Source organism: Aeromicrobium sp., from assembly GCF_047606445.1.
GTDB lineage: Bacteria > Actinomycetota > Actinomycetes > Propionibacteriales > Nocardioidaceae > Aeromicrobium.
Window position 1 is genome coordinate 1 of record NZ_JASGEK010000030.1, and the last position, 55,837, is coordinate 55,837.

A 55,837-nucleotide genomic window follows, 5' to 3' on the forward strand; every position below is an offset into this window, starting at 1 on the left:
ACCAGACCCAGCTCATGGGACTCCGGCAACGCCTCCACCAACGACGTCACCGCCGCCCGAGCCGCCTCGAAACGCACACCCGGCGCGTCGTCGGCCAACATCGACGCCGACGCGTCCAACACGACCACCGTCGGCACCGACGGAACCTCCGACACCGGCTCCCCACCCGACGCCCGCTCCTCCGTCCCACCACCGCACGCCGACAACGCCAAGACCACGACGACCAGAACAACGACTCTCCGCACCATCCACCACGACATACGAAGACGCTAGAGGGACGCTCCCCCCCCCGTCAATGGGGAGAACTCCCCCACTGACGCCCCCACTGACGCGCCGAGACGCCCGGACTCCTCACGGGTCCGGGCGCCTCGAGGTGCTGCGGTCAGGTCGTGCGGCGCTGGCGGGCGTGGCGGAACACCACGGCGCCGACGCTGGCGGCGAGCACCGCGACCATCAGGAGCGCCAGGGCCGCTCGCAGACCGGTGGTCGGCAGCCAGCCGTCGTCGTCAGGGTCGCTCGTCGCGGGCGCCGGCGTGCCCGGCACGTGCGACTCCCCGTCGCCGGTGATCGCCGTCTCCCCGTCACGGCTCGAGGTGCCGGTCGCGGTGGCGACGTTGTCCACCGATCCGTCCTCCAAGTCATCGGCCGTCACGGCATAGGGGTCCGCGCTGAACTCGACGCTGCTGCCCGGACGCAACCGGTCGACCGACTCCGGGGTCAGACCGGTCAGCTTCGGGTCGCTCACCGTGACATCGGTCAGCGTGATGTTGCCGGTGTTCGTGGCGACGAAGCCGTAGGTCACCGACTCCCCGACGTCGGCCAGACCGTTGTCGTTCGCGTCGTCCAGCACCGCAGTCTTCACCAGTTCCAACGCCGGATCGGCCTCCGGCAGCTCGGTGAACTCGTGCTCGTCCGGGTCGGAGACGAACTCCTGGCCGCCGGGCACCGTGCCGCGAGCCAGTGCGGTGTTGAGGATCTCCCCGGCGTCCACATCGTCTTGGGTGACGACGTACGGCGCGCTGATCGTCCCGGTCTCCCCGGGGGCCAGGTCGACCGAGGCCGGGGCGAAGTCCGACACCATCTCGTCGGTCACGGCGACCCCCGCGAGCGTGACGTTGCCGGTGTTCTCCAGCGCGAAGGAGTAAGTGATCGTCTCGCCGACGCCGGCCACCCCGTCGCCGTCGGCGTCGTCCAGCGAGGCGCTCTTGTCGATGGTCAGACCCGGATCGGCCTCGGCCATCGGCACCGTGACGATCTCGCTGGGCGACGACTCGCGCTCGGTGCCGCCCGCGCTGAACGCGGCGGTCGCCTGGTTGGTCACATAGCCGCGGTCCACGTCGTCCTGAGTCACCGTGTAGGTGGCGGTGAAGACCTGGGATTCGTCGGGTCCGAGGTCGACTGGATCGGGGCTGATCGCCGACAGGCCCGACAACGGATCGGCGACCGTGACGTTCTCCGCCGTGGCCGCTCCGTGGTTGGTGACCTCGAAGGAGTAGGTGATGACGTCGCCCGCGTCGCCGCGGTCGGCCGCGCCGTCGTCGGTGGTGATGTCGGCGGACTTCTCGATGGTCACGAGCGGGTCGGGGTCCTCGCCGTCGACGAGATCGTCGTCAGGCTCCGAGGTGACCGGTCCGCCGGGCGTGCCCGACGGCGGGGTGCCCGTCGCCGTGGCGGTGTTGGCGACGCCGCCGGCGTCGACATCGGCCTGCGTCACCGTGTAACTGGCGGTGAACTCCTGCGAGGCGCCGGGGGCCAGCGTGGCCGTGGCGGGATCGAGGCCGGAGACCTTCGCGTCGTCGACGGTCACGTCGGTCAGCGTGACGTTGCCGGTGTTGGTCACCACGAAGGTGTACTCCAGCACGTCGCCGAGGTTCGCGACGCCGTCGCCGTTCTGGTCGTTCGTGAACTCCGACGACTTCTCGATGGTCAGCGACGGGTCGCGCGGCGGGCCGGGGACGATCACGACGTCGGGGTCGGAGACGACCTCGCCCGCGTCCGGGTCGGTGCCGCGGACGGTGGCGGAGTTGTCCACCTGACCGGCGTCGACGTCGGCCTGCGTCACCGTGTAGGGGTCGGAGGTGAAGGTGTGGACCTCGCCGATGCCCAGGGTGGCGAGCGGATCGGGGGTGATCCCGGTGACCCGCGGGTCGGTGACCGTGACGTCGCTCAGCGCGGCGTTGCCGGCGTTCTCGACCTCGAAGGAGTAGGAGATGGTCTCGCCGACGTCGGCGTAGCCGTTGCCGTTCACATCGTCGAGCTCGGCTTCCTTGTCGATCAGCAGCTCGGTCGAGACGGCGTTGGCGAGGGTCACCGCATGGTCCTCGGCCTCGCCGCTGGTGCTCATGCCGGTCGGGCTCTCCACGGCGGCGGCGTCCGCGCCGATGCGCAGGCGCATGTAGGAGGGCGCCGACCGCAGGTTCGTGGCGGTGCTGGGGATCGTCCACGACAGGTCCGCCGTGCTGTCGGTCCCGGTGCAGGGAACGACGCCGGACGCCTCGCCCGCGTCGAAGGCACCGTCGACGTTCCAGTCGATCCACCCCTGCACCTGACCGTTGGAACAGGCCACGGTCTGCGTGTGGGTCGAGCCGACGGTGATCGGGATGTCGGCCAGCGTGCCGACCGCGTCCTCGTCGGAGCCGTCGGCGGCCTGGGTGGCCGACTCGGCGTCGATGGTCGCGCCCAGGCGGGTGGTGACGACGGGGGTGGCCAGCGGATAGGAGCGCCCGACGACGTTCGTGCCCTCGGCCAGCGGTTGCGTGCTGGCATAACTCGGGGCGTACAGGTGCCCGGCCTCGCCATAACTCGACGGGGCGTCGCCGAAGTCCGAGGACAGCACGACGCCGATCGCCATCGCCGAGGCGCCTGCGGGCGAACTGACGGTGATGTCGCCCGAGGTGGCCCCTTCCATGAACATCACCGAGGTGGGACCGCCTGCGCTGCCACAATGGTTGCCGACGGCCCCCATGTCTCCGTACAGCCTCAACTGGTTGTCCGCGTCGATGATCGCCGTGGTGTCGTACGCGCAGGTGCCGCCCGCGAAGAAGTCGATGGCGTGCCAGGTGGCGGGGGTGCTCGGACGCATCGCGATGTGCTCCAGCGGACCCGAACTCTGCTCGGCCTCGGCGATCACGAGGCCGGCCGGCTCGACCGGGACGCCGCCGAGCGTCACCGAGCAGCTCACCGTGCTGGTGACCGTGTGCTGGAGGACCCGCAGACCCGTGATGAGGGAGTTGGAGGTGCCGGTTCCGCCGATGTTGTAGAGGTTGTCGAGTCCCGAGCCGGTGTAATTGCCCGGGTTGAAGGCCGTCATCGTCGGGTCGCCGCCACCCTCGCGGGTGAGCGACCCGAGGGTGCAGGTGGTCACCAGCGCCTGGTCGGCGACGGTGCGGGTGTTCGTCTTGGTCACACCGTCGTCGGAGATCGTCGACCCGTTCGTCCCCCACTCGAACCAGTCGATCGAGTCCCGGTAGAGGCCGGAGCCGCCGGTGGCGTAGCGCGCCTCAGCGGTGAGGGGTGAGATCAGCGTCAGCGCGGCGCCGAGCACCGCCGCCAGAACGGCCGAAAGGAACAGGGGGGGGGGTCTTCATCAGATCATCCTTGAGCTCTCACAGGAACACGCCTTTCGGACCGACATGCTGAGAGAACTATAACAGACGAGACGCCCGCGTGTCTCTCACCCGTCCCTTCACCCGCCGGGCGGGTCAGAGCAGATCCTTGAGCTCCTTCGGCAGCTCGAAGTCGGCCGCCCCGCCGGGACCGCCGAAACCGAAGGCGTCGGCTCCCCCGGCCGCGGGCTTCTTGCCCTCGCGGGCCGCCTTGGCCTCGGCAGCGCGCTTGGCCGGGTTGCCCGAGCCGCGCTTGTTCCTCTTCTTCTGCGGCTTCTGGCGGGCGGCGGCGCGCTTGCCCGGCATGCCGGGCATCCCAGGAGCGCCCGGCAGACCTGGCATGCCTCCGTGCCTGGCCATCTGCTGCATCATCTTGGAGGCCTCGAAGAACCGGCTGACCAGCTGGTTGACGTCGCTGACCTGGGTGCCCGAGCCCTTGGCGATGCGGGCGCGGCGCGAGCCGTCGATGATCTTGGGGTTCTCGCGCTCCTTCGGGGTCATCGAGCGGATGATCGCCTTGACCTTGTCGAGCTCGCGGTCGTCGAGGCTGTTGAGCTGCTCCTTGAACTGGCCCATGCCCGGCAGCATGCCGAGCATCTTGGACATCGAGCCCATCTTCTGCAGGGCCTCGAGCTGGCCGAGGAAGTCGTTGAGGGTGAAGGAGCCGCCCGCGAGCTTCTCGGCGGCCTTCGCGGCCTCCTCGGCGTCGAAGGCCTTCTCGGCCTGCTCGATCAGGGTGAGGACGTCGCCCATGTCGAGGATGCGCGAGGCCATCCGGTCGGGGTGGAAGACGTCGAAGTCGGTGAGCTTCTCGCCGGTGGAGGCGAACATGATCGGCCGGCCGGTGACCTGGCGGACCGAGAGGGCCGCGCCGCCGCGGGCGTCGCCGTCGAGCTTAGTCAGCACGACGCCGGTGAAGTCGACGCCCTCGGCGAAGGCGTTGGCGGTCTGCACCGCGTCCTGGCCGGTCATCGCGTCGATGACGAACAGGACCTCGTCGGGGTCGACGGCCGCGCGGATGTCGGCGGCCTGTCTCATCAGCTCGGCGTCGATGCCGAGGCGTCCGGCGGTGTCGACGACGACCACGTCGTGCAGGGTGCGGGCGGCCTCGGCCACGCCGGCCTTGGCGACCGCGACCGGGTCGCCGACGCCGTTGCCCGGCTCGGGGGCGAAGACGGTGGCTCCGGCCTGCTCGCCGACGACCTGCAACTGGGTGACGGCGTTGGGGCGCTGGAGGTCGGCGGCCACCAGCATCGGGGAGTTGCCCTGCTCTTTGAGCCAGCGCGCCAGCTTGCCCGCGAGCGTCGTCTTGCCGGCGCCTTGCAGACCGGCGAGCATGATGACCGTCGGCGGGTTCTTGGCGAACCGGATGCGCCGGGTCTCGCCGCCGAGGATGCCGACGAGTTCCTCGTTGACGATCTTGACGACCTGCTGGGCCGGGTTCAGCGCTTTGCTGACCTCCTCGCCCTGGGCCCGCTCGGTGACGGCGGCGGTGAACTCGCGCACGACGGGCACAGCCACGTCGGCTTCGAGCAGCGCGAGGCGGATCTCGCGGACGCTCGCGTCGATGTCGGCGGGGCTGAGCTTGCCTTTGCCGCGCAGCGAGGAGAAAGCGGACTGCAGGCGGTCTTGGAGAGAGTCGAACATGATGCGGTCACCCTACTACCGAGGGCTCGGGCCACCCTCCCCCGCAACGTCGCCGTCAGGCCACATCCGACGTGTCAGCCAGAATCCGGCGCCCGCGCCGACGGCGTTCAACAGGACGTCGTCGATGTCGAAGGAGCCGCGCATGGTCAGCAGCTGGGCCAGTTCCAGACAGAAGAGGGCCGCCACGACGGTTCCGACGAACACCGTGAACTGCCGCTGCCGTACGAACAGCGCGGGCAGGAAGTACCCCAGCGGCGCGAAGCCGACGAGGTTGCCCACGAGGTAGGCGCCGTCGCGGGCCGCCCCGTCGCCGGCGAGGATCGCCCCGATCTGGTCGGCGATGCTCCACAACGGCACGAGGTTCCAGCCGTTGGCGACATAGGCGGTCCAGCGATCCCACGTCAGCCCGCCGACCATGACGTTCTGGCCGCGGTCGGCGTTCGGGAGGATCAGCAGGAACAGCAGCGCCAGGAGGTAGCAGGCGAACAGGACCAGCAGGACCGTTCGCTGGCGGGTCGGCATCGGGTCAGTCGAGCAGGGCGTCGACGAAGCCCTCGGCCTCGAAGGGCGCGAGGTCGTCGGGGCCCTCGCCGAGGCCGACGAACTTGACCGGGACGCCGAGCTCGCGCTGGACGGCGATGACGATGCCGCCCTTCGCGGTGCCGTCGAGCTTGGTCAGGACGATGCCGGTGACGTCGGTGACCTCGCCGAACACGCGCGCCTGGGTGAGGCCGTTCTGGCCGGTGGTGGCGTCGATGACGAGCAGCACCTCGGTGACCGGGGCCTGCTTCTCGACGACCCGCTTGACCTTGCCCAGCTCGTCCATGAGCCCGGCCTTGGTGTGCAGGCGGCCGGCGGTGTCGACCAAGACGACGTCGGCGCCGGAGTCGATGCCGGTCTTGACCGCGTCGAAGCCGACGCTGGCCGGGTCGCCGCCCTCGGGGCCGCGCACGACCTGGGCGCCGACGCGCTCGCCCCAGGTCTGGAGTTGGTCGGCGGCGGCGGCGCGGAAGGTGTCGGCCGCGCCGAGCACGACGGTCTTGTCCTCGGCGACGAGCACCCGGCCGAGACGGCCGACGGTGGTGGTCTTGCCGGTGCCGTTGACGCCGACGACGAGCGCGACCCCGGGCTTGCCGTCGGCGCCCTGGACTTTCAGCTCGCGGTCGAGGTCGGGATTGACGAGGGCGATCAGCTCGGCGCGCAGGATCTCGCGGGCGCGGGCCGGATCGGAGGAGCCCTCGACTTGCAGGCGGGTGCGGAGCTTCTCGACCAGTTCGGTGGTCGGGCCGATGCCGACGTCAGCGGCCAGCAGCGTCTCCTCCAGCTCGTCCCAGGCGGCCTGGTCGAGGTCGGCGCGGCCGATGATGGCCAGCAGGCCCTTGCCGAAGGTCGAGTTGGACCGGGCCAGGCGGGCGCGCAGCCGGACGAGGCGCCCGGCCGGGAGGTCGACCTCCGGCTCGGGCTCGGGCTGCGGTTCCGGCGAAGGCTCCTCGCCCTCTTCCTCGCCTGCGGGCTGGGGCGGCGTGGGCGGCAGCGCCTTCTTCTCCGCTGACGGCAGCTCGGCCCGACGCCGGACCACCACCACCGCGACCCCCACCGCCCCCAACAGGACAGCCGAGACACCCAGAATCACCAGCAACGTCGTCATGAGTCCACCCTAGAGGTAGCGCTCCCCGCGCCCGTCAGCCCAGCGCGCTCACAGCGCGTCGATGAGATCCCGGACCAGCTGCGACGACGTGATGTGCCGCTCCTGAGCGACTTGCTTGAGCTTCTCGCGGCGCTCTGCGTCAAGCCGCAAGGTGAACGGCCTCGCCTCGGCGCCGACGCTGATGGGGCGTCCCGGCACAGACTTCCCGAATTTCCAGCCAGGAAATCCCGCCTCCGCCTCCGTACCCCAACGTTCGATGTCCTCATCGGTGAACGCGGTACCGTCCGCGGCAGTGTGCTCAGCCATGATCTCTACCTCCTCAATCCGACTTCACGGAGAACTTTCGTGGTGGCCTTCATCGCATGGAAGATGAGCCAACAGTCAGGCCCATCATTGACGGCGACGTACTGGAGCAGACGACCTCGACCGTCAGTGCCCACACCCACCCATTGAGGCGGGAAGCCTGTGCCTTCTCGAGGCATCGAACGCAACGTGTTCTCAAACGCGGCGATCACATCGTCATCTTCGACGTCTGGGTGGTTCACCCTCACCCGAGGATGGACTCGGATCTCCACACCAGCCTCCCGACACTGAATGTACTCAAACACCGTAGTACATAAGTCAGGAATGCGGTAGACCTCGCTCAGCCCAGCGTGAGAACTCGCTCGCAGCGGGCGAGGACGCGGGGGTCGTGGGAGATGAGGATCAGGGTGTGGGTGGGGGCGAGGGTCATCACGTCGTCCATCAACGCCTCGGCGAGCGGGGCGTCGAGGTGCTCGGTGGGCTCGTCGAGGATCAGCACGCGGTGACGGCCGAGCAGCAGCCGCGCCAGGGCGAGGCGCTGCCGTTCGCCGCCGGAGAGCCAGTCGCCCTGCTCGCCGACCATGCGGTCGAGGTCGAGCGACAGGCCGACGCGGGCCATCACGGCGTCCAACTCCTCGTCGGTCGCGTCGGGACGGGCGATCCGCAGGTTCTCCCGGACGGTCGTGTCGAAGACGGCGTCGTCCTGCGTGAGCAAGCCGACCACACGGCGCGCCTCGGCGGGGTCGAGTGTGGTCAGGTCGACCCCGCCGAGGCGGATCTGTCCGTCGCGCGGGGCGACGAAAGCGGTGAGGGTCAGGCCGAGAGTGCTCTTGCCGCCGCCGCTCGGACCGCTGACGCCGACCACCTCACCGGGCGCGATCTGAGCGGTCAGGCCGACCACGAGGTCGTGGTCCCAGCCGACCACCGCGACCTCGGTCAGCGAGAGGGTCGGATCGACGTCGTCAGGCAGCGTGCCCGCGCCCGGGGCGACGGCCGGAGGCGAGGCCAAAAGCGCGGCGAGCCGGGCCTCGGCGGCCTCCACCGCCGGGCGACGGCGCTCGGCGTCGGCCACCGGGTCGAGGGCGTCGGCCACGGCGAGCGGGGCCAGCAGCACGACGGCGGCGAAGGGACCGGTCAGCAGACCGTCGCCCAGCGAAGGCCCGATCGCCAGACCGACGCCGACGGTCGCGAGCGCGACGAGGGCCAGCACCACCGCTCCCCCGAGTCCGCCCGCCTGGGCGCGACGCCGGTCCGCACGGGCGTTCTCGGCGATGGCGGCTCACGCGGCGAACTCCTGCGCCGACCGCACCGCCTCGGTCACCTCGGCCGACAACTCCGGCATGACCGCCCGGCCGTCGGACCACCGCGGACCCTGCCAGCGCAGCACGCCGAGGGTCAGCGCGGCCTGCGCGGCGACCACCAGACCAGCGAGCGGGTCGAGCCACAGCGCCACGACCGTCACCACCACAGCCACGGTCAGCGCCGACCACCAGGGCAGACGAATCCGCAGCAGGCGGTCCTGCGCGGTCTCGACGGCCTCGACCGCCTGGCGCACGACGTCGCCGTGACGCCGTCCATCGAGCCCGTGCGGCACGCGCCGCGCGACCGCCCGGTACACCTCGATCCGGGTGGCGAGGGCGTCGCCTAGATGAGTGATTCCAAGGGGTGTCAGTGGTCGTAGGCGGTCAGGGATCGTAGGACGGGCGCGTCGATGCGGTCGTTGTGCCAGATCGCGGTGGTGAGGGCGAGGACTCGGGCAGCCACGCGGGCGCAGACGCCGGCGATGGTGCGTCCGCCGTGGCGTTCGAGGCTGAGTTGGCCTTTGAAGGTGTCGTTGACTGACTCGATGACCTGGCGTAGCGGTTTGAAGAACTCCTGGCCGGGACGTGGTTCCTCTCCTCGGCGTGCGGGGCGGAGCAGGTCGATGCCGGCCTCGGCCACGCTGGCCTCGAACTCGCGGCCGTTGTAGCCCTTGTCGGCCAGGGTGACCTGTCGTCTGATCTGCTCGGCGATGTCGTGGCGGTGCGCGAGCGCGGGGTTGTTCGTGATGAGGGTCTCGAAGACCTCACGTTCGTTGGCTTTCGCTCCGGTCAGCGCCCACGCGACAGGCAGACCGTGCAGGGTGGTGACCAGGTGCAGACGCAGGCCCCAGAAGAAGCGTGAGTGCGAGGCGCAGTAGCCGTACTCGGCCCACCCGGCCAGCTCGGAGCGCTTCACGGTCTCCCGAGAGCGGCCGCACTCGACAGGGGTCGAGTCCGCGACCCGCACGTCATCGGTGTGGACGCTGGTCTGGGCTGCGAGCTCGCTGACCAGCCACGCCATCGTCGTCGCGAGCGCGCGTAGCCGTTTGTTGAACCCTGACTGGCCGGTCAGATCGGGGAACATCCCGATCAGGTGCGTATGCGCGTAACGCAGGAAGTGGCGCTCGCTGTCGTAGCCCAGCAGAGCGCTGATCACGGCGAGGGTGACGATCTCGGCGTCGTTCAGCGCGGGCTGGATCCCCACCTTCGGACGTGCAGGCACGCGTTCGGGATGAGCGCGGAACAGGTCGTCTGCGGTGACGTAGAGCGCGGTGTCCAGGTCGGCGTCCATCGTGGGGTCCTTCGGGCTCGGCGTCAGGAACAAGCAACGCTGAGTCTGGACACCCTGGACCGTCTCACCACCAAGGCACGCCGAGCACACACCCCTTGGAATCAATCATCTAGGCCGCACCCAGTGAGGCTCCCCTTCCCTCCACGGAGGGAAGAACACTGACCAAAGTGCTACAGATTGGCTACACTCAACCCATGAGCACGATCAGCCAGCGCGAGATGCGCAACGAAAGCGGACGCGTACTGCGCGACGTGGAGCATGGTGCGTCTTTCACGATCACCCGTCACGGAACACCAGTCGCACGCATCGTCCCGTACGAGCCGGAGAGCCTCCCGGCCCTACGACCAGCGCGCCAGCCAGCGGTCTTCTCCGTTGACGATCTAGTCGCCTCCGACATCTCCTCGGAGGAGATCCTCGCGGACCTCCGTGACGAACGATGACCACCTGGTACCTCGACACATCCGCCGCGCTCAAACTCGTGCTCACCGAGGCGGAGTCGCCCGCGCTCATCGGTGCCATCACCGCCGAAAAACCCCGACTCGTCGCCTGCCAGCTCCTGGAGACCGAGGTGCGCCGCGCGGCACATCGCGCCTCACCCCTCGATCAACAACTGGCGACCTCGCTCCTCGACCGGATCGACCTCTACCAGGTCACGCCCGCCGTCCTCAGCCACGCGGGACTGCTCCCCGGTGAACACCTTCGGTCCCTCGACGCCATCCATGTGGCCGCCGCCGTCGCCATCGGCGTCGATCATCTCGTGACCTACGACCACCGGATGGCCGACGCGGCCCGCTCGGCGGGCATCAGCGTTCTCCAGCCATCATGACCCCTCTCACGACACCGCTCTCCTACCCCGCGTAGTAGATTGGCGGCATGGCACGCCCGACCTCGACCCGTCCCGGGGAGCTGGAACGCTCTGTGATGAACGTCCTGTGGGACGCCGACGGACCCTTGCTCGTGCGGGAGGTGCAGGAGGCCCTGAACGAGCGCGACCTCGCCTACACGACCGTCATGACTGTGCTCGACCGGCTCGGCGCGAAGGGCATGGTCGAGCGCGAGCGTGACGGCCGCGCCTACCGCTACACCCCGGCCCAGTCGCGCGAGTCGGCCACCGCCGAGCTGATCGACGCCGCCCTCGACGCCTCCGGCGACCGCACCTCGGCGCTGGTCCACTTCGCCCGCACCGTCGACCCGGAGGAGGCGGCCGCCCTGCGCCGGGCGCTCGACCAGCTGTGATCCCGCTGCTGCTGGCCCTCATCGGACTGGCCCTGGCGCTGCCGGTCCCGGCGCTGCTGGCCCGCATGTCGTGGCCGTACCGCTCCCCCGCCGCCGGATCGTCATGTGGCAGTCGCTCGCCCTCGCGGCGATCCTCGCGACCTCCGGCGCCGGCCTGTCGACGGCGCTCTGGCTCGTCTCCCACGACGATCCGCCGCTGTGGCGGGTCGTCGCGCATGTCGCGGTGCTGGCGATCGGCGTGCTCGTGTGGGCACGCTTCTGGTGGGCGGTCTGGACGGTCTGGCGACGCACCGAGGAGCGCCGTCGCCGTCAGCGCGAGCTGGCCGACCTGCTCGGCGAGTCCGACGGCACGATCCCGGCCCTGCGGGTGCTGCGCCACGACGCGCCGGTCGCCTACTGCATCCCCGACCGCACCCAGACGCGCGTGGTGCTGTCCAGCGCGACCATCGAGAAGCTCGACGCCGACGAGCTGCGCGCCGTCTTGGAGCACGAACGCTCGCACCTGTCGGCCCGACACGACCTCATCCTGGAGGGCTTCGAGTTCCTGCGCGCGGCCTACCCGAAACTGCTGCGCACCGACGCGCCGCTGGAGCAGAGCCGGGTCATGGTCGAGCTGCTGGCCGACGACGCGGCCCGCAAGGCCGCCGGCGACCGTCCGCTCGCCCGGGCCATCGTCGCGATGGCCGGCAGCGCGGCGCCCGCCGGAACCCTCGGCGCGGGCGGCGTCGCGACCATCCGCATGCGCCGCCTCACCGATCCCCCGACCCGCTGGTGGGCGACGGCGCTCGCGCTGACCATCTCGGCGGTCGTCCTCGTCGTCCCCACCGTCTTCCTCGCGATCCCCTGGATGGCCCACGCCGCCCGCGTGCTGATCGGCTGAGCGTCCGGTAGGTTCTCAGAGCGTGGACCAGCAGCCGACCGACCTCCGTCCTCTCCCGCTGTGGCTCGACCTGTTGCTGGCGGTGTTCTGCGCGCTCGTGCTGAGCGCCGTCACGCTGGTGGCGGTTCCCTTCTGGGTGTGGGCGGTCCTCGGCTTCGTCGACGGTCCGGAGATCCGGCTCTTCTACGTGGCCGAGGCGCTGCTGGCCGTCGTCGCGGCGGCCGCCTGGTTCCTCATGGTCCGCGGCGTGATGCGCGCCTTCGGCGACCCGGGCCGCCACCTCTTCGCCACCGGCCCGTTCGTCGGCGCGCTGACCTTCGTCGCCGCCTTCGTCCTGGTGTACCTGGTCGCCGTCGACCCGAAACTCGGGCTCAGCCGACGAGCGGTTCCAGGACCTCGCGGATCAGCTCGGGGACCGGGGTGACCGCACGCTCGGCTCCGGTGACGTACACGTGCACGAAGCGGCCGACGGCGGCGGGCTCGGCGTGGTCGCCCTGGAACAGCGCGATCTCGTAGACGACGCTCGACCGGCCCAGCTTGGTGACCTTCAACCCCGCCTCGACGTCGAGCGGGAAGCGCAGCTCGCGGCGGAACTGGCAGCCCGTCTCGGCGACCACCCCGTAGGCGTCGAGACGACGGATGTCCGTGCCGGTCGCCTCGATCAGATAGCCGTTGACCGCCGTGTCGAAGTAGGAGTAGTAGACGACGTTGTTGACGTGCCCGTAGACGTCCTCGTCCTCCCACCGCGTCGAGATGGTCCGGACCACCGGATAGCCGTGACGCGTTCTGGTCTGCTCGCCCATGCCGGGACCGTACCGCAGGCCCTACCGCACGAGCTCGCTTCCGTCAGCGGCGACCATCCGTCCCGTAGCGACCAAGATGACGTCGACCAGCGACCAAATACCGCAGCCCCCAGCAGTCAACAACTTGGCGACGCCCAACCCGGTGTAACCCAAATAGAAGCGATCGAGACCCAGCCCACCACCAAAGATCGACAGCAACAACGCCACGATGAACTGCTTGTCACCACCAGGCCGGAACAACCCCGGCACCTCGACCGCCGAGAACCACTGCCCACCGTTACGCGACACCTGCGTGTGTCGATACACACGGCCCGCGACCGCCTGCGCCTTCAAACCCTCGGCGTCGTACGGGCCGACGGCCTCCCCCATCACGACGATGTGGTACTGACCCTCCGGAACCTCTGACGCTTCACCGCTGGAAAGCGCGGCGCGCAGAGGGCGTACGGCTGTCCACTTCGAGGCCCACATCATCCAGACGATGGTTCCCACCAACGTCAGCAGCGCCATCCCGGTCGATATCGGCGCTGGAATGCCACCGAAAGGCCCGCCACGACCGAACAGATACTGTGCGAGGTAGCCGAGGTCGAAGAAACCCAACGGGCCGAAATCACCGAAGTAATAGTCGCTCGTTCCGAGCAGGTAGTTCGCCTTGTCAAACCTCGTCAAGATCGGCAATACCAACAGCGGGGCGACCAACAGGTGATAGACCACGACACCGACCAGAATCGTCGGCACCGTGTGAGCCCGCCACGTCCAGGACCCCAGCGCTGCCGCGACCAACAGACCGACCATCACGACTGAGATCGCGCACTGCACCGCGTACGCGGTGTCATCATCCTCAAGCCGCCAGTCGATCAAGCTGCCGTAAAGAGAGGCGAGATACACGACCATGACGGGGACGCATAGCGCCGTCAACACCCAGCGAGCGCCTGCGGGCATGGTCTCCTCGGGATTCTCGTCCAGCCCAGTGGAGTCGTCCCATCCGGATTCATCGTCGGCCGCCTGCGTCATGCGCCGAATTCAATACCCCCCCGGCATGTCAAATCTTCAAAGGCACAAACGGCCGAGCGCTGTCCGACGCTCGACAGCGGATCACTTCGAGGTTCGCAGAACCGCCCCTCGACGACAGGCCTACGCCGACTCCGCCTCGCGGAGGCGCTGGCTGATGACGGCCGAGACGCCGTCGCCGCGCATCGAGACGCCGTAGAGGGCGTCGGCGACCTCCATGGTGCGCTTCTGGTGGGTGATGACGATCAGCTGGGAGTTGGCGCGCAACTCCTCGTAGATCTCCAACAGGCGGCCCAGGTTGGTGTCGTCGAGCGCCGCCTCGACCTCGTCGAGGATGTAGAACGGGCTCGGCCGCGCCTTGAACAGCGCCACGAGGAACGCCACCGCGACCAGGGAGCGCTCGCCGCCGGACAGCAGCGACAGCCGCTTGACCTTCTTGCCGGGCGGACGCGCCTCGACCTCGATGCCCGTGGTGAGCATGTTCTGCGGGTCGGTGAGCACCAGCTTGCCCTCGCCGCCGGGGAACAGGCGGCTGAAGACGCCCTCGAACTCAGCGGAGACGTCGTACCAGGCCTCGGTGAAGACCCGCTCGACCGTCGCGTCGACGTCCTCGACGATGGCGAGCAGGTCGGAGGTGGTCTTCTTCAAGTCGGCCATCTGGTCCGACAGGTACTGGTGGCGCTCCTCCAAAGCGCTGAACTCCTCCAGCGCCAACGGGTTGACCTTGCCGAGCATCGCCAGGCCGCGCTCGGCGGCGCGCAGCCGCTTGCGCTGCTCCTCGCGGACATAGGGCTTGGGCTCCAGCTCCTCGCCGCCTGCGTCGAAGACGGGCACCGGAACCTCGGGTCCGTACTCGGCGACCAGCGCGTCGACCTCCAGGCCCAGCTCCTCCAGCGACCGCTCGGCCAGCGCGTCGAGCTTCAGCTTGAGCTCGGCGCGGGCCATCTCGTCGCGGTGCACCGAGTCGGTCAGCGCCTCCAACTCCTTGCCGAGCTCGCGCAGCCGTCCGCGCACCTCGCGCAGCTCGGCCTCGCCGGCGGCCTTCGACCGCTCGATCTCGGCGCGCTCGGTCGCGGCCCGCTCGATGGAGACCTCCAGATGCTCCAGCAGGCGCTCGGTCGCGGCGAGCACCACCCGTGCGACCTCGGCCTCGCGCCGACGGCGCTCCCGACGCATCGCCGCCCGACGGCGCGCCTCGCGCTCGGCCTCGGCCGCCTTCGTCAGATCGCGGACCTGCGCCTCCAACGCGCGCGCCCGCTCCTCCAGGGTGCGCAGCGAGAGCCGGGCGTCGGTCTCGGCCTTGCGCAGGTCGGAGGCGGCCTCGGCGAGGCCTTCGAGCTCGCCGGTGTCGGGCTCCTCGTCGGGAGCCGACTCCGCCTGACGCAGCCGCTCCTCCAACTCGACCAGGCCTTCGAGATCCTTCTCGCGCGCCTCTCGGGCCTTCACGATGGCGGCCTCATGGCGTTCGGCCTCGGCCGCGGCAGCCCGGGACGCCGCGCCCAGCTGGCCCAGCGACTCGGTGACCGCCGCCATCTCGGCGTCGGAGGCGTGCAGCCGGTCAAGCGCCGCCTGGACCCGCGCCTGCGCGACGTCGCGCTGCTCGACCAGACCCGTCCGCCGCTCGCGCGCCTGCTCCAGGTCGCGGTGGGTGCGCTCCAGGTCGCCGATCGCCTCGTCGACGGCCGCCTGGACCTCCAGCAAGCTCTGCTGCGAACTCGAGCCGCCGGCGGCGAAGTGCGCGCCGAGCACGTCGCCCTCACGGGTGACGGCGACGACGTCGGGAGCCTGACGCACGAGGTCGCGCGCCTGGTCGAGGTCGTCGACGACGGCGGTTTTCGCCAGCACGCGTCGCACCGCCGGACGCAGCGTCGTCGGGGCCTCGACCACGTCGAAGGCGTAGACGGCCGAGCCGGGCAGGGAGGGCCAGTCGGCGTCGTCGGCCGCTCCCCCGCCGACCAGCAGGCCCGCCTGGCCGAGGTCGTCGGACTTCAACCGCGCAATGCCGTCGACCGCCGCGTCGATCCCGTCGACCGCGACCGCGTCGGCGGCCGAGCCGAGGGCGGCGGCGACCGCGGCCTCATAGCCCGAACGCACCGTCAGCAGCGCGGCGACCGAGCCGAGCAGGCCGCTGACCTCGTCGGAGGCGGCGAGCAGCGCGCCCGCGCCGTCCTTGCGCGCCAAACCGAGTTCCAGGGCATCCTTGCGGGCGGTCAGCGCCGCCTCGTCGCGCTCCAACGTCTGAACCCGCTCGGCCAATTCCACGACCTGCGTGTCGAGTCCGAGCAGCGCGGCCTCGGCGGCCTCCAACTCCTCGTCGAGCCCCGACTCCCCCTCGGACAGCCCGTCGATGGTCGACTCCAAGGCGGTGAACTCGGCCTGGGCCTTCTCAGCGCGGGCCTTCGCCTCGTCGCGGGCGGTGGCCAGACGTCCGAGCTCGGCGTCGGCGGCCTCGGCGCGGGTGCGGATCGTGTTGACCTGGCCGGTCAGCCGGGCCAGGCCCTCCCGGCGGTCGGCGGCGGCGCGCAGCAGCTCCGCGATCCGCTTCTCCTCGGCGGCGTAGGCCCGCTCGGCCTCGCCGCGCCGGGCGACGGCCTGCTCCAGGCCCTGCTGCGCCCGCGCGACCTCGTCGGCCAGCTCCTGGTGGCGCTCACGGGCGCGGCGGGCGTCGGCGTCCAACTCGTCGGGGTCGCGGCCGTGATGAGGCTCGGCCTCGTCGGCGGCGGCCACCCGCATGCGCTCGGTCGCCAGATTGGCGGTGCCGCGCACCCGCTCGCGCGCGGCCGACAACCCGTACCAGGCCTCCTGCGCGGCGGCCAGACGCGGCGCGTCGTCGCGCAGCCGGTCCTCCAACTCGGCCTCGGCCTTGCGGGCGAAGCCCACCGCCTCCTCGGCGGCGGAGCGACGCTCCTTGAGCGCGGCCTCGTCGGCCAGCTCCGTGGCGATGACCTCGCGCGCCTCGACGATCTCGTCGGCGAGCAGCCGGGCGCGGGCGTCACGGACGTCGGCCTGGATGACGGCGGCCTTCCGGGCGACCTCGGCCTGCTTGCCCAGCGGCTTGAGCTGGCGGCGCAACTCATTGAGCACGTCGGCGAGCCGGGTCAGATTTCCCTGGGTCGCCTCCAGCTTGCGCAGCGCCTTCTCTTTGCGCTTGCGGTGTTTGAGGACGCCCGCGGCCTCCTCGATGAAGCCGCGCCGGTCCTCGGCGGTGGCGCGCAGCACCGAGTCGAGCTGGCCCTGGCCGACGATGACGTGCATCTCGCGGCCGATGCCGGAGTCGCTCAGCAGCTCCTGCACGTCGAGCAGGCGCACCGTGTCGCCGTTGATCGCGTACTCAGAGCCGCCGTTGCGGAACATCGTGCGCGAGATGGTGACCTCGCTGTACTCGATGGGCAGCGCGCCGTCGCTGTTGTCGATCGTCAGCACGACCTCGGCGCGGCCCAGCGGGGCGCGGCCGGAGGTGCCGGCGAAGATGACGTCCTCCATCTTGCCGCCGCGCAGCGACTTCGCGCCCTGCTCGCCCATGACCCAGGCGAGGGCGTCGACGACATTGGACTTGCCCGAGCCGTTCGGCCCGACGACGCAGGTGATGCCGGGCTCGAGCTCGAGGGTCGTCGAGGACGCGAACGACTTGAAGCCGCGCAGCGTCAGGCTTTTGAGGTACAAGGGCGCGTCGGGTCGGGGCGGCGGCTCAGCGGCCGACCGGCTCCAGCAGGTCGGCGGGGGTGACGGTCTCGACCCGCTCGTGAAGGGCCGCCAGGAGGCCGTCGTTCTCGGTCTTGAGCCGGGCGACCTCGGCCTCGAGGTCGGCGACGCGACGCTTCAGCAGCACCGTCTGGTGGAGCTGGGCGGTCGAGGGACCGCCGAGATGACCGACGAGGGCCTTGGCCATGATTTCTCCGGATGGGTCTCAACCTGGGCGCGTCCGGCCAACGCAGGCGGACGGGTCGGGATTTTCCCGCGTCGTCCAGTCTCGCACCTGCCCCTGGCACGGTCAAACAGGCGTCGCCTGCGACCCGCCTCAGTCCAACGGCTCGGTCCGGCCGACCCGGAGCACCCGGACCTCCAGCTCGTCGATGACGAGTCGGTCGATCCGCGCGTCGCCCACCCGCAGACGGCCGATCGCCATCGCTCCGACCGCGAGCGCGCCCACCGACAGAGCTCCCAGTGCGGCCGCGCCGACAGCCGTCGCGCCATAGGCGCCCGCCACCGTCGCGATCACGCTCTTGAGGTCGGGCTGCTGGTCGAGGCGCGGCGTCATGCGGCCATCGTGGCACGGATCACCTCCGCCGTACAGCGAGCGCCGTGAGCGGATCGTCGGTCGTCGTGGCCCTCGCCGAGCGACGACCGGCTCACGCGGGCGGGGTGAGCAGCTGCGGGGCGGCCTGGCGGAGCATGTCCTCCAGCTCCGGGCCGAGGGTGCGGGCGTAGGTGGCGGTGAGGTGGTGGCTGTCGCGGTACATCAGCACCCGGCCGGTCACCACCGGGCACACCTCGGGACCGCAGAACAGGTCGGCGGTGTCGAGGTGGACCACGCCGGGCGGCGCGGCGAGCCCCGGCGACACCGGCGCGTAGACCTCCGAGCGGAGCCGGACGCACTCGGGCGCGTCGACCGTCCGGGTCGCCGCGAGGCAGTCGGCCGGAGCGGTCTCGAAGCGCGGGTTGTCGCGCAGCGTGACGACCGTGGCGCCGAGCGAGACGATGTGCTCCAGCGCGGCGTACGTCCCCTCGTTGAGCACGTCGACGCCGCTCTTCCTCGTGAACGTGCCGAGCGTGAACACGACGTCGGGCCGCATCGCCGCCAGGGTCGTCGGCAGGCGGGCGTTCCACGCCACGCAGTCGGCGTCGCGCTGGCGGCTGTCGCCGAGCCGGCAGCTGGGCTTGGCGATGGTCACCAGGCGCCAGTTGTGCCGCTCGGCGAGGTAGAGCAGCGTCGGGTCGAACTGGTAGTCGTGCGACGCGCCCACCAGCGCCACGGTCAGCGACGGCGTCTCCGGCGCGTTCAGCTCGCAGAAGTCGACCTCCGGGTCGCCGACCTCGGAGTAGCAGCCCCGCGTGCTCGTCTCCGGCAGATCGCTCGTGACGATGTCGAGGCTCGGCGCGAGGTCGTCCAGTCCGATGCCCGGCGTCGGCGTCCGATCGCGCGGATAGGAGATGTGCAGCGACTCGACCGGGGTCTTCAACGCGACGAACTGGTCGTCGATGCGGTGCAGCACCTCGTCGCGCGCGACGGCGCTGGAGGTGACGAGGACGACGACGGCCGCCGCGACCAAGGCCACCTGGCGCGGCGCGGCGGTGACCGAGGAGACGAGCCTGCGGGTGAGCCAGGCCAGCGCCAACGACCCCGCGAGGACCAGCGCCGCGTCGGCGGCGCCGAGCGAGGACCGCCCGGTGGCGGCGAGGTAGTAGACCATGAACGGCCAGTGCCACAGGTACAGCTCGTAGGAGAGGTCGGCGACCCGCTTGAGCGGCGCCCACTCCAACAGCGCGCGCGGCGACCGACGCGCCGTCGACCCGGCTCCGACGAGCACGAGCAGCGCCCCGGCCACCGGCCAGAGCGCCGCGACTCCGGGGAACAGGCTCGCGCCGTCGAGCATGAGCCCGCAGCTGACGATGAGGCCGAGGCCGGCCCAGCCGAGCACTGCCTTGGCCCGGTCGGCGATCACCGGCGCGGTCAGCGCGAGCAGCGCCCCGGCGAGGATCTCCCACAGCCGCGCGGCGGTGTGGAAGTAGGCGACCGGCTGGTCGGCGCGGACCATCGCCACCGCGGCCGCCGCGCTCGCGACCAGCAGCGACGCCGTCACGACCGTCGCCGCCCGGCGTCCGTCCCGTCCGGCGCGCCGGGCGCACGCCCAGATCAGCACGACCGCCGCCGGCCAGGCGAAGATGAACTGCCCCTGGGCCGAGAGGGACCAGAAGTGCTGGAAGGGGCTCGTGTCGGCGCCGGCCGCCTCGTAGTCGAGCTGGCTCGTGATGAGCGCGAAGTTCTCCACGTAGAGCACCGACGCGATGGCCTCGTTCAGGGCCTGCGCGAAGGCGGTGCGGGTCAGCAGCGCCTGCCCGACGACGACCGTCGCGAGCGCGACGACCACCGCCGACGGCGCCAGGCGGCTGAACGAGCGCCGGTACTGCGCGGGCAGGTCGATCCCGTCGCCCTCGGCCCGGCGCACGAGCCCCGCGGTCAGGACGAAGCCGGAGATGACGAGGAAGACGTCGACGCCGCCGGACACCCGGCCGTTCGCGAACAGGTGGAAGGTCACGACCAGCAGCAGCGCGACGCCCCGCAGCCCGTGGACCTCCTCGATCCGCCTCATGCCTGTTCCTCCCCTCCCGGCGCCGATGGACTCAGGCGTCGATGCGGTCGCGGTCGAGCTCGTAGGCGCCCTGGACGATGAACTCCTTGCGCGGGGCGACCTCCGAGCCCATCAACAGCTCGAAGACCTCGCTGGCCTCCTCGGCGTCGTCGACGGTGAGCCGTCGCAGCGTGCGGTGGCGCGGGTCCATCGTGGTCTCGGCCAGCTGGTCGGCGTCCATCTCGCCGAGGCCCTTGTACCGCTGCACCGGGTCCTTCCACGAGACGTTCTTCTTGCGCAGCTCGGCCAGCGCGCGCTGCAGCTCGCCGTCGGTGTAGGTGTAGCGGTACTTGTCCTGGCCCTTCTTCGGATTGGACAGCTCGATGCGGTGCAGCGGCGGCACCGCCGAGTAGACCCGCCCCGCCTCGACGAGCGGACGCATGTACCGGAAGAACAGCGTGGCGAGCAGACAGCGGATGTGCGCGCCGTCGGAGTCGGCGTCGGCCATGAAGATGACCCGGCCGTAGCGGGCGGCGTCGAGGTCGAAGGTGCGCCCCGAGCCCGCGCCGACCACCTGGATGATCGACGAGCACTCGGCGTTCTTGAGCATGTCGCCGACGGACGCCTTCTGGACGTTGAGGATCTTGCCGCGGATCGGCAGCAGCGCCTGGAAGGCCGAGTCGCGGGCGCTCTTGGCGGTGCCGAGCGCGGAGTCGCCCTCGACGATGAACAGTTCGGAGCGCTCGACGTCGTTGCTGCGGCAGTCGGCGAGTTTGGCCGGCAGCGCCGAGGACTCCAACGCGTTCTTGCGACGCTGGGTGTCGCGCTGCTGGCGGGCGAGCAGGCGCGTCTTGGCCGCGCCGACGACCTTCTCCATGACCATGCGGGCCGCCGTGCGCTCGGCGGTGCGGGTGGAGGTGAGGAAGGCGGCGAGCTCGGCGGCCACGACCTTCTGCACGAGCCGGGCGACCGGCGGCGTGCCCAGCACCTCTTTGGTCTGCCCCTCGAACTGAGGCTCGGCCAGCCGCACCGTGACGACGGCGGTCATGCCCTCCATCACGTCGTCCTTGACGACGTCGGGGTCGCCGGACTTGAGCAGCCGGGTGGTGCGCAGGACCTCGTTGAAGGTCTTGGTCATGCCGCGTTCGAAGCCCTGCACGTGGGTGCCGCCCTTGGGCGTGGCGATGATGTTGACGAAGGAGCGCACGTCGCTCTCGTAGCCGGTGCCCCAGCGCAGCGCGACGTCGACGCCGAGGGTGCGCTCGACGTCTTGCGGGGTCATGTGCCCGGCGTCGTCGAGCATCGGCACGGTCTCGGTGAACGTGCCCTCGCCCTGGAGCCGCAACACCGTGGTGACGGCCTCGTCGGGCGCGAGGAAGTCGACGAACTCGGCGATGCCGCCGTCGTGCTTGAAGGACTCCTCGACGACCTCCTCGCCGCGCTCGTCGCGGATGACGATCTCCAGGCCGGGGACCAGGAAGGAGGTCTGGCGTGCCCGGCGCACGAGGTCGTCACGGGAGAACTCGGCGCCCTTGATGAAGATCTGCGGGTCGGCCCAGTAGCGCACGCGGGTGCCGGTGCGCGCTTTGGCGACCTTGCCCTTCTCGGCCAGCGGGCCGGTGGGCGCGCCGCGCTCGAAGGACATCGCCCAGGTGGCGCCGCCCTTGTCGACCTCGACCTCGAGCCGCTCCGACAGCGCGTTGACGACCGACGCGCCGACGCCGTGCAGGCCGCCGGAGGCGTCGTAGGCTCCGCCGCCGAACTTGCCGCCGGCGTGCAGCTTCGTGAAGACGACCTCGACGCCCGTCAGCCCGGTCTTCGGCTCGACGTCGACCGGGATGCCGCGCGCGTTGTCGCGCACCTCGACCGAGCCGTCGGCGTGCAGGACGATCTCGATACGGTCGCCGAACCCTGCCAGCGCCTCGTCGACGGAGTTGTCGATGATCTCCCACAGGCAGTGCATGAGACCGCGCGTGTCGGTGGACCCGATGTACATGCCGGGTCGCTTGCGCACCGCCTCGAGGCCTTCGAGGACGAGCAGATTGCGGGCGTCGTAGTCGCTGATGTCGGGTCTCCTCCGGTGTCCCACGGACTGAACACGTGTCGTGCGTCAGGGTAACGACGCGAGACGATAGCGGCCGCCGCTGACAGCGTGAACTATGTCACCACCGCCTGCGCGGAATGGGCGGGCGTGGTTGGATGTTGGTCGGCATGGACGCCCCTCTAGGAAAGCAGGTCATCGTGACGGCACTCGCTGAACGCCCCACACTGAACGCCACCGACCGCTGTGACCGGTGCGGCGCCCAGGCCTACGTCCGAGTCGAGCTGCCCGGCGGCCTGGAGCTGCTGTTCTGCGCCCACCACGCACGCGCCCACGAGGACAAGCTGCGCGACGTCGCCACGAGCATCACCGACGAGTCGAGCAAGCTCGCCGCCACCCCGGCCACCGCCGCCGACGGCGAGATCTGACGCACCCCTGACAGAGCGCCGCTGCCCGCGACCTCGGTTGTGGTCGTGGGCAGCGGCGTTCTCGGTCCCTGAGGCGCGCCCAAGCCCCGAAGGGAAAGAACCCGAGTTCACGTCCTGCCCCTTCGGAATGCACCGCTCTGGTGTGCGACCCAGAAGCTAATTGCCTACCACCGTGGCGACCCGGCTGTCATGGTAGAGCGATCCGCACCGGCTCGCTACGCCTTTTCTCGGTGCCATCACCCAACTGACCATCGGAGTTCTCTCCCCAGGCGTACACCTCACCCGAAGACGTCACCGCCAACGAATGAAGAGAAGCGGCGGAAACGGCGACCGCGTCAGAGACTCCCGACACCAGCACGGGCTCAGAATGCTGTCCTGTCCCCCTATCCGATCCCCAGGTGTACACCTCGCCGGAGGCGGTCACCGCCAACGAATGTGTCCCCGGCAGAAACCGCCACTACACCGGACCCACGACCCCGACGACGACAGCGATCTTCCCAGGAGTCCACACCCACGACGACATGCCGCGAGGCTAGAGAAAAGTTCCCCCCCCCGTCAATGGGGAGAACTCCCCCGACCGTGCGGGCAGGGAGCGAGGATCAGTCCTCCGGCAGCGCGGCGAAGGCCTTCTTCATGTCGAAGTACCAGCCGAGCGACTTCTTGGGCCGACGCCAGCGGCCCTTCATCGCGTCGCGCGCCTCCTGATGGGTGGCGTCGCCGGCCTTCTCGGCGTCCTTGAGGTGCCGGTCCTGCGCGACGATCACCTCGTCGGCGGTCTCGCCGCGGTGCGCCAGGTCGCAGGGGCCGCCGAGCTGACGGCAGGTCATGGTCTTCATGTCTCCTCCTCGGATGAGTGTCTCTGCTCTTCTGACGAGCCGGAGCCGCCGAGTGTGACCGCCCGCCGTCGGACGACCTCGGCGAGCAGGTCGGGGGCCGCTCGGAAGGTGATCGCCCGGACGACGCCGCCGGCCACCGCGACGTCGAACACGACCATCGGACGGCCCCGGTCGTACCAGGCGGCGACGGGCCGGTCGCCGATCGCGGCGGCCAGCGCGGCATGGGCCGATCCGTTGAAGAACTCGGCGACGGCGCGGCTCCCGTCGATCCGCTCCGGGGTGCCCATCGCGAGGGCGTCGGCGTCGGCGCGCACGCGGACGTCGGGGGCGAGCAGGCTGAGGAGCCGGTCGAACTCGCCGCCGCGCGCGGCCTCCATGAAGGCGTCGACCACCTCCGCGCCGACGAGTGCGGGGACGGGCTCTGCGCCGCGCACCTTCGCCCGCGCCCGGGAGGCGAGTTTGCGGGCGGCGGCCGGGCTGAGGTCGAGCGCCTCGGCGATGGTCGCGAACTCGAAGCCGAAGGAGTCGTGCATCACGAAGGCGACCCGCTCGGTCGGGGCGAGCCGGTCGAGCACGACGCCGAGCGCCTCCCCCACCGCGTCGCCGAGCAGCGCCTCGTCGGCGGGGCCCGGGGCGTCGCTGGCCCCGTCGCGCGGCTCGCCCGGCTCCGGCACCCGGGCTTTGAGCCGGTCGAGGCACAGCCGCGTGGTGACGGTGGTGAGCCAGGCGGGCAGGTTCTCGATCCGTCGGTCGGTCCCGTGCAGCCGCAGCCACGCCTGTTGCACGACGTCCTCGGCCTCGACCGGGTCGCCCAGCACCCGCGCCGCGAGCCGGGTCAACCGGGCCCGCTCCGCCTCGAACCGATCAGCCAGCTCCGTCATCGCTCGCTCCGACACAGCACGCCGATGGCGGCTCTCAGTCCCAGGAGCGCCAGGAGCGCCGCGACGAACGGCCATAGGGAGGCTTCGGTGTCCTGCCCGCTGGCGACCACCACCGGCAGCCACAGCAGGCAGCTCGCGAGATAGGTGAGCGGCCACCAGCGACCACGCGGACCGGAGCGCGCGGGCGCTCCGAGGAACACCCAGAAGAATCCGCAGACCAGCGTGCCGAGCCCGGTGAGGAGGAGCCCGCCCGGACTCCCGCCGTTCACCAGGATCACCCCTGCGAACACTCCGAACACCGCTGTGAACATCCCCCAGAACCATCGCCACCCGGTCGCGGAGGCGCCACGGAAGGCCGCCGACGGCGGAAGGAACACCATGCGCGGATCGTAGCCGTCACCGTCGTCGACCGTTTCTGTCCGACCCCACCCCTAGGGTCGTACATATGTTCGATCACCTGCTTCCCGAAGAAATACTCGACGCCATCGTGGCGCTCAAACGGGTGGCGCAGACTCGCCGCCCCCTTGACCCGCCGCTCGATCAAAAGTTAACTTGCTAACATGTGGGACGAGCCGCTCATTCTCGAATCAGCCCACCGCCACGACGTCGACGAAGCCGACATGCTCCACGCCCTCCGCTTCGCCGTCCGTACGATGGAGCAAGACGACGACATGACCATGATCATCGGACCCGCCCGAGACGCCACCCTCATCGAAGTGGGTGTCATCGAGTGGCACGACGGCATCGTGATCGCCCACGCGATGAGACCCGCCCGACCCAAGTACCTCTGAGGTGATCGACCATGCCCAAATCCCTTGACGAGATCATCGCCAACGCCGACCGCTACGCCGACGCCTTCGAGGCGTACGAGCCCACGGGGAACGAACGTGAGACTCCCTCGCCGGTCCTGGCTCTCCAACTGGCCGTGTTCCGTCGCGCCCAGGCCGAGAAGGAGATCGCCGAGGCCGTCGCAGCCGCGCGTGAGGCGGGCCTGCCGTGGTCGAAGATCGGCGGCGCCGTCGGCACCACAGGTGAGGCCGCCCGACAGCGATACGCGCATCCTGCCTGAACCTACAGAAACCGCCCGTCTTCTCATCGAACGCGCAGGCGGCCACCATGCCGAGAAGCATGATGGCCGCCGCGTGTCGCATGAAATCAGTCCAGGTAGTCGCGCAGCACCTGCGAGCGGGACGGGTGGCGCAGCTTGCTCATCGTCTTGGACTCGATCTGACGGATGCGCTCGCGGGTGACGCCGTAGACCTTCCCGATCTCGTCAAGCGTCTTCGGCTGGCCGTCGGTCAGGCCGAAACGCATCGACACGACGCCGGACTCGCGCTCGCTGAGCGTGTCGAGCACCGCGTGCAACTGCTCCTGCAGCAGCGTGAAGGAGACCGCGTCGGCCGGGACGATGGCCTCGGAGTCCTCGATCAGGTCGCCGAACTCGCTGTCGCCGTCCTCGCCGAGCGGCGTGTGCAGGCTGATCGGCTCACGGCCGTACTTCTGGACCTCGACGACCTTCTCGGGCGTCATGTCCAGCTCGGCGGCCAGCTCCTCCGGGGTGGGCTCGCGACCCAGGTCCTGCAGCATCTGACGCTGCACGCGGGCGAGCTTGTTGATGACCTCGACCATGTGCACCGGGATGCGGATGGTGCGGGCCTGATCGGCCATGGCGCGCGTGATGGCCTGGCGGATCCACCATGTCGCGTAGGTCGAGAACTTGAAGCCCTTGGTGTAGTCGAACTTCTCGACCGCGCGGATCAGGCCGAGGTTGCCCTCCTGGATCAGGTCGAGGAAGAGCATGCCGCGGCCGGTGTAGCGCTTGGCCAGCGAGACGACGAGGCGCAGGTTGGCCTCGAGCAGGTGGTTCTTGGCGCGACGTCCGTCGATGACGATCCAGTCGAGCTCCTCGCGCAGCTTCGGGCCGATGCGGCCGCCGCCGGCGAGCTTCTCCTCGGCGAACAGGCCCGCCTCGATGCGCTTGGCCAGCTCGACCTCCTCGCCGGCGGTCAGCAGCGAGACCTTGCCGATCTGCTTGAGGTAGTCCTTGACCGGGTCGGCGGTCGCGCCGGCGACCATGACCTGCTGGACCGGCTCGTCGGACTCGTCGGCCGCGCTCAGCGTGAACGCCGACTGCTCGTCCTCCTTGAGCGTCGGGTCGTTCTTGGCGTCCTTGACGAACTCCTCGTCGGAGATGTCCGGCAGCACCTTCTTGCCCTGCGCGTCGACCACGACCGTCTCGGGGAGGGTGACCTCCACCGTCTCCTCCGCCAGCGTCTCGTCGACCTTCGTGGCCGCGGCCTTCTTGGCGGGAGCCTTCTTCGCCGTGGTCTTCTTCGCGGCCGCCTTCTTGGCCGGAGCCTTCTTCGCGGCGGTCTTCTTCGCCGGGGCCTTCTTGGCCGGAGCCTTCTTCGCGGGGGCCTTGGTCGCCGTCGACGTGGAGGCGGGGGGGGTTTTCGTCACGGTGTCTTCCGGGGTCGAACGGGACGGACTCGAGGAGGCGTCGGCCGGGGTGTGCGGGGCGCTGTCGTCCTGACGTCCCTTCGGGAGGAGCCGTCCGACTCGCCGCACGGCAGAAGCTGCGGGATTCACGGCACAGTCACCTCTCAACGGGTTCAGGGCGCAACAAAGAGACCTCTGGTCAACCTCGGGTCCCAGTGTGCCATGGGCCCGCAAGAACAGCCCCGGCGACCGCCCGACGACGACGGGAACCCGGCCTCCGGCCCGCGACCGGCGTCTAACGACGAGGCGGGCCGTCCCACTCGTCCGGCGAGATGCCGTGGGAGATCAGCTCCATGAGCAGTCTCGTCACCCGGTCCTCGGGCCGCGCGCGCAGCGCCCGTTCCAGCGCGATCACCGCCTGGGCGCCGTCACCGGCGAGCCAGGCGGAGAAGCCGGCGAGGGTCAGCACGGGCGTCTCGAAGGGCGGCAGGACGCGCGTGGCGACGTCGGCCAGCATGGTCAGCCAGGCCCGCGCGGACTCCCGGGTGATCCGCGACCACAGCTCGTCGCGGACGGCTTCGGCCGACAGCCAGACCGACAGCAGCGCGGCCTCGTCGTCGTTGAGCTGCTCCCCCTCGCCGAGCCCGACGGCGAGCAGCGGGTCGAGCACCGACAGCGCGGCGTCGACGACCTCGTCCTCGGCGAGGCCGGGACGGGCGACGGCGCTGGTCTGCGCGAGGACGGCGGTCACGGCGCGGCCGGTCGCCGCGACCATGCGCGACCGGAGGGGCCCCTCGCACGGGGCGAAGCGGGCGGCGAGGGCGGCGCGGTCGCGCACGATCTCCTGTCCGGCGGCGACGGCGGCGACCACGGGCTCGGCGTGGCTGGAGGCGTCGTACGGGACGCCGACCGCCGGGTGGCCGGGCAGCGGCTCCCAGTACCGCTCGCCGTCGGCCCACGCGCAGGCCACCAGCTCGACCTCGCGGGGCAGCGCGGCGGCGGCGGCCAGGGCCATCGCCTCGCCGAACGTCCGGTCGGCGGTGAAGGCCAGCAGCACCGCGCCGTCGGCGCCCTGGCGGACGAGGTGGCGGGCGGCCAGCTCGGCGAGGTCGTCCAGGTGGTCGGGCTCGGGCAGGTCGGCGCGCAGCCGGAAGCCGAGCCGTCGCCGGGGTCCGTGCGTGGCGACGGCCACGAAGGACTCCTCGGGCCGGAAGCCGAAGAGGACCGGCGCGGCGGCCAGCAGGTCGCCGACGTCGTGCGCGGTGTAGACGGGAGGGTTCGGGGGTGCGGGGGAGATGCTCATAGCCCCCACGCTGCCCGCGCCTCTCCGACGAGGACAGCGGAATTTCGCAGCCTGTGGACAATGTGACGACACTGTCACACGCACCTGTGGATAACGCAGGATGATGTGTTGCGGTAGCGTTCACGACCCTTTTCCATCATCCTGCGTCTCCCGGGGCACGGAGGATGATGGGTCAAGGTAGCGGTGACGACCCCTATTCATCATCCTGCGTCCGAGGCGGGTGCGACGATGGGGCCATGCGGCCGGCGGCTTCGATCCTGCATCTGGATCTCGACGCCTTCTACGCCTCGGTCGAGCAGCGCGACAAACCCTCGCTGCGCGGCAAGCCGGTGGTGGTCGGCGGCGTCGGGCCGCGCGGGGTGGTCGCCACCGCCTCCTACGAGGCGCGCGTCTTCGGCGTCCGCTCGGCGATGAGCTCGGCCGAGGCGCGCGGACGCTGCCCGAACGCGGCCTTCCTCGGCGGACGCTTCGCCGTCTACAAAGAGGCCAGCGACATCGTCATGAACCGGTTGCGCGCGCTCTCGCCCGTGGTCCAGCCGTTGTCGATGGACGAGGCCTTCGTCGACCTCGCCGCGATGCCCGGCGGCTTCGACCCCGACGACCTCCCCCGGATCGTCGCCGACCTGCGCGCCGACGTCACCCGGCTCACCGACGGCCTCACCGCCTCGGTCGGCGTCGCCTCCAGCAAGCTCATGGCGAAGATCGCCAGCGAGATCAACAAGCCCGACGGGTTCTTCATCGTCCAGCCCGGCACGGAGCAGGAGGTGCTGGGGCCGATGAAGGTCCGCGCCATCCCCGGCGTCGGACCGGCCACGGCCGAACGGCTGGGGCGGCTCAGCGTCGTCACCGTCGAGGACCTGCGCGCCTTCTCGGTCGAGGAGCTGTCGGCGCACGTCGGCGCGTCGGCGGGGGCCTCGCTGTACCGGCTGGCCCGCGCCCAGGACGACCGCCCGGTCGAGGTGGATCGGGAGACGAAGTCGGTCAGCGTCGAGGACACCTTCGCGACCGACCTCGTGGACCGCGCCGAGCTGACCCGCATCGCCGAGGGCATGGCGCGGAGGGTGGCCAAGCGGCTGCGCGGCCACGGCCTGTCCGGGCGCACCGTCACCCTCAAACTGCGCTATCACGACTTCGAGACGCACACCCGCTCCAGCACGCTGCCCGGCCCCACCGACCGCCCCCGGCTCATCGCCGCGACCGCGCGACGGCTGCTCGACGCCGAGGACCTGGGCGGCGGCATCCGGCTGCTCGGCGTCGGCGTCAGCGGCCTGGCCGACTGGGTCCAGGACGACCTCTTCACCACCGACGACGAGGACGACGAGCCGCTGGAGGAGATGCCCAGCCGGGAGGAGCGGCGTCGCTCGCGCGGCTGGTATCCGGGCCAGGACGTGCGCCACGAGGCGCACGGAGACGGCTGGGTGTGGGGCCTGGGGCTCGGCCGGGTGACGGTCCGCTTCGAGACCCGCGCGACCCCCTCTGGCCCGATCCACACCTTCGCCGCCGACGATCCGGCGCTCTCCCATCGCGACGCCGTCGCCCCGTCCGAGCTGTGATGTCACATCCGTGGCGCGGGCGGTGTCCTATGGGTGTCAGCGAGAGGAGACCCATCCCATGACCACCGACCAGATCGTCGTGATCGGCGCCGGCTACGCCGGTGTCACCGCCGCCAACCGGCTCGCCCGACGCGGCGGCGACCGCGTCCGCGTGACCCTCGTCAACCCGCGCGAGGTCTTCGTCGAGCGCATCCGTCTGCACCAGCAGGCCGCGACCGGCCACGACCCGACCGTCCCGCTGTCGGGGCTGCTGCGGCCGGACGTGCGGCTGCGGGTCACGACCGCCGAACGGATCGGCGACGGCAGCGTCCGGCTCCCCGGCGGCGACGAGATCGCCTTCGACCACTGCGTGCTCGCGGTCGGCGCCGTGCCGCAGGCGCTGGACACGCCCGAGGGCTACGCCGTCGGCGACCTCGACAGCTCCCGCGCCCTGCGCGACCGGTTGCGCGCGCTCGACCCCGGCTCCACCGTCACGGTGGTCGGCGGCGGGCTCACCGGCGTCGAGACGGTCACCGAGATCGCCGAGGCCCACCCGCGTCTCCACGTCCGGCTCGCCGCCCGCCAGCTGGCCGAGGATCTGCCGGACCGAGCGCGCCGCCGGGTCGCGCGGACCCTCGACCGTCTCGGCGTCGAGGTCGTCGGCGAGACGCCGCAGGACTCCGACTGCCTCGTCTGGGCGACCGGCGACCGCGCGCCGAGCCTGGCCGCCGACAGCGGCCTGCCGGTCGACGACCTCGGACGTCTCTTGACCGACGAGACGCTGACCAGCCTCGCCAACCCCCGCGTCGTAGCGACCGGCGACGCCGCCGCTCCCCCGAGCCGTCTCGCCGGCAGGCTCCGGCCGAGCTGTCAGGCCGCCTTCCCGCTCGGCGTCGCGGCCGCCGACACGGTGCTGCGACGGATCGACGGACGCGACCCGCAGCCGACCCAGGCGCCCTTCGCGGCGCAGTGCGTCTCGCTCGGCCGCAGGGACGGCCTCCTCCAACCCGTCCGCCGCGACGACGCCCCGCGCGGTCCGGCGCTCACCGGCCGCGCGGGCGCGCTCGCCAAGGAGGCCGTCTGCCGCAGCACGCTGACCCGGCTGCGCCTCGGCGCGCGAGGGGGCGACCGTGGCTGAGAACCGAAGCGCCGCCGAGGAGTTCACCGACCATCGGCCGCTGCTGTTCACCATCGCCTACGAGATGCTCGGCACGGCCGCCGACGCCGAGGACGTGCTCCAAGAGGCGTGGCTGCGCTGGGCCGACGTCGACCTCCCCACGGTCGAGCACCCCCGCGCCTATCTGGTGCGCGTGGTCACCCGGGTCGCGCTGAACCACTTGCGGACCGTCCGGCGGCGACGCGAGGACTACGTCGGCAACTGGGTGCCCGAGCCGGTCCAGACCGTGCCCGACGTCGCCGACGACGTGCTGCTCGCCGAGTCGGTGTCGCTGGCGATGCTGCTGGTGCTGGAGTCCCTCGGTCCGGCCGAGCGCGCGGTGTTCGTGCTGCACGACGTGTTCGGCTACGGCTACGCCGAGATCGCCGGGATCGTCGAGAAGTCCGAGGCGGCGGTCCGGCAGATCGCCCACCGGGCGCGCTCGCACGTCGCGGCCCGACGCCAGCGCTTCGAGCCCGACGGCGACGAGGTCCGCGAGGTCGTCGGCGCCTTCCTCTGGGCGACCGTCAGCGGCGACGTCGCCGGGCTGATGGAGGTGCTGGCGCCCGACGTCGTGCAGATGTCCGACGGCGGCGGCCACCTGTCGGCGGCCCGTCGCCCGGTGGTCGGCCGCGAGGCGGTGGCCCGTTTCTCGGTCGGCATCGCCCGCACGAACACCATGGACCCCGACATCGAGGTGGTGACCTGCAACGGCCTGCCCACCGTCCTGCTGAGCAGCGACGGCCAGCTCGACACCGCGCTCGTCTTCGAGGTCGCCGACGGGCTGATCCAGCGCTACTACGCCATCCGCAACCCCGACAAGCTCGCCGGCCTCCGAGAACCCCGCCGCCTGTCCCGCGAGGAGGCCTGACATGGCCGCCATCACCGTCACCCGCACCATCGCGGCCCCGACCGAGGAGGTCTTCGACTGGCTCAGCGACGCCTCCCACTTCCCCGAGTCCTCGCGGATCGTGCTGCGCTCGCGGCTGGCCCGCGAGGGACGCGAGGCGCCGTACGGCACGGGCGCGGTCCGGGTGGTCACCTGGGTCGTCGGGCATTTCATCGAGCAGATCACCGGCTATCGGCGCCCCAGCCAGGACACGGCGGGACACTTCGACTACCTCGTCACGCGCTCCTTCCCGCCCGCGCGGCACGAGGGCGGCCGGGTGACCTGCGCGCCGGTCGCAGGCGGAACCCACGTCGAGTGGACGACGGCGGTGCGCGTGCCGCTCGTGCCCGACGTCGTGGTCCAGCGCCTCGCCCTGCCGATCTTCGCCCACGTGTTCCGGCGGGTGCTCCTCACCTGCGAACGCCGCCTGTGTCGCTAGACCACGGAGAAGACCACGTGGGGGCAGGCCAGGTACCGTCTGCGGGGTGATCCCCGAGCCGCCCGTCGCCCCGATCCGCCCGACCGTCCGCCAGCACCACGGCGACGCCTTCACCGACGACTACGAGTGGCTGCGCGCCACCGACGACCCCGAGGTGCTGGCCCATCTGGAGGCCGAGAACGCCCACACCGACGCGGTCACCGCCCATCTGGCCGACCTCCGCGAGACGATCTTCGGCGAGATCAAGGCGCGCACCCGCGAGACCGACCTGTCGGTCCCGGTGCGCCACGGCGGCTGGTGGTACTACAGCCGCACGGTCGAAGGCCAGTCCTACGCGATCCGCTGCCGGGTGCCCGCCGCCTCCGACGACTGGACGCCGCCGGTGATCGAGCCCGGCACGACGGTCGAGGGCGAGCAGGTGCTGATCGACGGCAACGCCGAGGCGGCGGGTCACGACTTCTTCTCGCTCGGCGCGCTCACCACCAGCGACGACGGCGGCCTGCTGGCCTGGTCGGTCGACGTGGTCGGCGACGAGCGGTACACGATCCGCTTCAAGGACCTGCGCACCGGCGAGGTGCTGCCCGACGAGATCCCCGGCGTCAGCGGCTCGGTCACCTGGGCCGCCGTGAACACGCACGTCTTCTACACGAAGGTCGACGACGCCTGGCGCCCCCATCAGGTGTGGCGGCACCGGCTCGGCACGCCGGTCGCCGACGACGTGCTCGTCCACACCGAGGACGACGACCGCTACTGGTTGGGCGTCGGCCGCACCCAGTCCGAGAAGTTCCTCGTGATCGGCGCGGGGTCGAAGATCACCGCCGAGTCGCGCGTTCTGGCCGCCGACGACCCCGAGGGCGAGTTCCAGACGGTCCTGCCGCGCGTCGAGGGCGTCGAGTACTCCCTGGAGCACGCCGTGCTCGGCGACGAGGACGTCTTCCTCGTGCTGCACAACGACGGCGCCGAGGACTTCGCGCTGTCACAGCTTCCGGTCGGCGCGGCCGCCGAGCGCCCCGCCGCCTTGGAGCCGGTGATCGAGCACCGTCCCGGCGTCCGGCTGGAGGGCCTCGACGTCTTCGCCCGTCATCTGCTGGTGTCCTACCGCCGCGACGCGCTCACCCGGGTGGCCGTCGCCCCGCTCGACGCCGACGGCGTGGGCGAGCTGAGCGAGATCGACTTCGGGGAGGAGCTGTTCACCGCGGGCGTCGGCGCGAACGCCGAGTGGGACCAGCCGCTGATCCGGCTCGGCATGGGCTCGCTCGTCACCCCGACGACCGTCTTCGACTACGACGTCGCCACCGGCGAGCTGATCGTCCGCAAACAGCAAGAGGTGCTGGGCGGCTACGACCCGGCCGACTACGAGCAGCACCGGGCGTGGGCCACCGCCGAGGACGGCACGCGGGTGCCGCTCTCGATCGTCTGCCGCAAGGACACCCCGCGCGACGGCTCGGCCCCGGCGCTGGTCTACGGCTACGGCTCCTATGAGATCAGCACCGACCCGTCGATGTCGGTGGCGCGCCTGTCGCTGCTCGACCGCGGCTTCGTCTTCGCCATCGCCCATGTGCGCGGCGGCGGCGAGCTGGGCCGCCGCTGGTACGAGGACGGCAAGCTGCTGAACAAGCGCAACACCTTCACCGACTTCGTCGCCTGCGCCCGCCATCTCGTCGCGGAGGGCTGGACCAGCCACGACCGGCTGGTCGCCGAGGGCGGCAGCGCGGGCGGCCTGCTCATGGGCGCGGCCTGCAACCTGGCCCCCGAGGCGTTCGCCGGGGTCGTCGCGGCGGTGCCGTTCGTCGACGCGCTGACCACGATCCTCGACCCGACGCTGCCGCTGACGGTCATCGAGTGGGACGAGTGGGGCGACCCGCTGCACGACCCCGACGTCTACGCCTATATGAAGTCCTACTCGCCGTACGAGAACGTGCGCGCTGAGGACTATCCGGCGATCCTCGCGGTCACCAGCCTCAACGACACCCGCGTCAGCGTCGTGGAGCCGGCCAAGTGGGTCGCCCGGCTGCGCGCCACGACCACCGGCGACGCCCCGATCCTGCTCAAGACCGAGATGAACGCCGGCCACGGCGGCGTCAGCGGCCGCTACGATGCCTGGAGAGAGCGAGCCTTCGAGCTCGCCTGGATCATCGACACCGCTGGAGCCGCTCATGTCTGAGCCACACTCGCGCACCCCGGACGAGGACATCACCGTCCGACGACCTGCCCGACGCCGCGAGCCGCCGCCACATCCGACATCGGTGTGGACCTCACCCCCCCCCCGCTCGTCTCGCATCCAGCTCGGCCGCCTCACACCACGTCGGATGACGACAAGCCTCCACGCCGACCCTGGCTGATCGGCGCGCTCGCCGCCTGTCTCTTCCTCCTGTGCCTCGTCAGCGGAATCGTCACCTTCGCGCTGCTCGACGACAACGGCCACCACGTCGCCGACGACGACACCTCGGGCAACGAGGAAGTGGACTCCGACGACGGCGAGGAAGAAGAGGAGAAGGAAGAAGAAGACGGGGCGACGAACGAGCTGGATCTCGATATGCCGTTCCAGAACCTCTCGTGCGCGCAGGAGCACATCGTGCTGCTGGCTTCGACCGACTCACCCTCCGCGTACGAGGCCGTCATCTCCGAGGCGGGCCAGGCCGAGCCGGACGCCAGCTATCTGTACACCGACGAGTCCTGCTCGGGCATCGTCCAAGAGACCGGCGGTCGGCCTCTGTACGCCGCGTACCTCGGCCCCTTCAACTCCCAGGCCGAAGCCTGCACGGCGATGAGGAACACGGAGGCCCTCACCAGCGAGGTCGCACTGCTCACCCGCGACCGCTCCCAAGCCCGACCCTTGTGCGTGTGCCGTGAGAGCGCGGAATCACTGCCCCGCATCGACCCGGGCGTCGGCGGCTCGTCCGCTCTCGGCCACGCGGTCCGCGAACTACAGGACGCCCTCCGCCGCGCCGGCCACACCGCGTCAGTGGTCGACGGGGTCTCCGACGCCGCGACCGTCTCGCTGATCAAGGCCTACCAGGCAGCCAACGACCTGCCGGTCGACGGCTGGGTGGGGCCGGTCACCTGGGGCGCGCTGCTCGACGACCCCCAGGTGTGCCCGTGACGCCGTAAGAAAGGACTGAGAGCGGAATCTCGGGCGCCGGTCCGCCGTTGGACTCGTGACAGCACCACTTCTGGAGGCGCACATGAGCACCATGACCGAGACCATCGAAGGCAAAGACAGCGTCGGCATGTACCTGGCCGAGATCGCTCGCACTCCGCTGCTCGACGCCGAGCGCGAGGTCGAGCTGAGCAAGACGATCGAGGCGGGGCTCTTCGCCCGTCATCTCCTGGAGATCGGGCGTGTCGGCCGGGCCAAGGGCGGCGCGCCGAAGCGGGCCACCCGCGAGGAGTTGGAGTGGATCGCCGCCGAGGGCGACCGCGCCATGCGCGAGTTCGTGCAGGCGAATCTGCGTCTGGTCGTGTCGATCGCCCGCAAGTACGGCCGCTCGGCCATGCCGATCCTCGACCTCGTGCAGGAGGGCAACACCGGCCTGATCCGCGCGGTCGAGAAGTTCGACCACACCAAGGGCTTCAAGTTCTCCACCTACGCCACCTGGTGGGTCCGCCAGGCCATCACCCGGGGCATCGCGCAGCAGGCGCGCGTCGTGCGGCTGCCGGTGCACGTGGTCGAGGAGTTGAACCAGGTCACCGCGACCCGCCGCAACCTCGAGCGCGAGCTGGGCTACGACCCCGACCCCGCCGAGATCGCGATGGTGCTCGACATCAGCCCCGAGCGCGTCGTCGACCTCTTGTCGTGGGGTCGCGACCACATCAGCCTCGACACCCCCGTCGACGACGACGGCGACACCTCGCTCGGCGACCTCATCGCCCGCGAGCAGGCGCCCGGCCCCGACGAGAACGTCATCTCGCAGCAGACCCGGGAGTTGCTCGGCTCGCTGATCGGCCATCTCGCCGACCGTGAGGCCGACATCGTGCGGTCGCGCTTCGGCCTGGTCGACGGACGCCAGCAGAAGCTCGCCGACATCGGCAAGCGGCACGGCATCAGCGCCGAGCGGGTCCGCCAGCTCGAGCGGGAGGCCATCGCGAGGCTGCGCGCCATCGCCGACCCGGAGCTGGCCGTGGCCTGACTCACTGAGCCGCCGCCCGGACCAGCAGCTCCGACCACAGGACCGCTACTTCGTCGGCCAGATCCTCGCGCGAGCCGCTGTTGTCGATCACCAGATCGGCGACGGCGGCTCGTTCGTCGTCGGAGGCCTGGGCGGCGATGCGGGCGCGGGCGTCGGCCTCGGCCATGCCCCGGTCGCGCGTCATGCGCTCGATCCGCGACGCCTCCGGCGCGGCCACCACGACGACGGCGTCGCAGTCGGCGTGCGCGCCCATCTCGACGAGCAGCGGGTTGTCGTGGACGACCACGGCGCCCTCGCCCGCCTCCGCCTCGACCTCGGCGGCGCGTTGCCGGATCGCCGGATGCGTGACGGCCTCCAGGTCGCGGCGGGAGGCCTCGTCGGCGAAGACGATCGCGCCGAGCGCGGGTCGGTCGAGCCGGCCTTCGGCGTCGATCACAGCGTCGCCGAAACGCCCGGCGATGGCGGCCAAAGCGGGCGTGCCCGGCTCGACGACCTCGCGGGCGATCAGGTCGTAGTCGACGACGACCGCGCCGTGGTCGCGCAGTAGCGCGCTCACCGAGCTCTTGCCCGAGGCGATGCCTCCGGTCAGTCCGACCCGCATGCCGGGCTCCTATCCGGTGGCGCTGTCGCCGTAGGTGGTGACGTCGACGTGGTCGAAGTGGTTGGCGGTGGCGCTGCCGCGGTCGGACATGCCGCGCCAGGAGCCGCCCGGCTCCCAGATCTGCTGCTCCCAGATCAGCTGCTCCACGCCGAGTCGGTTCGCGTTCTCCATGAGGAAGGCGACCACCTCGTCGCCGAGCTCGCCGGTGACCATGATGTCGAGCGCGTGGCCCGTGTTGTGCTCCATGCGGTCGGCCATGCCGCCGTAGCTGGTGATCTGCGGGAACTTGGCGCAGACCGCGCGGTACACCTTGACCGTGTCGGGCTGCAAGCCCTGCTCGACGCCGGAGCCGTGCTCGCAAGGGCCGGTGCCGAGCGGCGGCAGGGCCGACAAGGCGGAGGACAGCACCCACCGGGGGAGGTCGTTGTGCAGCACTTGAGTCCACTCGCCCTCGACCACGCCGGTGACGATGACCTGCGTGTCGGCCGCGACCTGCGCGAGCACCGGGGCGTCGGCGGACGCGTCGGAGCGGACGTCGGTGGTGGTGGCGACCCAGACGACGCCGGAGACCTGCTGGGCGACCTCGGCCTGGGTGGCCAGCTCGGGGCGCTCGCCCGCACGGCTCACCTCGCTCGCGGCGACCGACACACGCTCGGTGCGCGGCGCCGTCTCCGGATCGTCGGCCTGGGCGACGACGGCGGCCGAGGCCACGGCGAGCGCGCCGACGCCGACCGTCGGCAAGACGACGCGTCGCAGCTGCTGCCGCCAGAATCCGACGCCCTCCAGACGACGACGGATCGTCGTCCGCGTATCTGCCCGTCGCTGACCGGGGGAACCCACGAGTCGCTACCGCCTTCGCCTTGCCGACACAAACTCCTCCATACTGACACGCGAGCGTGTCACATGTGGCGTTGCACAACGCCGAATGACACATTTCACCCACGACATCACCCAGGGAGCGGCGTGGAACTTCACACGGCCACCACCAGTCTCACGCGACAGCAGCGCATGGCGGGCGGGCTGCGCTCAGCCGGCCTCGCGGACGGCGATCGGGTCGCGCTGCTGTGCTCGGGGAACGCGTCGCTGGTCGATCTCGTGCTCGCCGCGACCCGCAGCGGCGTCATCCCCGTCCCCCTCGACCCCCGCCTGACCCCGCGCGAGCGCTCCGTCGTGCTCGACCAAGTGGAGCCCGCCCTCGTCGTCGACGACCCGGCGGTGCTCGACGAGTTGGCGGACGGCCCGGAGCGCGAGCTCGACCCCTTCCCGCGCTGTCGTCCGATGCACTTCACCTCCGGCACGACAGGCCGGTCGAAGGGGGTGTGGTCGGGCTGGCTGTCGCCCGAGCACGCCGAGGCGCTGGTCGTCGAGGAGCGGGAGCTGTGGGGGTTTCGCGCCGACGACGTGAATCTGGCGGTGTCGCCGCTGTACCACTCCGCGCCGCTGCGCTTCGCGATGGGAACGCTGCTGGCCGGCGGCTCGGTGGCGGTGGTCCCGTTCGCGCCGGAACCGGTCGCGCGGGCGATGGCCGAGCTGGCGCCGACGACGATGTTCTGCGTGCCCGCGCACCTCCAACGGCTCTTCGCGTGGAGCGACGAGACCGGCGAGCCGCTAACTACCGGCTCGTTCCGGCTGGTCGCGCACGCCGGGGCCGCGTGTCCGACGCCGACCCGCCGTCGCACGCATCGCGAGTTCGGCGAGGACGTCGTGTGGGAGTTCTACGGCTCGACCGAGGGCCAGTTCACCGCGTGTCCGGCGCCGGAGTGGATCGCGAGCCCCGGCACGCTGGGTCGGGCCCGCCCGGGCCGGACGGTGTGGACCGACGACGAGGACCAGATCTGGTGCGCCGTGCCGCCGTGGGCGAGCTTCGAGTATTGGCGCGACCCGGACAAGACAGCGAAGGCGTGGCGCGACTCGCCGCACGGCCCGTCGTTCACTGTCGGCGACCTCGGGCGGGTCGACGCCGATGGTCGGGTCTTCCTCGACGCCCGCCGCACCGATCTGATCATCACCGGCGGGGTGAACGTCTATCCCGCCGAGGTCGAGGACGTGCTGTCGGCGGTGCCCGGCGTGGTCGAGGTCGCGGTCTTCGCCCAGCCCGACGACCAGTGGGGCCAGCGCGTCTGCGCGGCCGTCGTCGGGACGACCGACGAGGACACGCTGCGCGCCGTGGCCGCCGAGCACCTGACCCCGCCGAAGCGCCCGAAGGAGTACCGCTTCATCACGGCCCTCCCCCGGACGGCGACGGGCAAGGTCAAGCGCGGGGAGCTCACCGGCCCCTCAGCTCTGCAATAACGTCTGCAGCTGAGGATGCTGCGGGTAGACGGCGAGACACCAGAGGCCGAAGATCGCGGTGGCCGCTGGCGTGACGAGGGCGACCTTTCCCCCATCTCGCGTCTCTATCTCCAATGAGTCCCAGGCCGTGAGCTGCGCGCTGAGCAGCCAATCCCACGCCACATCGCTGGTCCCCTTTCCGGGCTCCAGCAGATAGAAGCCGTACTCCGTGACGACGAGTTCGCCGGCGCCGGTCTCATGCCACTGCGGTATGGCGGCTTTCTTCGCTTGGGCGCCCGCGAGCAGGCTGTAGGCGATGCTGCCCGCCATCGCGGCGCCGCTTCTGCTGGCGATGGCGTTCCCGGCGACGATCCCCGCGTCGGCGACGGTGCCGTCGCCGATTCCGAAGAAATCGAACATGCGAAAGGGAGCGCGCAGAATGCGCGTCTCGTCCGCTCCGAACACCGGCCGCAAGTTCAACTGCACCTGCGGGCCGGTGTAGCGTCCGTTCGTCCGGAACTCCGAGATCAGCCACTTCGCGTAGTCGATGAACTGCTGCTGCTGGCTCGCCTCGACCTGGGCGCCCCCGGTGGGGACCATGTCGCTCATGATGTCCCCTACGCGAGCGGAACGCCGTGGGCGTCCTTGTCGATGCTTCCGGCGAAGATCATGATCGCTTCCACCAGCGCCCAGATCGCGGTGACGACCCACCCCATCCCGCAGGTCAACAGGAAGATCAGTAACTGCGTGATGGCCCTGCCCTTGAACCCCAGGTAGAAGTTGTGGATGCCGAGGCCGCCGAGGAACAGCGCCAGAAGTCCGGCCGTCGTCTTCGACTTCGGCGGGCCGGCCGCGACACCGCCCGCCGCGTACAGGTTGCCGCCGGACAGTCCTCCGCCGGACAGACCGCCCCCGCTGGCGAATGGGTCATTGAAATGTGACATGCCTACTCCTTTTCTTTCTCCGTCGCGCGGGAATGCGTGGCCTGTTCTTTGAACGTGGTCACGCGCTTTTCTGGCGAGGAGCCAGTGTTTTTCGCACGTCGAAAAAGCTATACCCCCCCGCCGCCGCAACCCTCTTTTTCGAGGACACCTCAGCCCTTGACGAGGTGGGGAAAGGGTGCTATTGACCGGCCTCGACGCTGAGCGTGGTCGAGCCGTGTGACGGACTCTCAAAAGAAACGAAGGACTGTTACGATTCTTTCGAAAAGGAGTGCGTCATGACCGTCCAGCCGCTCGACCAACAGACCTATACACCATCCCCGCAGGAGACGGTGGCCGACGTCCTGAGCTTCATCAAGGCCCACGAAGACGCTCGTGGCGTCGCACCTGAGCCACGCTACTTCCTGGCCGGCCCCAGCGAGGGCGACCAGGTGGAGCTTCCCGCGACGGTCCACCGGGTACTCCTCCAGGTGCTCGAGGCGATGAACGCCGGCAAGTCCGTCACCGTCGCACCGCAGAACCAGTTGCTCACGACCCAGCAGGCCGCCGACTTGCTGGGCGTCAGCCGCCCGACCGTCGTCAAACTGATCGACGCAGGCGAACTGCCGGCCGAGACCCCCGGCGCCAAGCGGCGCATGATCAAACTCGACGACGTCGTCGCCTACAAAGAACGCCGCCGAGAGGCGCAGCTACGAGCGATCTTCGAGACCTCCGACGACTACGACCTGGACGAGGACCCGGCGACGACATCGGAGGACCTCCAACGCATCCGCGCAGAGGTGGCGGCGCGCCGACGGGCACGCCGCGAACACGCCACGTCCTGACGAGCACGGCATGTTCGCAGCTGTCCTCGACACGAACGTCTTGTGGCCGAGCCTGCAACGCGACTACCTGTTGACCATGGCCGCGCTCGGGCTCTACCGGCCGCTGTGGAGCGAGGCGATCCTCGAAGAACTCCACGAGCACGAGACCCTCAAACTGATCAAACGCGGGGCCTCCCCCGAACGAGCCGCAGCGCGAGCCGAGCACCTGATCGGCCAGATGCGCCGACACTTCGACGACGCCCTCGTCACCGGTTGGGAACCCTTGGAAGGCTCCTTCGGCTTGAAGGACGTCGATGACGAACATGTCGTGGCCGCTGCCGTCGTCGGCGGCGCGGGCGTAATCGTGACCGACAACCTCCCCGACTTCCCCGCTGAGAAGATGCCGGCACACATCGACGTCCACGACGCCAAGACCTTCGCCGCGAACACCGCGACAGTCGACCCACAACTCGCCGTCCGGGCCCTCACCGAGACCGCCACCCGCCACCACTCGCCAGAGACACCCAGCGACATCCTCGACGCCCTCGTGAACATCTACCAGATGACCGATCTCGACGGGTTGCTGCGACCCCTCCTCACCACCGGGTAACCGTGTTCTCACTCAACAGATCACACCCAGTCAGCCTCAGCCGGCCTCGACGCAGGAGAACTGTGTGCGGCAGGCCAGGGGCGTGATGCCGCGGGCGGCGGAGAAGTGGTGGCGCAGGAGACGGTGGCCGACGTCCTGAGCTTCATCAAGGCTCACGAAGACACTCGTGGCCTCACACCTGAGCCACGCTACTTCCTGGCCGGCCCCGGCGAGGGCGACCAGGTGGAGCTTCCCGCCACGGTCTACCGACGACTACGACCTGGACGAGGACCCGGCGACGACGTTGGAGGACCTCCAACGCATCCGCGCAGAGGTGGCGGCGCGCCGACGGGCACGCCGCAGAGCGACAGGCAAGATCAAGCGCGGCAAGCTCGCAGCGTGACGCACAGAGAGACGTCTGCGAGAATCAATGAACGCGAGAGGAGACACGATCATGGTGTTCCAGGGAGAGATCTTGTCCGTCGCCGCGCTACTCGACGCCGCCCGCTCCACCCCCGCCGCAACACCGCCGGCTCCGGTCGGTCCGCGCCACACCGTGTCACAGAACGCGGCAGCCTGCCGGGCCTTGCTCGCCGACGGCGAGACCTTGGACGCGTGCTGGCGGTTCGGCGTCCTCCAGACCCTCGACGACTACACCTCCGTCCTGCGCCGCGGCGGCCCCGACCTCGCCGCCACCATGTTCGATGACGAACCTCCTCGGACTGGCTCGACACAGCTCGACGCCGCCCTCGCCGCCCTCGCCGAGTATCTCGCCGATCGCGACGGTTGGCCGACACCCGCGTGGGCACGAGATCCCTCACGAAGAACGACGACCTGGTACCCGGCCGTCCCGGCGATCTTCCGCGCCGAGGCCGCACGGGAGAGCCCCGAGGCGTTCCGCCGCCGCGGAATCCTCATCACCTCCCGCTCCCTGGCGAGAGCATGACGGCGGACGGGCCGCTCGACGCAGAGCGCGTACGAGCGCTGTTCCACGAGTTGTCCAACCGCCTCGCCGAGACGGGAACCTCGGCGCAGCTGTTCGTCGTCGGCGGAGCCGCGATGTGGACCCTCTCTTCGTCCCGTCACCGGAATACCTCCTGGCGATGAAACTCCACGTCTCCCGTGACGATCGCGACCTCGACGACGCGGCGATCCTGTTGCGATAGCCCAGGGGCAGGATGCCGCGGGCGCGGCGAGTTGTCTTGAGCGAGCGTGTCAGGGTCGTGGCTACAGGTATTTCCCTTTCATCACCTCGGGGAGTTCGCTCGGTGGAAACCAAGGAATGTCGTCGAACGTCAGGTGCGCGTCGTCCGGGAGCGTCTTGGCGCGCACCTGTCGCCAGATGTCCGAGGCCTCATAGGGGCCGTACACCTGTCCCTGACTCGCGACGTAATACGTCAGGCCCGACCTCAACGAACGAGTCCAAGACGGAACCTTTCCCCCGGACTTCTCCCATACGGGCAGTTTTCGGGCGTAGAGACCCGTCCATACCGCCAGGCCGATGCTCAACGGGATCACCACGAAAAGCGCCGTGTACGGGAGGAATCCTCTGAACCAGCCCAGCACCTCTTCAGAAACCAAGAGGTCATAGGCATAGCGCCCTACATCGATGCCCTGGCGCGCCCCGTCGATCCAGACGCCGATGGTGAGAGCTGGAAGGTAGATCACCATATCGATGAGACCCACCGCGAGCACAGCGTAAGGAACTTTCTTCAATTGGAAGAATTGCCCCCGCCACGCCGCCAACGCGCCGTACGCCATCAAAGCGATCTGCACAGCCCCGAGTCCCACACCCGCTATGTTCGTGACGACGAGTTCTCCATCGAGACGGGTCAGAAAGACCACCGTGTCGATCACGTAGAGCAGCAGTAGCACGCCGCATACCGCACCGCACGTGATCCGCATGATCAGAATGACCTGCTGGCGCGTCAGTTTCGGCGCGGCCGAGCCGGAAGCGGCCCCGGCCGTTGGAGCCCCGGGAAGCTGCGCGGCGGCCGGTTCAGCGGCCTGTGTGTGCTCGGTCCACTGCGCCCCGTCCCACCACCGTTGCCCACCCTGGCCGTCGGGATACCAGCCGGCGACCGGCTGCGTGGAGTCCGTCATGAACGCGCCTAACCCTCGTCCTCATAGGCCTTGCTGATCGGATCGCCCTCACGCTCGTCGTAGGCATCGCAATACATCATGACATTGATCCGGTCGACACCTACCACGTAATCGCTCGGATTTTCATCTCCCTCAGCGATAATATAGTCGCGTATAACGGCTTTCTGATCAGCCCGGTCCGACATGCCGAGAAAGTCCTTACACGTCGTGTCGCCACCCGCAGCTCCGCCCCCGCCGCCGCCACAAGCAGTGAGTGAAATCGAAAGCACCGCAGCCACCACAATCGGTATTCTTCGCATGCCGAAAAGCTATACCCCCCCCCGTCTCGGCAACCCTCTTTTTCGAGGACGCCCTCGACTCTTGACAGAGCTGGAAGGCCAATGCTATTAGCCGGCCTCGACGCAGGAGAACTGCTTGCGGTAGGCCAGGGGTGGGATGCCGCGGGCCTGTGAGAAGTGGTGGCGCAGCGTCGCCGCCTGGCCGAAGCCGACGCGGGTGGCGATCTGCTCGACGCTGAGCGTGGTGTTCTCCAACAGCTCCTCGGCGAGGGCGACGCGCTGGGCGGTGATCCACGCGAGCGGCGTCGATCCGGTCTCGTCGCGGAAACGTCGGGCGAAAGTGCGCGGCGACATGTGCGCCCGGCGGGCCAGCCGCTCGACCGGCAGCGACTCGTCCAAGTGCTCGGTCACCCACGCCAGCAACGGCGCGAGCGTCTCGGCCTCGTCGGCGCGGATCGGGGCGCGCACGAACTGCGCCTGTCCGCCGTCGCGGTGCGGCGGCACGACGATGCGACGGGCCGTGGTGGCCGCGACCCGCGCGCCGAAGTGGCGGCGCATCAGGTGCAGCGCGGCGTCGATCCCGGCCGCGGAGCCCGCGCCGGTCACGATCCGGTCGTCCTCGACGTAGAGCACGTCGGGGTCGACCAAGGCCTCCGGATACATCTGCTGCAGCTTCTCGGCGAAGCGCCAGTGGGTGGCGCAGCGGCGGCCCTCCAGCAGTCCGGCCTGGCCGAGCAGGAAGCTGCTCGTGCAGTGCGCGTAGATCCACGCCCCGCGCGCGTGCGCGGCGGCCACCGCGTCGGCGACGACCTGGGAGTGGTCGAGGAAGTCGTGCTTCGGCGCGACGCACACCAGGTCGGCGTCGGCCAACTCCTCCAGGCCGTGCTCGACGACGAGGTCGAAGCCGGCCCGGCCCTTCACCACGCCCGGCGCCTCGGCGCACACGACGAAGTCGAAGACGGGGTTGTCGTCGTCGGGGTGGTACGGCTCGGCCCAGACCTCGCAGATCGCGCCGAGGCCGAAGGGCTCCGCGCCGTCCTGGACGACGGCGACGACCTTGCGGATGGGGTGCATAGGTCCACTCAACCACAGAGTTGGCAGATTTTCGACGAATCGGCGCATTTCTGCCACTGGTGGCAGAAATCAATCACCCGAAGAATTACTGCCATGATCCTTCTCGCCGTCCTCGCCGCCCTGTCCCTGCTCTCGCTCCTCTCCCTGGCCCGCACGGTCGTCCGCGACGGCCACGGGTCGAACCCGATCCCGCGCAGCCGCCCCCGAGACGCGTTCGAGCCCGGCCGTCCCTGGGGATGACCGGGCTCGAGACGGGCTAGCTCAGCGGATCACTCGCCGCCGGTGAGCTTCTCGCGCAGGGCCTGCGGCGCCTCCTCGGAGGCGCGAGCGAACCGGCCGCGTCGTCTCGTGGCGGGTTGGAGGGCTATCGCCGGGGCTGGACCGCGTCCACCTCCATGAACGTCGCCAGGATGTCGATCACGGCGAGTGTGCGTTTTCCTTGCCCTACGCGCGCATGTCTTGCGACCGTGGAGGAATGACCGAACGACCCGCGTCCCTGATCCATCCGCCCGACCTACGCCTCCTGGCTGAGCGAGCTCAAAATCCGCGTCCAGCAGACCCAACAGCGGGCCGCGCTGGCGGTCAACGCCGAACTCATCAGGCTGTACTGGCAGATCGGTCGCGACATCCTCCACCGGCAGGAGCGTCAGGGCTGGGGCGCGAAGGTGATCGACCGCCTCTCCCACGACCTCGGCGAGGAGGCGATGGAGCGCGAGGTCGAGCAGGCGGTCGTCGACCACCTGACGCAGTACCTCGTCGAGCTGGGAGCGGGCTTCGCCTACGTCGGCCGACAGGTCCACCTCACCGTCGGCGCGACGACTTCTACGCCGACCCGCTCTTGTACCACCTCAGACTCCGCCGCCATCTCGTCATCGAGATCAAGGCGACCGCCTTCAAGCCCGAGCATCTGGGCCGGTCGACGTTCTACATGAGCGCCGCGGACGAACAGTTCAAGCACGCCGAGGGCCGCGAGACGCTCGGACTGCTACCTCTGCGTCGACACCGACACGGACCGGGTGATCGGCTACCACACGCTATCGGCCGTAGCGGTCGAGCACGCTGATCTGCCGGGCAGGGTTCGTCGCGATGCGCCGAACCCCGTTCCCGCCGTGCTGATGGGACGACTGCCGATCGACGCGAAAGCGCAGGGATCGGGCCTGGGACGGCGCTTCGTGCGTGACGCGATCCTCTCGACTCTCGCCGCCGCCGACCGTATCGGCGCGCGCATCCTGCTGGTCCATCCCCTCAATGAGCAGGCGGCCGGGCTCTACGAGAAGCTCGGCTTCCATCGCTCGCCCACCGATCCGTTGCACCTCCACCTCCTCCTCACGGACGCCAGGGAGTCCCCCGGCGCCTAGCGCCGGGTGTCGTCAGTTCCTTGATGGCTGGTGTTGGAGAGGAGTACGGCGAATTCCCCTGCACTGACGTTGCTGGTCACTGCCGAGTCCGGATCGGCCGGGCGAAGGTCGCCAAGAGCCGCTGAGCGCGCGACTCTCACGCCTCTTGGGCGGTGCGGGGGAGCTGGCTGTAGAGGCCGTCGATGCGGTGGGTGAGGTGGAGATGGTTCGCGCGCGTCTCGTCGCGGAGCTCTTTGACCTCGGCGCGGAGTTGCTCGGTGTTGCTGTTCGCCTCCTGGCGGGCGACGCCCACAGCCTTGTCGACGACGGCGTGAATGGTGTGGTGGAGGTAGGCGGTGGCCCCGCCGACGGTGGTGACGAGGGCCAGCAGGAAGCCGCCGAAGGCGATCCAGTTCTGGGGCTCCATGAGGTTCATTCTCCTAGTGTCGGTTCGCTGGTGGTCGAAATCCAGCAAAACGTTCAGCACAGAGAAGATCCAGACGTTTCTCGCCGCCTGTGGACAGTGTGACTCAGCGCGCGGCTCTCACGCCTCTTGGGCGGTGCGGGGGAGCTGGCTGTAGAGGCCGTCGATGCGGTGGGTGAGGTGGAGATGGTTCGCGCGCGTCTCGTCGCGGAGCTCTTTGATCTCGCCCTTGAGCTCCGACTTGGCGGAGTCGACCGCTTTGTCGACGACGGCGTGAATGGTGTGGTGGAGGTAGGCGGTGGCGCCGCCGACGGTGGTGACGAGGGCCAGCAGGAAGCCGCCGAAGGCGATCCAGTTCTGGGGGTCCATGAGGTTCATTCTCCTAGTGTCGGTTCGCTGGTGGTCGAAATCCAGCAAACCGTTCAGCACAGAGAAGATCCAGACGTTTCTCGCCGCCTGTGGACAGTGTGGCTCAGTGCGCGACAGTGCCTGTGGAAAGCCTTCGGGCGCCGGGTGACGCAACAGCCTTCACGGCCGCCCGGTCACCCGGCGGCGTCACCCGACGGCCCACGTCGCGCCGCCGTCGGCGGAGAGCCAGGTGCTGTCGGCGCCGACGGCGATCAGCTGACTGGAGGAGCCGAGCAGGTGGTCGACGCGCGCCTCGGCCGACACGCAGCCGATCGCCTCCCAGCTGCTGCCCGCGTCGTCGGTGACGAGCACCTGCGATGCGCACTCGGGGGTGGTCGCGACCGCGACGCCTTCGTAGACGTCGGTCATCAGCACGTCGGTGGCGTCGGTGACCTCGCCGAGGGAGATCCACTCGTCGCCGCCGCTGCTGGAACCGCGCAAGCTGAGGTCGTCGCACAGGACTTTGAGGTCGAGGTCGTTGAAGGCCCAGAGCCGTCGCGCGACGCAGCCGGGTTCGGTCACCGTCTCCGGGCCGAACACCTCTTCGCCGGTCGGCCCGATGTACCAGCCGCTCGGCGGCTCGGCCGACCAGCTGGCTCCGGCGTCGGCGGTGACGTATTGGCTGACCTCGCAGTTGCCGTTGGTCGCCAGGATGGTCAGCTCCGTCGGGGATTCGGCGGTGGCGCTGAGGACGGCCGAGACCGCGACGGACTCGCCGTCGCCACCGTCGATCACCGGCACCGCCATCTCGGTGTACGACTGTCCCAGGTCTGCCGAGGTCTCCAGCATCGGGCGCGTCTCGCCGGTGCAGCTGCCTTGGGTGATGCGGATGAGGGTGCCGCCGGAGTACTCGAGTCGGACGTCACCGCCGGGTGTTCCGGCGGTTTCCTCACCGCCTTCGGTGGTGGCAGGCGACGGCTGGGCCGTCGATTCCCCGGTGTTCCGTTGGTCGTTCATCCACAGGGCCAGCCAGGCGAGCAGGACGAGGTCGACCACGACCAGGACGACGACGACTGAGATGCTGAGGAATCGCGGCATTGCGTTTCCTTTCAGGCGTGGCCGACGGACGGGTCGTCGTCGACCTCGTATTCCAGCGGGGCTTTTCGGCGGCCGCTCGTGATCTCGGCGACGTCGGATTCGGAGATCTCTCCGTATCCGTACCCGTACCCGTACCCGTACCCGTACCCGCCTCCGCGCTTTTTGGGCGCCGGCGTGTTGTTCACGATCACGCCGAGCAGTTTGGCGTTGACCGATTTCAGGCGGTTGGCGCTGGCTTTCAACTGGTCGGTGGTGGTGGTGGCGTGGTTGACCACGATGACGCATCCGTCGGCGATGGCCGAGAGCACGGCGGCGTCGGTGACGGGGAGCAGCGGCGGGGCGTCGAACAGGATGATGTCGTAGCGGGAACGGAGTTCTACCAACAGTTCGCGCATCTGGTTGGACTGCAGCATCTCGGCGGGGTTCGGCGGCATCGGGCCGCCGGCCAGCAGGTCGGCGCTGCCGTCGAGCGGCTGGATCGCGTCGTCGAGCGTCATCTGTCCGAGCAGCACTGACGTGAGGCCGATATTGCCGATCAGGTTGAGGTATTGCGCCGCGCGCGGCTTACGCAGATCGGCCTCGATCAACAGCACTCGCTGGCCGGTCTCGGCCAGACTGAGCGCCACGTTGCAGACGGTCGACGACTTGCCGTCGCCTGGCAACGAACTACTGAAAACGAGCATCTTGCAGGACGAGCCGGGAGCCACGAACTGCAGATTCGTCCGCAGCACACGGAAGGACTCCGCACGTGGAGCGTTACGCGGCAAGTCCATAATCAACGGCTTCTCGACGGCGCCCTTGTCGTAATGGATGTTGCCGAGCAGCGGGGTCTCTTCACCTAGGATTTCCGTGATGTGCGGAAGGTCCCGGATCCGGTTGTCCATATGTTCACGGAGGACCGCGATACCGAATCCCAACACCGAACCGAGAATTATTGCTATCGCCAGGTTCCGTGCCGGCTTGGGCGACACGGGATTCTCCGGCAACGTAGCCTCGTCAACAATCGTCGCTTTAACCGGGGCCGTCGCGCGGCCCTCCGGAGTCTCAAGCTCCGCAATGTACCGCGCAAACTCCTCGGCTACCGCCTGCGCCAGCACCTGAGCTTGCTGCGGATCCGCGTCCGTGACAGTTAGATCAAGTACCACCGTATCGACGCCAACTTGAGCAGTAATCTTTTCCGAAAGTTCCTGCGCGGTCAGCTCCAGCTTCAACGCCTCGACGACTCTCCGAGATATCTCGACCCCACCAACTAAATCCGCGTAAGATTTAACCCGCTGCTGAGAAAACAAGCTGCCTTGATAAGCTTCATTGTTGCTTCCTGGCTGCGTGGAGATGAAAAGACGTGCCGTTGAACTGTACTGAGGCACCGAATTCACCGTTAAAAAGACGCCTGCCCCAAGAGCGAGGAGCAGCGATACGGCGATTGAAATCCAACGATTTCGAGCGATATTCACATAGTCGTTGAGATCCATTTACAACCAATCTATCTTAGAACTGGGATGTTCGGCGAATTCAAATACCCTCAGAATGATTAAATATATCAACGCCTCAATAGCCAAGAAATCATATTCTACATTCTGAACATATGAGGAACATGAAGTGGTAAAACCGTTCGAAACTCCACAGAAAGCAGCTATCCCCCTCACCACAGGTGACTAATTTGAAATATAGATCCAACGTCACGTAGCGCAGTTCGTCTAGGATCCTCGGCACCACGTGACGGGGCGGCTGGAGGGACTGTTGGGATTGTCGTCCATCCACAACATCGTCTCAACCGGGCTGATCTTACGGGCCTTCCCCCGTGACACGGACACGGGGGCTGATTCTGCGGCCGCCGGGAGCGCGGCAACGAGAGGGATTCAGGTGGACGGCAGGCAACAACACCACGAATGTCGGCGTCAAGTATCATGGCGGGTCAGCCCGCCCGAACGCTTCGCCCCAGTAACAGGTGGCCTCGCCAGCCCGACGTGCGGCGTCTGGACGGGTCTCACACCTCAGGGTCTACGAAGCTTGAGACGGCTCACTACGACCCCGGCAACGGCAGCTGAATCCGCGTCGACAAGTAGGATTGCACTAGATACAAGCTCACTTCGCAAGCGAGGATCCATGACAGCAACCGTCGCCATCACCCCCGACGTAGTCGTCGGCAACAACCATCCCTTGGTCCTCTTCGGGGGACTGAACGTCCTGGAAGACATGGATTCAACGCTTGCTGCCGCTGAGCACTTCGTCGGCGTGACTCAGGCGCTCGGTATCCCGTTCGTCTTCAAAGCCTCGTTCGACAAGGCAAATCGCTCGTCGATCAACTCCTATCGCGGCGTGGGCCTAGAACTCGGCATGGAGATCTTCGCCGAGGTCAAACGGCAGTTCGGCGTACCGGTGATCACCGACATCCACGAGCCGCAGCAAGCCAATACCGTTGCCGAAGTGGCAGATGTTCTCCAACTGCCGGCGTTCTTGGCGCGTCAGACAGACCTCGTGACCGCAGCCGCAGCGACGGGGCGCGTTATCAACATCAAGAAGCCGCAATTCATGAGTCCTCCGCAGATAAAGCACATCGTCGCCAAGCTCAACGAGGCCGGCAATGATCGTGTACTCCTGTGCGAGCGTGGCGTTCAGTTCGGCTACGACAATCTCGTGGTCGACTTCCTCGGGTTCCGAGAGATGTCCGAGGCTTCAGACATGGCTCCGGTGATCTTTGATGTCACGCATAGCCTGCAGCGCCGCGATCCAGGTAGCGAAGCTTCCGGCGGGCGCCGCCGCCAAGTAGCCGAACTCGCCCGAGCCGGCGTTGCCGTCGGGATCGCCGGACTCTTTCTCGAAGCGCATCCGGTGCCCGACGAAGCCCGCTGCGACGGACCCAGCGCACTACCGCTCGCGAGACTCGAGGCTTTCCTACGCCAGCTCAAGGAGCTTGACATTCTCGTCAAGAATTTCGAGGACTTGGACATCCAGTGACCGACCGCTACCAAGGACCCATCCGTCTGGTGCTGTTCGACGTCGACGGCGTGCTCACTGACGGCACGCTGTACATCGGTGAACACGGCGAGGTCCACAAGGGTTTCAACGTTCGCGACGGATTATCGGTCGCCTTATTGCGAGCCCACGGCATCAAGTCGGGCATCATCTCAGGAAAATCGAGTGCTGCGCTCGACCAGCGAATCAACCAGTTGGGCTTCGATGTCGCGGTCACTGGACAACTGGAAAAAACAGCCGCCTACGCGCGGATCACGCAGGAACTGTCGCTCGAAGACTCCCAAGTCCTCTTCGTCGGCGACGATGTCGTGGACCTACCTCTGATCGGGGTGGTCGGACAGTTCTACGCTCCCAGCGACGCACACCCGCTGGTGCTGGCGAAAGCAGATCATGTCGTCAACGCGCCCGGTGGCCGCGGAGTAGCCCGGGAAGTGGCCGAGCATCTGCTCAGTAGCGGCGGCCTCAGTGCGGAGCAGGCGTATGCCCCCCTCTTAGCCGACTGGGGGGGGCTCCATGCCGCCCAATGACCACCGACTTCACGTGGTCATTCCAGCCCGCTACGCCTCGAGCAGACTCCCCGGAAAACCGCTGCTCGACCTCGGCGGCAGACCGATGGTCGCGCGAGTTCACGACATCGTGGCAAACGCTCTACCTGCGGTGGACGCGGTGGTGGCCGCAGACGACCAGCGTATCCTCGATGCACTCAAGGCTATCGGGGTGCCTGCCGTAGCCACTGATGTCAACCATCACTCCGGCTCGGATCGCATCGCACAGGTGGCGCGGGAGTTGGGCTGGGCCGATGACGACATCGTGATCAACGTGCAAGGTGACGAGCCACTGGTCCCTCCCGCGCTCGTGACCCAGTTCGCGAACTTCTGCGCATCCCGCGACGATTTTGCGATGGGCACCGTTTCCGTGCCGATCGAATCACACGGCCAAATCCATGACCCCAACGTGGTGAAGGTGGTCGTCGATTCCCACGACCGCGCCATCACTTTTTCACGGGCACCCATCCCGTACGAGCGAGATGTCCCTCCGGCGTCGTGGAACCCAGCGAACCATGTGCGACATGTAGGGATGTACGCCTACACTGTCTCGACGCTGCTCACCCTCACCGCAGCGCCGCCCGCACCCATCGAAAGGATTGAGAAACTCGAACAGCTGCGTGCGCTCTGGCTCGGCATACCCATCCATGTTCTACACACGCCCACAGCACCGCCCACCGGGGTTGACACGCCCGAGGATGCCGACCGCGTGGCCGCGCTGCTCTCCCGGAAGCCCGCAACATGACAGATATATCCACACCAATCCTCGCTGCCCAGCGAGTCTTCGAGATCGAGGCCCAAGCAGTGGCCTCGCTGATCGGCCTACTGGACGATCAGTTCACCGATGCGGTGCGACATATTGTGGCCTCCACCGGGCGCGTGATCATTTGCGGCATGGGCAAATCTGGCATCGTTGGCAAGAAGATCGCCGCCACCTTGGCCAGCACTGGAACCCCCAGTTTTTTCATGCACCCAGGAGAGGCGTTCCACGGCGATCTAGGCATGGCCACCCCCGAGGACAGCTTCGTTGCCATCTCCAACTCCGGCGAAACAGACGAGGTTCTTCGTCTCCTACCGTTCCTGAAAAGCAACGGTAACCTCCTGATTGCCATTACAGGCAACCCGGCGTCAACGCTTGCCACCGCAGCCAACCTCCACTTGAACGTCAAAGTCGAGCAGGAAGCTTGCCCTCTCCAACTTGCGCCCACTGCGTCCACCACGGCAACGCTGGCAATGGGGGACGCTCTCGCGGTTGCTCTGATGGAAGCCCGCGGCTTCCAACCCGAGAACTTTGCCCGCTTTCACCCAGGCGGTTCGCTCGGTCGTCGGCTTCTCAGCCGCGTTGAGGACGAAATGATCACCTCGAATCTCCCCGTCATCAACGAAACGGACGGAGTCGGCATCGTTCTGCAGGCCATCACCAACTCGCAGCTGGGCCTCACCGCTGTGCGTACCGAAGGCGGCTTCGCCATCATCACTGACGGCGATCTTCGACGTGCCATCGAGAAGTTCGGCCCGACACTCTTCAACCAGACTGCCGCCGACTTGATGACACGGAACCCAGCAAGCATCGCTGTGGGAACACGGATGGAAAGCGCCCTCACCAAGATGGACCGCCAGCAGATCTCAGCACTCTTGGTCTTTGACGGCCCAGAACTCGTCGGAATCCTAAAGAAGTAGACAGGACCACCACATCTCCGCCTTGTTCGGGCAAACCTTCCATCTGCGCCGCTTTATCACGTGGGTGATTGTCGGGCGGCGGGCTACTCTGCTTCGACCTGCTTCACGATGCGACCTGGAATACCCACGATGACGCTGTGGGGCGGGTATACCCCCCTAACCACCGAGTTTGCCCCAACGATGCAACCGTCACCGAGGATGGTTCCTGCGAGGATTCGGGAACCGATGCCCAAGAAACAGTTCTCGCCGATCTTAGTACGCGCATAGAGGTACTCCTGCTCATGTACTGGTCGAGTGGTGTCGCGATACTCGTGATCCATGTCCGTAACGAATACGGAGCCTGATATGAGGGTGCCGGCACCAATCTCCAAGGGTCCTATCGCCACTAAGTGAAAGTTCTGACCAATAGAGACGTTGTCGCCAATGCGGATAGTTCCGTTCTGATGGCATTCGGCACGGAGTCCGGGGAAGATCCGTACGCGACGCCCCACGTGGATTCCCCGCACACCGAGCACGAGCGTCGGCTTCCCGAGGTATCCGGGCAGACCGAAGTGTCCGAACAGGCGTCCGAGCAGGACCGCACGGACACCCCAGAAGATCTTCGAAAGCGTTGCCACACTCACTCCTCAATGGCTGAGGTCGACGACAACCGTCCTGCCGAACCTGCATGGGCATCGTCACTTTGCATTGTGTCGGGACGTACGCCCACACTCCCGGCGTTAGTCCGCGCGGCCACCCGGTTAACCGTCCGGATGATCACCCAGCCGATGATAAGAAGGATGCCCATCTTGACCAAGATATTAACATTGTACGCCATCCAGCGCGGGAAAGTCAGGAACACAAGTGTCACGTAGACTGATGCAAGTTGGCTAGTTGCTGATTTCACCATGATCCGACCTAAGAACAGGCCTCCAACGATCACTCCGCTCAGTCCAGCCCAGACAAAAAGATGCACTCCCGGAAAACCGCCGTTGCCAGGGATGGGGATGTACTGCGTTGCGACGAGGTTGATATAGGCGGACTCGTCTACCATCCTCGAGGGGAGGAAGATCGACTTGACGACATTCAGCATCGAACGACGTGCGAAATCACTGTCGAACACTCCGATCTCGACCAGTTTGATGTAGACTGCGGCAACATAGTCTCCGCCTCCCTGGTTGTTGCGCATGATCCCGGAATCGATGTTAAAAATCATTTGGCCGAGAGAAGTCCCTGATTGGCCGACTCGTAGCAGGCCGATCACCGAGAGTGCGACAAAGGCCACCGAGGTGATTCCCAAGACACGAAACAACCCCTTGGGTCGCCAGTAGAGCAGGAGCAAGGCAAGGCCCACCATGACACCCGGAAGTCGCCTTCCCACCAGCATAGGCGCGACAATCGCGATGAGGCTCGCACCGATCAGAATCCATTTATGTTGGCGAGAGTCACCGGAGTACGCGTATGCCACGATAATCAGGATGAGCACGTACTCGAACAGTACCGAGGACGCGCTGGTCTCGAAGTTGTACGCCTGTCGGAGGATGCTTGTTTCGGCGGTCTCTCGAACGGCGACAACCATAGTGAGGATGATTCCGAGAATCGATGCCCAGTAGATGACGGGATCGTCTTGACGTCCAAACTGTGCGATCGTGCACGGGATACGCCCTCCCAAAGCAATGAAAAGCGCCGACATGAAGAGCCCTTGTACGGCGAAGGCGATCGTAAAGTGGTGAAGTTCGACATTCCACGCCAAGTAGTGAATCTGGACATCCAGCGCCCTTGAAGCGAGCCACATCGCCGGGAAACTTACCGCGTAGATCAGCAGCAGAGCCATCTCCGGCGAGTCGCGGAACGTCCAAAGTCGGATACACAGGTAGATGACGAGCAGCAGCGGCACCTCTGCGTACGCGAGGGAACGACTTGCTGCTATGCCGACGATAAGGAAATAGATGCCGAAGAGCGCGTCACCGAACACCCCAATGGGTACACGCATCAGAACCTCCAGACGTATAGTGCCGTGGCTAAGTACCCGATAGCCGACCCCAGCGCCACCCACAGTCGCGACAGGTAGATCCGATCCTCGATGACCACGTAGAGCGACAGCACCAACCGGAAGGTGAAGTAGAACAGGCCGGCGAGCGCAGCCACACCCACCATAGACCCTGCGTCTGCAACGACGTACTTCAGGCCGAAAAACACCGGGAGAAGGATCGCCATTATAGCGAGGGCCACCCGTGCACGGCCGTTGATCTGCAAGTATTCGATGACCGGACCGTGGGCGCTGGAGAAGGCCAGTCCGGCTGAGAGGATCAGCGTTGCCTCTGCGAATCCGGCACCCGCGTTGCCTAAGATGCGCGCAAAGATCGGCGCGACGACAGCAATACCTATCACGGCCGCCGCCGAGATGAAAAAGACCTGCGTCTGGAGTTTCGAGAGCCTGGCTCGCAGATCTGCGTGCTTGGCAATCTCGTAGAGGAAGGGCTCGGAGGACTTCGAGAGAGCCATGGCGGGGAACATCGCCGTCGCTGAGAGCAAGAACACCAGATCGTAGGTGCCGGCGTCGGCGACCCCCATGACAGCGTTGACCAGCAGAACGTCTAGCCGGTCGACCGACGCCATCAGTGCGACGGGGATTCCGACTACGGCGAGGGTACCGAGATTCGCCCGTAGCGCGCGGAAACAGTGCTTCAGCGAAGTTATCGGG

60 protein-coding genes and 2 pseudogenes (1 of these 62 cut by a window edge) are annotated in these 55,837 nt (G+C 68.7%); 26 read left to right on the plus strand and 36 right to left on the minus strand.

The window, feature by feature from the left end:
• From QM621_RS07060 to QM621_RS07100, 9 genes are all read right to left on the minus strand, one after another.
• Positions 1–260 (minus strand): vWA domain-containing protein (locus QM621_RS07060; protein ID WP_414989666.1); only part of this gene is annotated, 260 nt, incomplete at its 3' end.
• 122 nt (positions 261–382) lie between these two features.
• The gene (locus QM621_RS07065) at positions 383–3,544 is read right to left on the minus strand and encodes a CshA/CshB family fibrillar adhesin-related protein (RefSeq protein ID WP_414989667.1); all 3,162 of its coding nucleotides are present in this window, start codon (positions 3,542–3,544) and stop codon (positions 383–385) included.
• A gap of 157 nt (positions 3,545–3,701) precedes the next feature.
• Positions 3,702–5,252: a signal recognition particle protein gene (ffh, locus tag QM621_RS07070; protein ID WP_414989668.1), complete on the minus strand. Its 1,551-nt coding sequence runs from the start codon at positions 5,250–5,252 to the stop codon at positions 3,702–3,704.
• A 15-nt stretch (positions 5,253–5,267) separates the two neighbouring features.
• Complete coding sequence (locus QM621_RS07075; RefSeq protein WP_414989669.1) at positions 5,268–5,774, minus strand: VanZ family protein; 507 nt, start codon at positions 5,772–5,774, stop codon at positions 5,268–5,270.
• A gap of 4 nt (positions 5,775–5,778) precedes the next feature.
• Positions 5,779–6,900 (minus strand): signal recognition particle-docking protein FtsY, encoded by a 1,122-nt coding sequence (ftsY, locus tag QM621_RS07080; protein ID WP_414989670.1) that lies wholly within the window; start codon positions 6,898–6,900, stop codon positions 5,779–5,781.
• Positions 6,901–6,948: 48 nt separating this feature from the next.
• Positions 6,949–7,206 carry a hypothetical protein gene (locus QM621_RS07085; RefSeq protein ID WP_414989671.1) on the minus strand — a complete coding sequence of 86 codons (258 nt, stop codon included), beginning with the start codon at positions 7,204–7,206 and terminating at the stop codon, positions 6,949–6,951.
• A 337-nt stretch (positions 7,207–7,543) separates the two neighbouring features.
• Positions 7,544–8,413: an ATP-binding cassette domain-containing protein gene (locus tag QM621_RS07090; RefSeq protein ID WP_414989672.1), complete on the minus strand. Its 870-nt coding sequence runs from the start codon at positions 8,411–8,413 to the stop codon at positions 7,544–7,546.
• A gap of 69 nt (positions 8,414–8,482) precedes the next feature.
• A complete protein-coding gene (locus QM621_RS07095) occupies positions 8,483–8,821 on the minus strand; it encodes a hypothetical protein (protein ID WP_414989673.1) in 339 nt (112 codons plus the stop codon).
• Between the two features lie 50 nt (positions 8,822–8,871).
• Positions 8,872–9,795, minus strand: coding sequence for an IS982 family transposase (locus tag QM621_RS07100; protein WP_414989674.1), 924 nt, complete (start codon positions 9,793–9,795; stop codon positions 8,872–8,874).
• Between the two features lie 194 nt (positions 9,796–9,989).
• Here QM621_RS07100 and QM621_RS07105 point away from each other — a divergent pair, with 194 nt between their 5' ends.
• The 5 genes from QM621_RS07105 to QM621_RS07125 all read left to right on the plus strand — a co-directional run bounded on the left by QM621_RS07105 (position 9,990) and on the right by QM621_RS07125 (position 12,335).
• The gene (locus QM621_RS07105; protein WP_414989675.1) at positions 9,990–10,235 is read left to right on the plus strand and encodes a type II toxin-antitoxin system Phd/YefM family antitoxin; all 246 of its coding nucleotides are present in this window, start codon (positions 9,990–9,992) and stop codon (positions 10,233–10,235) included.
• Positions 10,232–10,621, plus strand: a complete 390-nt coding sequence (locus QM621_RS07110) for a type II toxin-antitoxin system VapC family toxin (protein WP_414989676.1) — start codon at positions 10,232–10,234, stop codon at positions 10,619–10,621. The genes QM621_RS07105 and QM621_RS07110 overlap by 4 nt, the downstream gene beginning before the upstream one ends.
• 47 nt (positions 10,622–10,668) lie before the next feature.
• Positions 10,669–11,031 carry a BlaI/MecI/CopY family transcriptional regulator gene (locus QM621_RS07115; RefSeq protein WP_414989677.1) on the plus strand — a complete coding sequence of 121 codons (363 nt, stop codon included), beginning with the start codon at positions 10,669–10,671 and terminating at the stop codon, positions 11,029–11,031.
• Between the two features lie 70 nt (positions 11,032–11,101).
• A complete protein-coding gene (locus tag QM621_RS07120) occupies positions 11,102–11,911 on the plus strand; it encodes a M56 family metallopeptidase (RefSeq protein WP_414989678.1) in 810 nt (269 codons plus the stop codon).
• Between the two features lie 22 nt (positions 11,912–11,933).
• Entirely contained in the window at positions 11,934–12,335 is a 402-nt protein-coding gene (locus tag QM621_RS07125) for a hypothetical protein (RefSeq protein ID WP_414989679.1), read from the plus strand.
• On the opposite strand, the gene QM621_RS07130 is transcribed toward QM621_RS07125, so the two are convergent.
• The 7 genes from QM621_RS07130 to QM621_RS07160 form a co-directional block, all read right to left on the minus strand.
• Complete coding sequence (locus QM621_RS07130) at positions 12,283–12,714, minus strand: acyl-CoA thioesterase (RefSeq protein WP_414989680.1); 432 nt, start codon at positions 12,712–12,714, stop codon at positions 12,283–12,285. The two genes, QM621_RS07125 and QM621_RS07130, sit on opposite strands and share 53 nt — an antisense overlap.
• Before the next feature lie 21 nt (positions 12,715–12,735).
• The gene (locus QM621_RS07135) at positions 12,736–13,725 is read right to left on the minus strand and encodes an NINE protein (protein WP_414989681.1); all 990 of its coding nucleotides are present in this window, start codon (positions 13,723–13,725) and stop codon (positions 12,736–12,738) included.
• 120 nt (positions 13,726–13,845) lie between these two features.
• Entirely contained in the window at positions 13,846–17,385 is a 3,540-nt protein-coding gene (gene smc / locus QM621_RS07140) for a chromosome segregation protein SMC (RefSeq protein ID WP_414989682.1), read from the minus strand.
• A 25-nt stretch (positions 17,386–17,410) separates the two neighbouring features.
• Positions 17,411–17,611, minus strand: a complete 201-nt coding sequence (locus tag QM621_RS07145) for a hypothetical protein (RefSeq protein WP_414989683.1) — start codon at positions 17,609–17,611, stop codon at positions 17,411–17,413.
• Positions 17,612–17,740: 129 nt separating this feature from the next.
• A complete protein-coding gene (locus tag QM621_RS07150; protein ID WP_414989684.1) occupies positions 17,741–17,980 on the minus strand; it encodes a hypothetical protein in 240 nt (79 codons plus the stop codon).
• A 91-nt stretch (positions 17,981–18,071) separates the two neighbouring features.
• A complete protein-coding gene (locus tag QM621_RS07155) occupies positions 18,072–20,033 on the minus strand; it encodes an acyltransferase family protein (protein ID WP_414989685.1) in 1,962 nt (653 codons plus the stop codon).
• Between the two features lie 31 nt (positions 20,034–20,064).
• On the minus strand, positions 20,065–22,101 hold the full coding sequence (locus tag QM621_RS07160; RefSeq protein ID WP_414989686.1) for a DNA gyrase/topoisomerase IV subunit B: 2,037 nt from the start codon (positions 22,099–22,101) through the stop codon (positions 20,065–20,067).
• Positions 22,102–22,223: 122 nt separating this feature from the next.
• Between QM621_RS07160 and QM621_RS07165 the strand changes: the two genes are divergently transcribed.
• Positions 22,224–22,481, plus strand: a complete 258-nt coding sequence (locus QM621_RS07165; RefSeq protein WP_414989687.1) for a hypothetical protein — start codon at positions 22,224–22,226, stop codon at positions 22,479–22,481.
• Between the two features lie 187 nt (positions 22,482–22,668).
• On the opposite strand, the gene QM621_RS07170 is transcribed toward QM621_RS07165, so the two are convergent.
• From QM621_RS07170 to QM621_RS07185, 4 genes are all read right to left on the minus strand, one after another.
• A complete protein-coding gene (locus QM621_RS07170; RefSeq protein WP_414989743.1) occupies positions 22,669–22,929 on the minus strand; it encodes a hypothetical protein in 261 nt (86 codons plus the stop codon).
• Positions 22,930–23,080: 151 nt separating this feature from the next.
• The gene (locus tag QM621_RS07175) at positions 23,081–23,317 is read right to left on the minus strand and encodes a hypothetical protein (protein ID WP_414989688.1); all 237 of its coding nucleotides are present in this window, start codon (positions 23,315–23,317) and stop codon (positions 23,081–23,083) included.
• On the minus strand, positions 23,314–24,198 hold the full coding sequence (locus QM621_RS07180) for a sigma-70 family RNA polymerase sigma factor (RefSeq protein WP_414989689.1): 885 nt from the start codon (positions 24,196–24,198) through the stop codon (positions 23,314–23,316). Before QM621_RS07180 ends, QM621_RS07175 begins: the two co-directional genes overlap by 4 nt.
• Positions 24,195–24,578 carry a hypothetical protein gene (locus QM621_RS07185; protein ID WP_414989690.1) on the minus strand — a complete coding sequence of 128 codons (384 nt, stop codon included), beginning with the start codon at positions 24,576–24,578 and terminating at the stop codon, positions 24,195–24,197. Before QM621_RS07185 ends, QM621_RS07180 begins: the two co-directional genes overlap by 4 nt.
• A gap of 180 nt (positions 24,579–24,758) precedes the next feature.
• Between QM621_RS07185 and QM621_RS07190 the strand changes: the two genes are divergently transcribed.
• Together QM621_RS07190 and QM621_RS07195 are read left to right on the plus strand one after the other, a co-directional pair.
• On the plus strand, positions 24,759–24,989 hold the full coding sequence (locus QM621_RS07190) for a hypothetical protein (RefSeq protein WP_414989691.1): 231 nt from the start codon (positions 24,759–24,761) through the stop codon (positions 24,987–24,989).
• Between the two features lie 11 nt (positions 24,990–25,000).
• Positions 25,001–25,267: a hypothetical protein gene (locus QM621_RS07195; RefSeq protein ID WP_414989692.1), complete on the plus strand. Its 267-nt coding sequence runs from the start codon at positions 25,001–25,003 to the stop codon at positions 25,265–25,267.
• A gap of 86 nt (positions 25,268–25,353) precedes the next feature.
• On the opposite strand, the gene QM621_RS07200 is transcribed toward QM621_RS07195, so the two are convergent.
• Together QM621_RS07200 and QM621_RS07205 are read right to left on the minus strand one after the other, a co-directional pair.
• Positions 25,354–26,766 carry an RNA polymerase sigma factor gene (locus QM621_RS07200; RefSeq protein ID WP_414989693.1) on the minus strand — a complete coding sequence of 471 codons (1,413 nt, stop codon included), beginning with the start codon at positions 26,764–26,766 and terminating at the stop codon, positions 25,354–25,356.
• Between the two features lie 166 nt (positions 26,767–26,932).
• Positions 26,933–27,940, minus strand: coding sequence for a DUF4192 domain-containing protein (locus QM621_RS07205; RefSeq protein WP_414989694.1), 1,008 nt, complete (start codon positions 27,938–27,940; stop codon positions 26,933–26,935).
• Between the two features lie 236 nt (positions 27,941–28,176).
• Here QM621_RS07205 and QM621_RS07210 point away from each other — a divergent pair, with 236 nt between their 5' ends.
• From QM621_RS07210 to QM621_RS07240, 7 genes are all read left to right on the plus strand, one after another.
• Entirely contained in the window at positions 28,177–29,493 is a 1,317-nt protein-coding gene (locus tag QM621_RS07210) for a DNA polymerase IV (protein ID WP_414989695.1), read from the plus strand.
• Between the two features lie 58 nt (positions 29,494–29,551).
• A complete protein-coding gene (locus QM621_RS07215) occupies positions 29,552–30,610 on the plus strand; it encodes an NAD(P)/FAD-dependent oxidoreductase (RefSeq protein ID WP_414989696.1) in 1,059 nt (352 codons plus the stop codon).
• The gene (locus tag QM621_RS07220; protein ID WP_414989697.1) at positions 30,603–31,499 is read left to right on the plus strand and encodes an RNA polymerase sigma-70 factor; all 897 of its coding nucleotides are present in this window, start codon (positions 30,603–30,605) and stop codon (positions 31,497–31,499) included. Before QM621_RS07215 ends, QM621_RS07220 begins: the two co-directional genes overlap by 8 nt.
• Position 31,500: 1 nt before the next feature.
• The gene (locus tag QM621_RS07225; RefSeq protein WP_414989698.1) at positions 31,501–31,956 is read left to right on the plus strand and encodes an SRPBCC family protein; all 456 of its coding nucleotides are present in this window, start codon (positions 31,501–31,503) and stop codon (positions 31,954–31,956) included.
• Between the two features lie 46 nt (positions 31,957–32,002).
• Entirely contained in the window at positions 32,003–34,120 is a 2,118-nt protein-coding gene (locus QM621_RS07230; protein ID WP_414989699.1) for a S9 family peptidase, read from the plus strand.
• Positions 34,121–34,204: 84 nt separating this feature from the next.
• The gene (locus tag QM621_RS07235) at positions 34,205–35,059 is read left to right on the plus strand and encodes a peptidoglycan-binding domain-containing protein (RefSeq protein WP_414989700.1); all 855 of its coding nucleotides are present in this window, start codon (positions 34,205–34,207) and stop codon (positions 35,057–35,059) included.
• Positions 35,060–35,141: 82 nt separating this feature from the next.
• Positions 35,142–36,086, plus strand: coding sequence for an RNA polymerase sigma factor RpoD/SigA (locus QM621_RS07240; RefSeq protein ID WP_414989701.1), 945 nt, complete (start codon positions 35,142–35,144; stop codon positions 36,084–36,086).
• 1 nt (position 36,087) lies between these two features.
• Here QM621_RS07240 and coaE read toward each other — a convergent pair whose 3' ends face one another.
• Together coaE and QM621_RS07250 are read right to left on the minus strand one after the other, a co-directional pair.
• On the minus strand, positions 36,088–36,687 hold the full coding sequence (gene coaE, locus QM621_RS07245) for a dephospho-CoA kinase (protein WP_414989702.1): 600 nt from the start codon (positions 36,685–36,687) through the stop codon (positions 36,088–36,090).
• A 9-nt stretch (positions 36,688–36,696) separates the two neighbouring features.
• Positions 36,697–37,527, minus strand: coding sequence for an SH3 domain-containing protein (locus QM621_RS07250; protein WP_414989703.1), 831 nt, complete (start codon positions 37,525–37,527; stop codon positions 36,697–36,699).
• Positions 37,528–37,650: 123 nt separating this feature from the next.
• On the opposite strand from QM621_RS07250, the gene QM621_RS07255 reads away from it, so the two are divergent.
• Positions 37,651–38,979, plus strand: coding sequence for a class I adenylate-forming enzyme family protein (locus QM621_RS07255; protein ID WP_414989704.1), 1,329 nt, complete (start codon positions 37,651–37,653; stop codon positions 38,977–38,979).
• Here QM621_RS07255 and QM621_RS07260 read toward each other — a convergent pair.
• Positions 38,965–39,567: a hypothetical protein gene (locus tag QM621_RS07260; RefSeq protein ID WP_414989705.1), complete on the minus strand. Its 603-nt coding sequence runs from the start codon at positions 39,565–39,567 to the stop codon at positions 38,965–38,967. The two genes, QM621_RS07255 and QM621_RS07260, sit on opposite strands and share 15 nt — an antisense overlap.
• 8 nt (positions 39,568–39,575) lie before the next feature.
• Positions 39,576–39,902, minus strand: coding sequence for an NINE protein (locus QM621_RS07265; protein ID WP_414989706.1), 327 nt, complete (start codon positions 39,900–39,902; stop codon positions 39,576–39,578).
• Between the two features lie 275 nt (positions 39,903–40,177).
• Here QM621_RS07265 and QM621_RS07270 point away from each other — a divergent pair, with 275 nt between their 5' ends.
• The 3 genes from QM621_RS07270 to QM621_RS07280 all read left to right on the plus strand — a co-directional run bounded on the left by QM621_RS07270 (position 40,178) and on the right by QM621_RS07280 (position 42,237).
• Positions 40,178–40,723, plus strand: coding sequence for a helix-turn-helix domain-containing protein (locus tag QM621_RS07270; protein ID WP_414989707.1), 546 nt, complete (start codon positions 40,178–40,180; stop codon positions 40,721–40,723).
• A gap of 10 nt (positions 40,724–40,733) precedes the next feature.
• Positions 40,734–41,312: a PIN domain-containing protein gene (locus QM621_RS07275; RefSeq protein WP_414989708.1), complete on the plus strand. Its 579-nt coding sequence runs from the start codon at positions 40,734–40,736 to the stop codon at positions 41,310–41,312.
• 433 nt (positions 41,313–41,745) lie between these two features.
• Positions 41,746–42,237, plus strand: coding sequence for a hypothetical protein (locus QM621_RS07280; RefSeq protein WP_414989709.1), 492 nt, complete (start codon positions 41,746–41,748; stop codon positions 42,235–42,237).
• A gap of 281 nt (positions 42,238–42,518) precedes the next feature.
• Here QM621_RS07280 and QM621_RS07285 read toward each other — a convergent pair whose 3' ends face one another.
• The 3 genes from QM621_RS07285 to QM621_RS07295 form a co-directional block, all read right to left on the minus strand.
• Entirely contained in the window at positions 42,519–43,394 is an 876-nt protein-coding gene (locus tag QM621_RS07285) for a DUF2510 domain-containing protein (RefSeq protein WP_414989710.1), read from the minus strand.
• 8 nt (positions 43,395–43,402) lie between these two features.
• Entirely contained in the window at positions 43,403–43,675 is a 273-nt protein-coding gene (locus QM621_RS07290; RefSeq protein WP_414989711.1) for a hypothetical protein, read from the minus strand.
• 105 nt (positions 43,676–43,780) lie between these two features.
• On the minus strand, positions 43,781–44,746 hold the full coding sequence (locus QM621_RS07295) for a GlxA family transcriptional regulator (protein ID WP_414989712.1): 966 nt from the start codon (positions 44,744–44,746) through the stop codon (positions 43,781–43,783).
• A 93-nt stretch (positions 44,747–44,839) separates the two neighbouring features.
• On the opposite strand from QM621_RS07295, the gene QM621_RS07300 reads away from it, so the two are divergent.
• The 3 genes and pseudogenes from QM621_RS07300 to QM621_RS07310 all read left to right on the plus strand — a co-directional run.
• Positions 44,840–44,986 carry a hypothetical protein gene (locus QM621_RS07300; RefSeq protein WP_414989713.1) on the plus strand — a complete coding sequence of 49 codons (147 nt, stop codon included), beginning with the start codon at positions 44,840–44,842 and terminating at the stop codon, positions 44,984–44,986.
• A gap of 302 nt (positions 44,987–45,288) precedes the next feature.
• Positions 45,289–45,809, plus strand: a pseudogene (locus tag QM621_RS07305) (PDDEXK nuclease domain-containing protein).
• Positions 45,733–46,104 (plus strand): annotated as a pseudogene (locus QM621_RS07310) (GNAT family N-acetyltransferase); the annotation flags it as partial. The pseudogenes QM621_RS07305 and QM621_RS07310, both read left to right, overlap by 77 nt.
• A gap of 136 nt (positions 46,105–46,240) precedes the next feature.
• Here the strand turns inward: QM621_RS07310 and QM621_RS07315 are convergent.
• The 4 genes from QM621_RS07315 to QM621_RS07330 all read right to left on the minus strand — a co-directional run bounded on the left by QM621_RS07315 (position 46,241) and on the right by QM621_RS07330 (position 49,425).
• Complete coding sequence (locus QM621_RS07315) at positions 46,241–46,510, minus strand: hypothetical protein (RefSeq protein ID WP_414989714.1); 270 nt, start codon at positions 46,508–46,510, stop codon at positions 46,241–46,243.
• Between the two features lie 117 nt (positions 46,511–46,627).
• A complete protein-coding gene (locus QM621_RS07320) occupies positions 46,628–46,876 on the minus strand; it encodes a hypothetical protein (RefSeq protein WP_414989715.1) in 249 nt (82 codons plus the stop codon).
• 186 nt (positions 46,877–47,062) lie between these two features.
• Entirely contained in the window at positions 47,063–47,953 is an 891-nt protein-coding gene (locus QM621_RS07325; protein WP_414989716.1) for a hypothetical protein, read from the minus strand.
• An 11-nt stretch (positions 47,954–47,964) separates the two neighbouring features.
• Positions 47,965–49,425 carry a polysaccharide biosynthesis tyrosine autokinase gene (locus QM621_RS07330; RefSeq protein WP_414989717.1) on the minus strand — a complete coding sequence of 487 codons (1,461 nt, stop codon included), beginning with the start codon at positions 49,423–49,425 and terminating at the stop codon, positions 47,965–47,967.
• 634 nt (positions 49,426–50,059) lie between these two features.
• On the opposite strand from QM621_RS07330, the gene kdsA reads away from it, so the two are divergent.
• From kdsA to QM621_RS07350, 4 genes are read left to right on the plus strand one after another with little or no spacing between them, the layout of a single operon-like run.
• Entirely contained in the window at positions 50,060–50,911 is an 852-nt protein-coding gene (gene kdsA / locus QM621_RS07335; protein ID WP_414989718.1) for a 3-deoxy-8-phosphooctulonate synthase, read from the plus strand.
• A complete protein-coding gene (locus tag QM621_RS07340) occupies positions 50,908–51,456 on the plus strand; it encodes a KdsC family phosphatase (protein ID WP_414989719.1) in 549 nt (182 codons plus the stop codon). The genes kdsA and QM621_RS07340 overlap by 4 nt, the downstream gene beginning before the upstream one ends.
• Positions 51,443–52,219 carry a 3-deoxy-manno-octulosonate cytidylyltransferase gene (gene kdsB, locus QM621_RS07345; RefSeq protein WP_414989720.1) on the plus strand — a complete coding sequence of 259 codons (777 nt, stop codon included), beginning with the start codon at positions 51,443–51,445 and terminating at the stop codon, positions 52,217–52,219. Before QM621_RS07340 ends, kdsB begins: the two co-directional genes overlap by 14 nt.
• A 59-nt stretch (positions 52,220–52,278) precedes the next feature.
• Complete coding sequence (locus tag QM621_RS07350; RefSeq protein WP_414989721.1) at positions 52,279–53,154, plus strand: KpsF/GutQ family sugar-phosphate isomerase; 876 nt, start codon at positions 52,279–52,281, stop codon at positions 53,152–53,154.
• Positions 53,155–53,237: 83 nt separating this feature from the next.
• Here the strand turns inward: QM621_RS07350 and QM621_RS07355 are convergent, their stop codons facing one another.
• The 3 genes in view from QM621_RS07355 to QM621_RS07365 are tightly spaced (at most 2 nt apart) and all read right to left on the minus strand, a layout consistent with a single transcriptional unit that may run on beyond the window.
• Entirely contained in the window at positions 53,238–53,771 is a 534-nt protein-coding gene (locus QM621_RS07355; protein WP_414989722.1) for an acyltransferase, read from the minus strand.
• Positions 53,772–53,773: 2 nt separating this feature from the next.
• Positions 53,774–55,126 carry a hypothetical protein gene (locus QM621_RS07360; RefSeq protein ID WP_414989723.1) on the minus strand — a complete coding sequence of 451 codons (1,353 nt, stop codon included), beginning with the start codon at positions 55,124–55,126 and terminating at the stop codon, positions 53,774–53,776.
• Positions 55,126–55,837, minus strand: the 3' portion of a protein-coding gene (locus QM621_RS07365; RefSeq protein ID WP_414989724.1) for a lipopolysaccharide biosynthesis protein. Its footprint extends 581 nt past the window's final position; 712 of the gene's 1,293 nt are visible here — the last part of the coding sequence; its start codon lies beyond the right edge, outside the window — the gene reads right to left on this strand; the stop codon is at positions 55,126–55,128. The genes QM621_RS07360 and QM621_RS07365 overlap by 1 nt, the downstream gene beginning before the upstream one ends.

Bases quoted from the DNA above. Each gene is read 5' to 3' on its own strand.
- QM621_RS07185 (WP_414989690.1), bottom strand. From the start codon at position 24,578: ATGGTGTTCCTTCCGCCGTCGGCGGCCTTCCGTGGCGCCTCCGCGACC.
- QM621_RS07115 (WP_414989677.1), top strand. From the start codon at position 10,669: ATGGCACGCCCGACCTCGACCCGTCCCGGGGAGCTGGAACGCTCTGTG.
- QM621_RS07240 (WP_414989701.1), top strand. From the start codon at position 35,142: ATGAGCACCATGACCGAGACCATCGAAGGCAAAGACAGCGTCGGCATG.
- QM621_RS07295 (WP_414989712.1), bottom strand. From the start codon at position 44,746: ATGCACCCCATCCGCAAGGTCGTCGCCGTCGTCCAGGACGGCGCGGAG.
- QM621_RS07195 (WP_414989692.1), top strand. From the start codon at position 25,001: ATGCCCAAATCCCTTGACGAGATCATCGCCAACGCCGACCGCTACGCC.
- QM621_RS07215 (WP_414989696.1), top strand. From the start codon at position 29,552: ATGACCACCGACCAGATCGTCGTGATCGGCGCCGGCTACGCCGGTGTC.
- ffh (WP_414989668.1), bottom strand. From the start codon at position 5,252: ATGTTCGACTCTCTCCAAGACCGCCTGCAGTCCGCTTTCTCCTCGCTG.
- ftsY (WP_414989670.1), bottom strand. From the start codon at position 6,900: ATGACGACGTTGCTGGTGATTCTGGGTGTCTCGGCTGTCCTGTTGGGG.
- QM621_RS07360 (WP_414989723.1), bottom strand. From the start codon at position 55,126: ATGCGTGTACCCATTGGGGTGTTCGGTGACGCGCTCTTCGGCATCTAT.
- QM621_RS07155 (WP_414989685.1), bottom strand. From the start codon at position 20,033: ATGAGGCGGATCGAGGAGGTCCACGGGCTGCGGGGCGTCGCGCTGCTG.
- QM621_RS07325 (WP_414989716.1), bottom strand. From the start codon at position 47,953: ATGCCGCGATTCCTCAGCATCTCAGTCGTCGTCGTCCTGGTCGTGGTC.
- QM621_RS07180 (WP_414989689.1), bottom strand. From the start codon at position 24,198: ATGACGGAGCTGGCTGATCGGTTCGAGGCGGAGCGGGCCCGGTTGACC.
- QM621_RS07270 (WP_414989707.1), top strand. From the start codon at position 40,178: ATGACCGTCCAGCCGCTCGACCAACAGACCTATACACCATCCCCGCAG.
- QM621_RS07145 (WP_414989683.1), bottom strand. From the start codon at position 17,611: ATGGCCAAGGCCCTCGTCGGTCATCTCGGCGGTCCCTCGACCGCCCAG.
- QM621_RS07100 (WP_414989674.1), bottom strand. From the start codon at position 9,795: ATGGACGCCGACCTGGACACCGCGCTCTACGTCACCGCAGACGACCTG.
- QM621_RS07205 (WP_414989694.1), bottom strand. From the start codon at position 27,940: ATGAGCATCTCCCCCGCACCCCCGAACCCTCCCGTCTACACCGCGCAC.
- QM621_RS07275 (WP_414989708.1), top strand. From the start codon at position 40,734: ATGTTCGCAGCTGTCCTCGACACGAACGTCTTGTGGCCGAGCCTGCAA.
- QM621_RS07175 (WP_414989688.1), bottom strand. From the start codon at position 23,317: ATGAAGACCATGACCTGCCGTCAGCTCGGCGGCCCCTGCGACCTGGCG.
- kdsA (WP_414989718.1), top strand. From the start codon at position 50,060: ATGACAGCAACCGTCGCCATCACCCCCGACGTAGTCGTCGGCAACAAC.
- QM621_RS07075 (WP_414989669.1), bottom strand. From the start codon at position 5,774: ATGCCGACCCGCCAGCGAACGGTCCTGCTGGTCCTGTTCGCCTGCTAC.
- QM621_RS07210 (WP_414989695.1), top strand. From the start codon at position 28,177: ATGCGGCCGGCGGCTTCGATCCTGCATCTGGATCTCGACGCCTTCTAC.
- QM621_RS07190 (WP_414989691.1), top strand. From the start codon at position 24,759: ATGTGGGACGAGCCGCTCATTCTCGAATCAGCCCACCGCCACGACGTC.
- QM621_RS07285 (WP_414989710.1), bottom strand. From the start codon at position 43,394: ATGACGGACTCCACGCAGCCGGTCGCCGGCTGGTATCCCGACGGCCAG.
- QM621_RS07130 (WP_414989680.1), bottom strand. From the start codon at position 12,714: ATGGGCGAGCAGACCAGAACGCGTCACGGCTATCCGGTGGTCCGGACC.
- QM621_RS07265 (WP_414989706.1), bottom strand. From the start codon at position 39,902: ATGTCACATTTCAATGACCCATTCGCCAGCGGGGGCGGTCTGTCCGGC.
- QM621_RS07260 (WP_414989705.1), bottom strand. From the start codon at position 39,567: ATGAGCGACATGGTCCCCACCGGGGGCGCCCAGGTCGAGGCGAGCCAG.
- QM621_RS07315 (WP_414989714.1), bottom strand. From the start codon at position 46,510: ATGGAGCCCCAGAACTGGATCGCCTTCGGCGGCTTCCTGCTGGCCCTC.
- QM621_RS07110 (WP_414989676.1), top strand. From the start codon at position 10,232: ATGACCACCTGGTACCTCGACACATCCGCCGCGCTCAAACTCGTGCTC.
- QM621_RS07085 (WP_414989671.1), bottom strand. From the start codon at position 7,206: ATGGCTGAGCACACTGCCGCGGACGGTACCGCGTTCACCGATGAGGAC.
- QM621_RS07300 (WP_414989713.1), top strand. From the start codon at position 44,840: ATGATCCTTCTCGCCGTCCTCGCCGCCCTGTCCCTGCTCTCGCTCCTC.
- QM621_RS07320 (WP_414989715.1), bottom strand. From the start codon at position 46,876: ATGGACCCCCAGAACTGGATCGCCTTCGGCGGCTTCCTGCTGGCCCTC.
- QM621_RS07135 (WP_414989681.1), bottom strand. From the start codon at position 13,725: ATGACGCAGGCGGCCGACGATGAATCCGGATGGGACGACTCCACTGGG.
- kdsB (WP_414989720.1), top strand. From the start codon at position 51,443: ATGCCGCCCAATGACCACCGACTTCACGTGGTCATTCCAGCCCGCTAC.
- QM621_RS07280 (WP_414989709.1), top strand. From the start codon at position 41,746: ATGGTGTTCCAGGGAGAGATCTTGTCCGTCGCCGCGCTACTCGACGCC.
- QM621_RS07330 (WP_414989717.1), bottom strand. From the start codon at position 49,425: ATGGATCTCAACGACTATGTGAATATCGCTCGAAATCGTTGGATTTCA.
- coaE (WP_414989702.1), bottom strand. From the start codon at position 36,687: ATGCGGGTCGGACTGACCGGAGGCATCGCCTCGGGCAAGAGCTCGGTG.
- QM621_RS07150 (WP_414989684.1), bottom strand. From the start codon at position 17,980: ATGACGCCGCGCCTCGACCAGCAGCCCGACCTCAAGAGCGTGATCGCG.
- QM621_RS07225 (WP_414989698.1), top strand. From the start codon at position 31,501: ATGGCCGCCATCACCGTCACCCGCACCATCGCGGCCCCGACCGAGGAG.
- QM621_RS07105 (WP_414989675.1), top strand. From the start codon at position 9,990: ATGAGCACGATCAGCCAGCGCGAGATGCGCAACGAAAGCGGACGCGTA.
- QM621_RS07165 (WP_414989687.1), top strand. From the start codon at position 22,224: ATGGACGCCCCTCTAGGAAAGCAGGTCATCGTGACGGCACTCGCTGAA.